The 52044-nt window shown below is 61.4% G+C and carries 42 protein-coding genes and 4 pseudogenes; 33 read left to right on the top strand and 13 right to left on the bottom strand.

Translation table 11 applies throughout. The annotated features are described in order from the left end of the window. From AC0L14_RS22235 to AC0L14_RS22225, 3 genes and pseudogenes are all read left to right on the top strand, one after another. Positions 1-651, top strand: a 651-nt coding sequence (locus tag AC0L14_RS22235) for a LysR substrate-binding domain-containing protein (RefSeq protein ID WP_473750767.1), incomplete at its 5' end; no start/stop codon positions are given. 90 nt (positions 652-741) lie between these two features. After that, positions 742-1010, top strand: a pseudogene (locus AC0L14_RS22230) (nitrogen fixation protein NifQ); the annotation flags it as partial. After that, entirely contained in the window at positions 937-1191 is a 255-nt protein-coding gene (locus AC0L14_RS22225; protein ID WP_473750766.1) for a hypothetical protein, read from the top strand. The pseudogene AC0L14_RS22230 and the gene AC0L14_RS22225, both read left to right, overlap by 74 nt. A 228-nt stretch (positions 1192-1419) precedes the next feature. Here the strand turns inward: AC0L14_RS22225 and AC0L14_RS22220 are convergent, their stop codons facing one another. Together AC0L14_RS22220 and AC0L14_RS22215 are read right to left on the bottom strand one after the other, a co-directional pair. Continuing rightward, a complete protein-coding gene (locus AC0L14_RS22220) occupies positions 1420-2646 on the bottom strand; it encodes an MFS transporter (protein ID WP_473529172.1) in 1227 nt (408 codons plus the stop codon). Positions 2647-2752: 106 nt separating this feature from the next. Beyond that, positions 2753-3139, bottom strand: a complete 387-nt coding sequence (locus AC0L14_RS22215; RefSeq protein ID WP_473750764.1) for an RNA polymerase factor sigma-54 — start codon at positions 3137-3139, stop codon at positions 2753-2755. Positions 3140-4785: 1646 nt separating this feature from the next. Between AC0L14_RS22215 and AC0L14_RS22210 the strand changes: the two genes are divergently transcribed. The 11 genes from AC0L14_RS22210 (at position 4786) to AC0L14_RS22160 (ending at position 16213) form a co-directional block, all read left to right on the top strand. Continuing rightward, entirely contained in the window at positions 4786-5109 is a 324-nt protein-coding gene (locus AC0L14_RS22210) for a DUF736 domain-containing protein (RefSeq protein ID WP_473750763.1), read from the top strand. A gap of 163 nt (positions 5110-5272) precedes the next feature. Then, a complete protein-coding gene (locus AC0L14_RS22205; RefSeq protein WP_473750762.1) occupies positions 5273-5539 on the top strand; it encodes a helix-turn-helix transcriptional regulator in 267 nt (88 codons plus the stop codon). Then, positions 5536-6084, top strand: coding sequence for a S26 family signal peptidase (locus AC0L14_RS22200; protein ID WP_473529175.1), 549 nt, complete (start codon positions 5536-5538; stop codon positions 6082-6084). Before AC0L14_RS22205 ends, AC0L14_RS22200 begins: the two co-directional genes overlap by 4 nt. After that, positions 6072-6755 (top strand): lytic transglycosylase domain-containing protein, encoded by a 684-nt coding sequence (locus AC0L14_RS22195; protein ID WP_473750761.1) that lies wholly within the window; start codon positions 6072-6074, stop codon positions 6753-6755. Before AC0L14_RS22200 ends, AC0L14_RS22195 begins: the two co-directional genes overlap by 13 nt. 190 nt (positions 6756-6945) lie before the next feature. Beyond that, a complete protein-coding gene (gene rlxS, locus AC0L14_RS22190; protein ID WP_473750760.1) occupies positions 6946-8916 on the top strand; it encodes a relaxase/mobilization nuclease RlxS in 1971 nt (656 codons plus the stop codon). 206 nt (positions 8917-9122) lie between these two features. Further along, entirely contained in the window at positions 9123-10076 is a 954-nt protein-coding gene (locus tag AC0L14_RS22185) for a DUF1403 family protein (RefSeq protein ID WP_473750758.1), read from the top strand. 2 nt (positions 10077-10078) lie between these two features. Next, complete coding sequence (gene scpB / locus AC0L14_RS22180) at positions 10079-10771, top strand: SMC-Scp complex subunit ScpB (RefSeq protein WP_473750757.1); 693 nt, start codon at positions 10079-10081, stop codon at positions 10769-10771. A gap of 763 nt (positions 10772-11534) precedes the next feature. Continuing rightward, the gene (locus tag AC0L14_RS22175) at positions 11535-12134 is read left to right on the top strand and encodes a hypothetical protein (protein WP_473750756.1); all 600 of its coding nucleotides are present in this window, start codon (positions 11535-11537) and stop codon (positions 12132-12134) included. A 10-nt stretch (positions 12135-12144) separates the two neighbouring features. Further along, positions 12145-13053, top strand: a complete 909-nt coding sequence (locus tag AC0L14_RS22170; RefSeq protein WP_473750755.1) for a restriction endonuclease — start codon at positions 12145-12147, stop codon at positions 13051-13053. Between the two features lie 198 nt (positions 13054-13251). Beyond that, complete coding sequence (locus AC0L14_RS22165) at positions 13252-14700, top strand: toll/interleukin-1 receptor domain-containing protein (RefSeq protein ID WP_473750754.1); 1449 nt, start codon at positions 13252-13254, stop codon at positions 14698-14700. A 4-nt stretch (positions 14701-14704) separates the two neighbouring features. Next, on the top strand, positions 14705-16213 hold the full coding sequence (locus tag AC0L14_RS22160) for an argonaute/piwi family protein (RefSeq protein ID WP_473750753.1): 1509 nt from the start codon (positions 14705-14707) through the stop codon (positions 16211-16213). Between the two features lie 31 nt (positions 16214-16244). Here the strand turns inward: AC0L14_RS22160 and AC0L14_RS22155 are convergent, their stop codons facing one another. The 3 genes from AC0L14_RS22155 to AC0L14_RS22145 all read right to left on the bottom strand — a co-directional run bounded on the left by AC0L14_RS22155 (position 16245) and on the right by AC0L14_RS22145 (position 18307). After that, positions 16245-16724: a toll/interleukin-1 receptor domain-containing protein gene (locus tag AC0L14_RS22155; RefSeq protein WP_473750752.1), complete on the bottom strand. Its 480-nt coding sequence runs from the start codon at positions 16722-16724 to the stop codon at positions 16245-16247. Between the two features lie 229 nt (positions 16725-16953). After that, complete coding sequence (locus tag AC0L14_RS22150) at positions 16954-17919, bottom strand: caspase family protein (RefSeq protein ID WP_473750751.1); 966 nt, start codon at positions 17917-17919, stop codon at positions 16954-16956. 1 nt (position 17920) lies between these two features. Further along, a complete protein-coding gene (locus tag AC0L14_RS22145) occupies positions 17921-18307 on the bottom strand; it encodes a TIR domain-containing protein (RefSeq protein ID WP_473750750.1) in 387 nt (128 codons plus the stop codon). Between the two features lie 294 nt (positions 18308-18601). Here AC0L14_RS22145 and AC0L14_RS22140 point away from each other — a divergent pair, with 294 nt between their 5' ends. Then, positions 18602-18814, top strand: a complete 213-nt coding sequence (locus tag AC0L14_RS22140; RefSeq protein WP_473750749.1) for a hypothetical protein — start codon at positions 18602-18604, stop codon at positions 18812-18814. A gap of 46 nt (positions 18815-18860) precedes the next feature. On the opposite strand, the gene AC0L14_RS22135 is transcribed toward AC0L14_RS22140, so the two are convergent. The 7 genes from AC0L14_RS22135 to AC0L14_RS22105 form a co-directional block, all read right to left on the bottom strand. Continuing rightward, positions 18861-20219 carry a metallophosphoesterase family protein gene (locus tag AC0L14_RS22135; RefSeq protein ID WP_473750747.1) on the bottom strand — a complete coding sequence of 453 codons (1359 nt, stop codon included), beginning with the start codon at positions 20217-20219 and terminating at the stop codon, positions 18861-18863. Then, the gene (locus AC0L14_RS22130) at positions 20216-20500 is read right to left on the bottom strand and encodes a hypothetical protein (RefSeq protein ID WP_473750746.1); all 285 of its coding nucleotides are present in this window, start codon (positions 20498-20500) and stop codon (positions 20216-20218) included. Before AC0L14_RS22130 ends, AC0L14_RS22135 begins: the two co-directional genes overlap by 4 nt. 15 nt (positions 20501-20515) lie before the next feature. Then, positions 20516-21508: a caspase family protein gene (locus AC0L14_RS22125; protein ID WP_473750773.1), complete on the bottom strand. Its 993-nt coding sequence runs from the start codon at positions 21506-21508 to the stop codon at positions 20516-20518. Between the two features lie 5 nt (positions 21509-21513). Continuing rightward, the gene (locus tag AC0L14_RS22120; RefSeq protein WP_473750745.1) at positions 21514-21885 is read right to left on the bottom strand and encodes a TIR domain-containing protein; all 372 of its coding nucleotides are present in this window, start codon (positions 21883-21885) and stop codon (positions 21514-21516) included. 12 nt (positions 21886-21897) lie between these two features. After that, the gene (locus AC0L14_RS22115; protein WP_473750744.1) at positions 21898-22374 is read right to left on the bottom strand and encodes a toll/interleukin-1 receptor domain-containing protein; all 477 of its coding nucleotides are present in this window, start codon (positions 22372-22374) and stop codon (positions 21898-21900) included. Between the two features lie 567 nt (positions 22375-22941). After that, on the bottom strand, positions 22942-23502 hold the full coding sequence (locus AC0L14_RS22110) for an RES family NAD+ phosphorylase (RefSeq protein ID WP_473750772.1): 561 nt from the start codon (positions 23500-23502) through the stop codon (positions 22942-22944). 65 nt (positions 23503-23567) lie between these two features. Continuing rightward, complete coding sequence (locus tag AC0L14_RS22105) at positions 23568-24326, bottom strand: hypothetical protein (RefSeq protein WP_473750742.1); 759 nt, start codon at positions 24324-24326, stop codon at positions 23568-23570. A 336-nt stretch (positions 24327-24662) separates the two neighbouring features. On the opposite strand from AC0L14_RS22105, the gene AC0L14_RS22100 reads away from it, so the two are divergent. The 18 genes and pseudogenes from AC0L14_RS22100 to AC0L14_RS22015 all read left to right on the top strand — a co-directional run. Continuing rightward, positions 24663-25547 carry a DUF4365 domain-containing protein gene (locus tag AC0L14_RS22100; protein WP_473750741.1) on the top strand — a complete coding sequence of 295 codons (885 nt, stop codon included), beginning with the start codon at positions 24663-24665 and terminating at the stop codon, positions 25545-25547. A 1330-nt stretch (positions 25548-26877) separates the two neighbouring features. Continuing rightward, positions 26878-27069, top strand: a complete 192-nt coding sequence (locus AC0L14_RS22095) for a hypothetical protein (protein WP_473529928.1) — start codon at positions 26878-26880, stop codon at positions 27067-27069. Positions 27070-28460: 1391 nt separating this feature from the next. Then, positions 28461-29663 (top strand): cytochrome P450, encoded by a 1203-nt coding sequence (locus tag AC0L14_RS22090; RefSeq protein ID WP_473750740.1) that lies wholly within the window; start codon positions 28461-28463, stop codon positions 29661-29663. Between the two features lie 95 nt (positions 29664-29758). Beyond that, entirely contained in the window at positions 29759-31048 is a 1290-nt protein-coding gene (locus tag AC0L14_RS22085) for a cytochrome P450 (protein WP_473750739.1), read from the top strand. Next, positions 31032-31175, top strand: a pseudogene (locus AC0L14_RS22080) (ferredoxin); the annotation flags it as partial. The gene AC0L14_RS22085 and the pseudogene AC0L14_RS22080, both read left to right, overlap by 17 nt. A 174-nt stretch (positions 31176-31349) precedes the next feature. Next, positions 31350-32174: an SDR family oxidoreductase gene (locus AC0L14_RS22075; protein ID WP_473750771.1), complete on the top strand. Its 825-nt coding sequence runs from the start codon at positions 31350-31352 to the stop codon at positions 32172-32174. Beyond that, positions 32174-33517: a cytochrome P450 gene (locus AC0L14_RS22070; RefSeq protein WP_473750738.1), complete on the top strand. Its 1344-nt coding sequence runs from the start codon at positions 32174-32176 to the stop codon at positions 33515-33517. Before AC0L14_RS22075 ends, AC0L14_RS22070 begins: the two co-directional genes overlap by 1 nt. A gap of 150 nt (positions 33518-33667) precedes the next feature. Next, positions 33668-34633 (top strand): polyprenyl synthetase family protein, encoded by a 966-nt coding sequence (locus tag AC0L14_RS22065; RefSeq protein WP_473529937.1) that lies wholly within the window; start codon positions 33668-33670, stop codon positions 34631-34633. Between the two features lie 310 nt (positions 34634-34943). Next, on the top strand, positions 34944-36494 hold the full coding sequence (locus tag AC0L14_RS22060; protein WP_473529932.1) for a hypothetical protein: 1551 nt from the start codon (positions 34944-34946) through the stop codon (positions 36492-36494). Further along, entirely contained in the window at positions 36491-37393 is a 903-nt protein-coding gene (locus tag AC0L14_RS22055) for a terpene synthase family protein (RefSeq protein ID WP_473529933.1), read from the top strand. Before AC0L14_RS22060 ends, AC0L14_RS22055 begins: the two co-directional genes overlap by 4 nt. A gap of 85 nt (positions 37394-37478) precedes the next feature. Beyond that, complete coding sequence (gene fni, locus AC0L14_RS22050) at positions 37479-38531, top strand: type 2 isopentenyl-diphosphate Delta-isomerase (RefSeq protein ID WP_473750737.1); 1053 nt, start codon at positions 37479-37481, stop codon at positions 38529-38531. Between the two features lie 405 nt (positions 38532-38936). Further along, positions 38937-40589 (top strand): MFS transporter, encoded by a 1653-nt coding sequence (locus AC0L14_RS22045; RefSeq protein WP_473750736.1) that lies wholly within the window; start codon positions 38937-38939, stop codon positions 40587-40589. 356 nt (positions 40590-40945) lie between these two features. Then, positions 40946-41158, top strand: coding sequence for a cold-shock protein (locus AC0L14_RS22040; protein ID WP_473750735.1), 213 nt, complete (start codon positions 40946-40948; stop codon positions 41156-41158). Positions 41159-42570: 1412 nt separating this feature from the next. Beyond that, positions 42571-44262 (top strand): type IV secretion system ATPase VirD4, encoded by a 1692-nt coding sequence (gene virD4, locus AC0L14_RS22035; protein ID WP_473750733.1) that lies wholly within the window; start codon positions 42571-42573, stop codon positions 44260-44262. A 354-nt stretch (positions 44263-44616) separates the two neighbouring features. Beyond that, positions 44617-45657 (top strand): type III secretion protein, encoded by a 1041-nt coding sequence (locus tag AC0L14_RS22030; protein WP_473750732.1) that lies wholly within the window; start codon positions 44617-44619, stop codon positions 45655-45657. A gap of 55 nt (positions 45658-45712) precedes the next feature. After that, positions 45713-46006: pseudogene (locus AC0L14_RS22025) on the top strand (type IV secretory system conjugative DNA transfer family protein); the annotation flags it as partial. Positions 46007-46094: 88 nt separating this feature from the next. Next, on the top strand, positions 46095-50144 hold the full coding sequence (locus tag AC0L14_RS22020; protein WP_473750731.1) for a Ulp1 family isopeptidase: 4050 nt from the start codon (positions 46095-46097) through the stop codon (positions 50142-50144). Between the two features lie 121 nt (positions 50145-50265). Then, positions 50266-50728 (top strand): annotated as a pseudogene (locus AC0L14_RS22015) (IS66 family transposase); the annotation flags it as partial. An 89-nt stretch (positions 50729-50817) separates the two neighbouring features. On the opposite strand, the gene virG reads toward AC0L14_RS22015, so the two are convergent. Further along, complete coding sequence (gene virG, locus AC0L14_RS22010; RefSeq protein WP_027033428.1) at positions 50818-51543, bottom strand: two-component system response regulator VirG; 726 nt, start codon at positions 51541-51543, stop codon at positions 50818-50820. Between the last annotated feature and the right edge of the window lie 501 nt (positions 51544-52044).

Raw genomic sequence — 52044 nt, 5'->3', positions numbered from 1 at the left:
TCTTGGGATCCGTTTAACCCGGCTCAATCCGATCGCCGCTTCAGGATCATTCTTTCCGATTTCGCCACACTCGTGTTCTTTGAAAAGGTCGTGGAGCGTGTTGCACGCGAAGCACCCGCCGTCAGCTTCGAATTGCGGCCGCTCGACGATGACCCCGATGAGCTTCTCCGGCGCGGTGACGTCGATTTTGTGATTCTTCCGGAATTTTTCATGTCGAGCGCCCATCCAAGAGCGGCGCTGTTCGACGAGACATTCGTTTGCGTGGGCTGCCCCACGAACAAGCAGTTGCCACGGCAGCTTACATTCGAGAGATACGTGTCGATGAAGCACATTGCGTTCAGGGTCGGCGGTGCGCAGATGCCATCCATCGAGGAACAGTTTTTGCTTGAGCATGGTCTCAAGAGACGTGTCGAGATCGTCGTGCAGGCCTTTAGCATGATCCCGCCGATGGTCTCAGGCACAGCTCGTATAGCGACAATGCCCTTCCGGCTGGTTCAGCATTTCAAAAAAACCTTTCCCCTGCGGATCATCGAACTTCCGCGGCCACTACCCACGTTCACCGAGGCCGTTCAATGGCCCACCCTTCACAACAGTGATCCGGCAAGCATCTGGATGCGGCAGATAATGTTGCAGGAGGCATCTCGCATGTGAAGTCGCGGGTTTACTCAGCGCCTCATACGGGTGCGAACCGGCGTGCAAAATTGGGTCTGACTCAAATTCGATGATTTTGCATGACGGCGTGCCACGTGTTTCCCCACGCTGACAGCCGGCAACACCAAAAACATGAAGTGGAAGAAGTACTTTTACCGCAAGCTGTGCGAGGCTGAAGGTTTTCGCCATGCACTGCATCGAATTGCGGGGATCCTGAGCGTGAGATAACTCGTCGCGTCATCCTGCCGACTTCCGGTAAGCCGCCTTACCAAGGGCAGGCGGCGCTTGGGATTCCGCCGCTGGAAAATCCGCCGCGCGGGTCTGTCGACGTTAAATCGCGGCTGGATCACAGTTGGTGAATACAACTTCGACATCGCCGAACGATCCTACTATTTCGGGCCGAATCAAAAGCCGCGGGGCATGTTCGGCCCCGAGCTTCATGTAAGAGATCAGGCGCGCGATCCGCCCGATGCTCGCCGCAAGACAAAGCTGCATAGACCGCACGCTCTGACGGTTAGCAGCGGCCGTGTGGCAACGTAGCGTGTTCTCGCCTGTTGGAGGATCTTTCAGAATTCAGGTGGTTATACCCACACTGCAGCGACATTGTCGCCATGCCAGAGCGGTCGACGGCGAGGCGGTCCGGTTCGGTCCCGCACTCTTAGGTTCTCTCGTCGGCACCATCATTCGAAACGCCCCCGCCGGTCGAAATCGACCGGACAACAACGTCCGATCACCCGGAGACGAGGCCTGCAACCGCCAAAAATCGTGTCAGGTGGTCTGGGGTTCGCGCTTCGGGCCGAGCAAGAACACTGTCAGGGCGGCGAGGAACGAGGCAACGGCGCTGTAGGCAAGGGCACTGGCGACGCCGGCATTGTCCATCAGTAGTCCGCCGAAAATCGCGCCCGCTGCGATGGCTACCTGGAAAGTTGCGGCCATCAGCCCACCGGCGCTTTCGGCCTGCTCGGGAGCGGCGTGCAGCACCATCCATGTCTGCAGTCCCACCGGCACCGCGCCGAAGGCAAAGCCCCATACGGTAACCGCAATCGCCGTGGCCCAAGCCGATGCTCCCAGCGTCAGCAGCGAGACAGTGGCCATCGCTATGAGCAGGGGCGGCAGCGCCGCGGCTGCCTTGAGGCTGTGCTCGGCCAGGAATGCGCCGGCCAAATTGCCGAAGAAGCCGCCGATGCCAAAGGCGAGCAACACGAGCGAGATCGTCTCGATATCAAGCGCGGGAAACTTCTCAAGGAAGACGCGGATATAGGTGAAGCCGGCGAAGTGCCCGGAAGCGACCAGCAGGACGACCAAGATCGCGACTTTGATCATCGGATTCTTGGCCACATCCAGCAGACTGCGGAAGCTGGTCACTCCAATCGGAGGCAGCCTCGGAATGGTTATGAGTTGCACTACCAGCGTAACGGCGCCGACGACTGCAGCGATCATGAAGGCGGTTCGCCATCCCCAGATGTCGCCGACATAGGCGCCGATTGGAGCCGCGCAAACGGTAGCGCAGGTAACGCCGGTGAGGATGATCGACATGGCGCGCCGCAGGAGGTGACTTGGAACGAGCCGCATCGCCAGCGCTGCCGAAATCGACCAGAACCCTCCGAGCGCTATGCCTAGCACGACGCGGGCGGCCAGGAGAACCGGCAGCGACCCCGCGACGGCCGATAGAACGTTCGACAGGATCAGCAGCAGCGTCATCGCCCATATGACGATCCTGCGGTCCAGGGGCTTTGTAATGATGGCCATCGTCGGCGCCGAGATCGCCCCCACAATGGCGGTCGTTGTCAGCGCCTGTCCAACTGCACCCTCGGTGATAGAGAGGTCATGCGCGAGCGGCGTCAGCACGCTGGCAGGCAGAAACTCTGCCGTCACAAGCCCGAAGGTGCCTAAGGCAAGCGAAATGACCGCACCCCATGCGGGACCAGACCGTTGATCTGGCTGTTCTGGGTCATGCAGAACTCCGTCCATGAAGCCTGTCGCGGATTCGGTCATCAACAGGTCTCCAGTTTGGATGTGCTGCAAACTCGGGTGGCTGCGTTTGACCCGCATTAACGCCAGAAGCGCCAGTCCCCGCGGCATTGCACGGACGAGAGGATGTTCATCGCTTCGCGACATTTTGTGACGGTGGGGTGCGCAAATCGACGGCCCTTTCCTTGGGCCGGACGACGATGTCATCATCGGAAAGCACGTCATCTTGCGCGTCGTCGGCGATTATCGCCTTGATCCGATGGCGGACAGCTTCGGGGGACCGCGCGTCGCCACCTTGGGAAGACGCGCTCGCGACGGTGAAAAAATACCTCAGTTCGAACACTTCGCGCGGGGTCAGCATGTATTTGTTCGACGTCACCCGGCTTACCGTCGCCTGATGCACGTTGATCGCGTCGGCGACAGTCCTGAGACCGAGAGGCCGCACTTGGTCGACGCCGTGTTCCAAAAAGGCATCCTCCTGGCGGAGGCGGGTAAGCGACAATTGGGCGAGCGCCACGGCTCCGTCAGTCTCGAACCAGCCATCGCAAATCAGATACCGGAGCAGGGACGTCTGGAGGGGACGTTCGGCGCAAATGTGCACGGTCTCCTTGGGCGCTTGTGTGGAACTTCGCGTTTTTGCCATGGTTCTGTTCATAGCTTTCTACGTGCTTTGATGGGCTCTAACGGATAACAGCAAGCGCTATGCCATTTCACTTGGGGGCACCGAATCGGACTATCTTTTGCCGAAGCCCTGTCGGCTTGAGCAGTGGCGCCGTGCCTTGACCGACACCGCGCGCGCCGCACAATCGCTTGGTCACCCGGACCGAGCAAAGGTGCTGTACTGTCGGAGTAGTCAGAACTTCCGCACCGGCTAGGGAAGACGAAAACCGTTCCCGACGGGCCGAGCCGATGCATTGCCGCACGCCGGCGGGCACTCCATCGACCGCGTAAGGCTTTGTCTCTAGCGTGTAATTGCGTGCGCAGGCTGGCAACTTGCGAAGACGCGGCCGTCGCGCCTCTACGGTCGCGCTGTTGCTTCTCCCCCTGTCTAGGAAGGCCTTTGACACCTTCGAGCTCTTCAGCACGGCGCGCGCCGGTCTCCACGCGGTGAGGATCGAGTTCGGCTGGGCGTCACGGTGTTTGCATGATCGAGATTCCTTGATTTGCTCCCTCGTGCGCGCCTATCCGAAAACATTGTTGTGTCCCGAAGGCCGGACAAGAATGTCGCAAGCGCGACCAAAAGATCGCCACGGCGCGGGGGCAATTGCGACCAGTGGCCTTCTTCGGAAATCGGGGGAGGAATACCCTTTCCTCGTCGACTTCGGACGTGGGCTCAGCTGTGCCCGCCGCGCCGCTAGGAACGACCTAGCCTTGGCGGATGGCGGCTGGCCGATCACCCGGGCATGTCCGCGTCGATCAAAGGAAAGCGTCTTGTCTCAGCCAGGCGGACCTTGCGAAGGCCATCGGTATCAATGTGGTTTAATTCCTCGATCACGCCGAGACGATCGGTTTCGCTCCACGGGAACCTGCTGGCGCGGATTTCGACCAAATTCCAACCGAAAACACACGAAACGCGGCGGCTTTCGACCGCCGATCAATGGGCCAAGGCCCGGTCGCTGTTTACCCCCGAATGAGTCCGCCATGCCGAGGCGGCTCGTCGATAGCCGCGGGTTGGCGCCTCTCCGGGGCGCGTTGGCTGCACGTTCTGCCCCCTTGGACCCCGCTTCCGGCAACATCCGGCCGCCAAAGCTCGCCCTTGTCAGTACTCGATTACCACGCCGAGATGCCTGCTGGGGCTCCCGGTGCACGGGCACATTTATCGATCCGGCACGGTTTTGAGCGTGCGGAACCCCCCGCACGCGTTCCGATCGCTTGTTGTGCTCACCCGATCACGCGACCTGTCCCCGCACGTCTTGAGGACCATTCCCCTGCGGCTGGCTCATTGACCTATGGGCGATTCCAGTCCGCCCGAAACCCTCGCCATCAGCTTTTTTCCCCGCCGCATGACGCGGCTTCCTCGCGCCGCTTCGCTTCAAAAAAGCTGCCCGCTCGGGTCCTTCGCTGCCGCTGCGGCCCTGCCGGGTTCGGGCGGTCCGGACGCGCCCATCACGGTCCGCCATCGCAGGGGAATGGTCCCCGGCGACAGCAAAAGGAGACAGGAAAATGACCGCGATCGGTTACGTCAACAAGCAGGAAAACGGCAGCTACAAAGGCCAGCTCAGGACGCTCAGCGTCCGCGCCGACATCGACATCATGCCCAATCGGAGCAAGTCCGCCGACAAACATCCCGACTTCCGGGTGCTGACGCAGGGCGTGGAGGTCGGCGCCGGCTGGATCCGAACCGGGGAGACTTCCGGCAACGACTATGTGAGCTTGTCCATCGCCGCACCGGAGTTCGGTCCGCGCAAGCTCTACGCCAATCTCGGCCGCGCCGCCGGCCAAGACGATCAAGACACCTACGCCGTCATCTGGAACCCGGCCGACTGACCGGCCGGCTCAAGCCCTCGCGCCGCAACTCGGCGCGGGGGTTTCCCGCCGACGCTTGCCCGAAGGGGCGGCGAAAACTCCCACCCGACTCTTCGCCCGTCCCCACGACGACCTCGCTCGCCGATCCTCGTGGTCGCTTGTCCGAAGCGAAACGAGGACCATCATGGACGACGAAAACGACCGCGCGGCCCGCGCCAAGAAGGGCAGTCCGTTTCTGAACACCGCGCAGGCTGCCTTCTATATCGGCCTGTCCCAGCGCACCCTGGAAAAGATGCGGCTGACCGGCGGCGGCCCGAAATACCGCAAGCACGGCCGCTATGTCCGCTACCACATCGACGAACTCGACGACTGGTCGAAAGGCCGCCCGGAACCTGGCTCCGACGATGACAAGGGCGGTTCCGGCTCAGCCGACGAGGGAGCCCGCTCATGAGCCGGCGGCCTTCCATCCATCTGATCGGCAGCCGTTTGCGGCGCGTTCGGGCGCGCAAGGCAATCGCCATCGCCGCGATTGGCCTGAGCCTGACAGGCTTCACGGCGCTCCCAAAGCCGTCTCCCTTGCTGGTCTGGAACGCCTCGGCCAGCGCGCCGGTCGGTCTCTATCGCGTTGGGTCTGGCACGCCTGCGCGCGGCGATCTTGTGCTCGCCCGCCCGCCTGGCTTCGTTGCCTATCTCGCCGACCAACGCGGCTATCTGCCTCGCAATATACCGCTGGTGAAGCGTCTCGCCGCGCTGCCGGACGAGCATGTCTGCGCCTTTAGTAATGCCATCATCATCGGCGGCGAGATCGTCGCCCGTCGGCTCAAAATCGACACGCAAGGCCGTCCGCTGCCCTGGTGGAACGGCTGCCGAGCGCTCGCCCATAACGAGGTTTTCCTGCTCGGCAACGAGAAAAATCACTCCTTCGACAGTCGCTATTTCGGGCCGGTGCCGGCCGAAAACATCATCGGAAGGCTGGTGCCGCTATGGACCGAGTGACCCTCCTGATGCTCGGCATGATCGCCGTCGCGCCATGCGCCTGTTCCGCCTCGACCGGCGCTGAGCCAGCCGCCATCTCCCAAAGTCCGCAGCTGCAACGATGGCAGCACTTCGTATCGGAAGCAAGCGCACGCTTCCACATTCCCCAGGCCTGGATTTGCGCCGTCATCGATGCCGAAAGCCGCGGCAAGGCCGTCCTCGATGGCCGTCCCATCACCTCCCGCGCCGGCGCCATGGGCCTTATGCAGGTGATGCCCGGCACCTATCAGGAGATGCGCGTCGAGCACGGGCTGGGAGCCGACCCGCACGATCCGCGCGACAACATCTTGGCCGGAACCGCCTATCTCAGCGCCATGAATGAGCGTTTCGGATTCCCCGGCCTGTTTGCCGCCTACAACGCTGGACCCGAGCGCTATGAAGGCCATTTGAAGCTTCGAAGGCCGCTGCCGAAAGAGACCGTTGCGTACCTGAAACAGCTTGAGGCGACCGGGATTTCGGCGGCCGACATGAACGAATTCAAAGGCCAATCCACAACTTCAAAGGGGCGGAACGCTCCCACCGGACGCTCTTTGTTCTTCCTTCGCGACGGTGTTCGCGCCGGCGAAACGAATGGCGGCCTGTTCGTGCCGCTCGGCAGGGATCGCGCGCGGCCAAAGAAGCACAATGGCTAGCGATGTTGAGGGCATCCGGGAGAGGCCAGGGACGCTTAAGGCGAGGGGCGCGTAAGGCAAGATAAAGGCACCGCCTCCATGAGGCGGCGGAGCCTTTGTCTGCACATCGTTTTTGCCGGAGGCTGCCGGCGGCGCCAGGAGGGTGGGCCAGCGAGACTCAGGTTTCGCTTGAATTTGCCCGGAGGCTGGTATGCAGGACGATGAGTTCAGGCCGAAGCTCGGCAAGATCGGCTCGCGCGGCTCGAAAGCAGGCAAGCGCTATGCCGGCCAGGTCAAGGCAGCGATCAACCGAGCCGGCGGCCGCCTCCAGCGCGGCGGTCGCTTCACGGGGAGCCGGACAGGCCGCGGCGGGGCGGCGGCCGCGCTGCTCAAGTCACGCGACCGGTATGCCGCCTTCCGGCAGCGGCGGGTGATGGTCAAGGCGCGGATTGTGAAGCTGGCCGGCAAGGGTGCGGACGGAGCGCGTGCGCATCTGCGCTACATCCAGCGCGATGGCGTCACCAGGGAAGGCGAACCCGGCAAACTCTATGGCCCCGGCAGTGATCGCATCGACAGTAAGGCCTTCGTCGATCGCGCGGATAGCGACCGGCATCAATTCCGCTTTATCGTCGCACCGGAAGACGGCATTGAGTATGACGACCTCAAGCCGCTGACGCGGCGGCTCATGGCGCAGATGGAGGAGGATCTCGGCACCAGGCTCGACTGGGTTGCCGTCGACCATTTCAACACCGGTCATCCGCACAGCCACATCATCGTTCGCGGCAAGGACGACCGCGGCGAGAATCTCGTCATGGCTAGGGAGTTTATCTCGAGTGGAATCCGCGAGCGGGCGGCCGAGCTGGTCGGCCTAGATCTCGGTCCGCGCACCGACCGCGAGATCGAGCAGCGCTTGCGCCAGGAAATGGATCAGGAACGCTTCACCAGCATCGACCGGCGGCTTCTCAGGATGCGCGACGGCGATGGGCTTGTTGTACCGAACGTCCGCGACGCGTTTCGCCAGACGTTGCACCAGGGACGCTTGTGCAAGCTCGAGCGCATGGGGCTCGCCGGAGAGATCGACTCGGGCCGCTGGCGCCTGGATGATGAGCTTGAAGCGACGCTGCGCCGCATCGGCGAACGCGGCGACATCATCAAGACAATGCATCGCGAGCTGACCGGCAAGGGGCTCGCCCGCAGTGCTGCTGACTGTGTGATTCACGATCGATCCGGGGAGCCGGCCCAGCCGGTCGTTGGCCGCGTTGTCGCGCGCGGGTTGGGCGACGAAATCAACGACCGGCATTACCTCATCGTTGATGGCCTGGACGGCAGAAGCCACTACATCGACATCGGCAAAGGCGAGGCCACCGCACCAACGCCTGACGGCTGCATCGTCCGTGTCTTGCCGAGGAACACCGAGCCCAGGCAAGTCGACCGCACCATCGCCGAGATCGCCGCCGCCGATGACGGCCGCTACAACATCGATATTCATCTAAAGCATGACCCGTCCGCCACCGAACGCTTCGCCGAAACGCATGTCCGCCGGCTGGAGGCGGTCCGGCGCGCTACTGGGGGCCTGGAGCGCGAGCCGGACGGCACCTGGATCATCGCGCCGGATCATCTACATCGCGTATCGGAATACGAGCGGCAGCGGGCTAGGGCTGAACCTGTCATGGTCGAAAAACTCTCCTCAATGCCACTCGAAAACCAGGTCGGTTTCGATGGCGCCACCTGGATCGACCATGAGCTGGTTTCCGATACGCCGGAGACCTTGCGCAACTCCGGCTTCGGTCGCGAGGTGCGGGAGGTGCAAGCCCGCCGGCGCCAATGGCTGATTGCACAAGGGTTCGCCCGTGAAGAGCAGGACCGGATCGCTTATCGCGCCAACATTATTTCCATCCTGCGCCAGCGTGAGCTGAACCGTGTTGCCGGTCAGATGTCGGGCGAACTTGGTCTTTCCTATACCGAAGCGAAGCCCGGGAGCCGGATAGAAGGCACGCTGCGCCGATCGGTCGAGCTTGCCAACGGCAAATATGCCGTCATCGAGAAGTCGCGCGACTTCACGCTCGTGCCATGGCGGCCGGTGCTCGATCGTCACGTCGGCAAGGAGGTGTCAGGGATAATGCGCGGGGAGGGGATTTCATGGACCATCGGGCGGCAGAGGAGCGGGCCGAGTGTTTCGTGACGTGGCTGCACGGAATCTTCGTCCGCGCAGCAGAAAGCGTGCTCCGTCGAGAGTTGCATGATTAGCCGGCTTACTTAGTTATGGATATCGTGATGAGTTAAACGGCTGATAATGCAAGATTATCATTCATTATGTGTTGCCGACAGGCTGTGCGTTTGGCGCAAAACTCATGGCAAAAAGCGCACAGGCGCTTTACCCTCCAGAGCATGATTCGCCTCGATCCCGCGACCGCCAGCCCCACCGCGCCGCCGACCGTCCCGGCCTGGGCGCTGGCCGCTGGCGGCGCGCCGAGCGACGCCGGCGCCGCCTTCCAGGCCGGCGCCGCCCTGAGCGCGCTCGACAGCCTCGCCCGGGGGCAGCCTGCCTGGGCCGGGGCCTGGCGGCATCGGCTGGCGCTTCGCTGTGCCGCCGCCAGCATGCGGCTCGCCGGTCGCGCCGAGGGTGAAGCCGCCTTGCGCGACGCCTGGCAACTGCGCCCACCAGGCGCCGATCCCGGTCCCGCCGGCGCCATCCTCGGCGCATGGCGGCAACTGGCCCTGCAGCCGACCGCCAACAGCGCCGAGCGGCTCGAAAAGATCGTCGACCAGCTCGGACTCCATTGGGACGAGGCGGCGCTCGCCGACCTCAGCACGGAGATCGAAAAACTGGCCGGGTTGCAGCGGCCGGCGCCGTTCGCCGCCGCGGCGATTGCCGCTCACGTCGTCGCCGTACGCCCCGACTGCGAGCTTTTTGGCTGGTGGCTCGCCGATCTGGTGCTGGCACAAAGCCTGCGCTGGCCGCGGTCGCTGCCGCTGCTGATGGCTCAGGCCTTTGGTCCGGCTTTTCGCCGCGAGCCCGGCGGCAAGCGCGTCCGACCCGGCGAAAAAAGTTTCGAGCGCACGGTTTGCCTGGCGCTGGTTACGGCGGCGGCCGATGCCTGCCGGCTGGCCGCCGATGTGTCGCGTCGTGCCGAAAAGCTCATCGCCATTGCACCAAAATTGCGCGCCAAGGGCGCCGGCGACGTAATCTTTCTGCTGCTCAGTGAAGACGCCGTCTCCGGCTCGCTGACGACGAAGAATCTGTCGCGTTTTGCGGCGCGGCGGCTGTTCGAGCGGTTGCAGCAACTGGATGCGGTGCGCGAGCTCTCGGGTCGCACCACCTTCCGGCTGTTCGGGCTATAACGATGAGCGAAGCCTCCGCACGCAGGAAGCCAAACGTTCAGCCGGCTTTGCTGGATACCGAGCTGGAGCACCTGCCGCCAGAACTGCGCTGGCGCGAATGGATGGGCCGCGTCGAAGCGGTGATTTTTTCCGCCAGCGAACCGGTGACACGTAGTGTCCTCGCGCGGGTGGTGGGAAGGAATTGCAATCTCGAGCTGATCATCAACGACATCCGCGCCGAACTCACCGGCCGCCCCTATGAACTGGTCGCGGTCGCCGGCGGCTGGCAGCACCGGACCAAAAAGGCCTTTGGCGACGTTATCCACGCCGCCTTCGGCCAGCAAGGCGGCCAGGGCGAAAAAGAACTGTCGCAGTCGGAGGCTCTTGTCCTCATGTGTATCGCCTATTTCCAGCCGATCACCCGTGGCGAGCTGTCGTCCTTCTTCGGCAAGGAGGTGTCGCGCGACCTGATCGCCGTTCTGCGCGGGCAGGACCTCATCGCCTCGGGGCCGCGCAGCCCGCAGCCGGGGGCGCCCTACACCTATTTGACGACGAAAACGTTCCTGTCGCAGTTCGGGCTCGACACGCTGCGCCAGCTGCCGGATTTCGAGGCGCTCGAGGACGCAGGGCTGCTGTCGAAGAACAAGCTGCTGGCGGGCGACATTGTGCCCGACTCATCTCATCATAGAAACGCTGACGTCGGGATTGAGGATTAGCTGCCTGCTGCTGTGCAGTAGCCGCTGGCCACTGCGGATGTTCGCGGCCTTCTCGATAGACTGACTGCTCCAGCAGGCAGCGGCCAGGAGTTCTTGGCGCCGTCGTTGCGCGAAATTTGTAGGCATATTTCGGGCAAGGAGCGGTTCATTCGAAACGCTCGTCTCGGCGGCGGTCGCGCTGTGTCTCCCACCGCTGTTCCTCGGCAACCGCCTCCATAAGGCCCTTCTTCGCTTGTTCGACAGTCGATCACGGCGGCGTCACCGCCAAAATCCAACTCATCCAGCATACGCGCGTTCGACTCGATGATCGCAGCGCGCGAGCCGCTCCACATCCGTGGCCGGAATCGCCGCAGAAATTCGACCAGGACTTGCACGGGGTTAGGGGCCAGCCGCGCCGCAGGGGTCCATTGCCGCCGCGCTTTTTCCTCCGGCCGGCGGAACAGCGGGATTGTCGCGGCGGCAAGCTAATGCATCGTCCGCAAAATGCGTCGATAGCTGTGCATCTTTAGGATGCGTGAATGTCCCCACGGGAAACCCGCCGCTGCTTCATGTGTAGAAGGTCCCTCGCCATCGTTGTGGCAGGCATCGTAGAATTCCTCCGACTGAGATTTTGGATTGCCGTCCACTGCTTTCACGTAACTGAAGTCGGTAGAGGTCGCTTTTGGTCGAGCAGGTTGGGTAAAGCCATCGCATGCAACGCACTTTCTCTTATTCAGCCAGCGCAGTATTGTCTACAAGTGTCCAATGCAGTGAGCGAGCGCCAATGTTCTACCTTGCACAGTATCCGGAAGATCCCCCAGGTTATGCGGAGCCCCTATCCACTGCCGCTGCATGGGAGCCGTGGCTGAACGCAACAATACCCGCGAGCCTCGACGCCGAAGTCCAGAACCGTCTACGTTCCAACCTTAAACACATACTCGTCGGCCTGGAGATGAAAGCTGCCTTGATCGTGCCTCATGCTATGCGAGTTTCAAAGAAGGCGGTACTCTTTGAATCTTACAGTCAGCTGTTGACATTCGAGTTCTGTGTCGGAGTGTTCTCGGTCTGCGAGGGCATTGGTTCAGCGCTTTGGCTTCGTAGTCAAAATAACGATGGAGCCGCCGCCCCAGCGATCGCGCCGAACGATTGGATTGGGGCTCTGGTGGCGTTGGCGGACCCGCATGGCGCGCTCGGCTTCGAAGCCAAGCTGCGCGGCGCAAAAGCCGTTCGGGACAAGATCCATCAGGATAGACTTGGCGCGCGTACGGAAATCGATTGGCACGCTTTCGATTACAACCACGCGTTTGTTCCTGCAAAGGATGCGCTTAGCATCGTGTTGCGCCTGCACGCGGCGAGCCTGCCCGCAAACACCAATCTGAATTGAAATCGCTGCCGTGACAGAAACCATAGCGACCGTACGACCAGGCCAGCGTTTCCATGCTTTCGTAGCTAATCTGGAACGCATGCTCGCGCACCGGGATGGTGTGATTGTGGAGTTTTCTCCGCGCTTGCGCGACAGGGACACGGGACGGCTTCGCGAACATGACGTCCTGATTGTCCGCGATACGCATCACGGGCCAAGCATAACCGCCATCGAATGCAGGGACCAAGGAAGAAAGGTAGGGGTTCCCCAGATCGAGGCTTTCGCTAAGAAATGCGAAAAGACCGGAATCCACCGCGGGATTGTCGTTTCTGCGAACGGCTTTACGAACACGGCACGCACAAAGGCTGCTGCATTGAACCTGACGTGTATGGAGTTGTCCGAGGCAGAGTCCTTCGAATGGATTGGCAACGTCACGATCGTCGGCCAGTTCTACAATTTCACCGCAATCGAAATTATTGTCCGTGTGGTGGAGGATGGCAGAAGGGCCGCAAATCCCTCGAAGGTGTATAGCGCGGACGGCTCGCTTTACACCGGTGAGGACGCTCGATCCCTCATCCTGGATCACTTACCACCCGAAATCCGCAACAGCTCCAACCGCCATGCGCTGAAGGGTGAAATCGTTGTGTCGTTGAAGGGGTTTTCCGTTATAGACGCTTTGGGCCAGCGCTTGCCTGTGGAAGATGTCACGTTCAAATACTCGTTGGAAATCGAGGTCATCGAGCGACCGATCACACTTCATCGATACGCCGGAGAGAGCGCCGCTTTGGAGGTCGCTTCTGGGCAAATGACTTTTCCTAGCGGGCAATCGATGTTGGCTTTCGTCAAATCAAAGGAAGGCGTGATGGGCTACATCGTTTCCACAAACGCCTCAGAACACCGAGTTGCAGTCGGCGATCTTCCGGAAAGGCGGTTCACCTAGCTTCATCTTCTAGCGGTCGCGGGGACGTCCGTCATGTTCCGTTGGAGGGCGCGACCAAATTCCATGCCGATAATTGGCCAGAGGTCCAGCCGTTCTGACTCTGGGCCGAGCGCGGCCCAGAGTCAGTTCGCTGCCTTGACTGGCATCGGCGTTGTTTCACTATATTCTCATTTATGTTGAACGGATTCGGAGACTTTGGTGCCAATTCTCGCTTCTGAAGCAGCTGTCGCCGGCAAATCACAAGATGTGATCCGCGAAAGCGTCTTCATCAGCCACGCGACGCCGGAAGACAATGCATTCACGCTATGGTTGGGAAATCGCCTCGACGCCATGGGCTATGACGTTTGGGCCGATATATTTCGACTCAAAGGCGGAGATAACTGGGAGGTTATCCTTGAACATGCGATCCGTAACCTTGCCGCAAAAGTTCTAGTCGTCTCCAACCCGGTCAGTGTGGCCAAGCAAGGAGTAAGAAACGAAATCAGTATTGCTCTGGCGACCGGCAAGGAAATTAAGGACGATAGCTTCGTTATTCCCTTGCGGACAGCGGAATATGAGTCCTCTTACCAGATCGTCCATGCCCAGCGCGTCGATTTTGGCGAAGGGTGGGCTCAGGGCTTGCGTGACCTGCTCGAAAGCTTGGATGCCGCAGGCATACCGCGCCGAGGCGTATCCGAGCGCTCCCAAATCTGGCGCGAGATTTCTCGACGAGAAGGGCGCGGTGTGGTGGAAACCAGCGAACGGTTGGTATCGAATTGGCTGCGGGTAAAGGCCTTACCGCGGGATCTACGAATCTACGACTTTGCTGGCGGGATTTCGATCGGTGCGAAGGATCGCGCAATAGAGAGCTGTTTACTGCCGCTGGTGCCTAGGGGGCGCGGGTTTCTCAGCTTTGCCTCGCCACCGTCACTGCATGAACACTTCGGGGACGATCTTCCCATAAGCATTATAGGAATAGTGGAAACGGAGGAGTTTCTTGCGAGAGGCGCGCCCGGCTATCGTATTGATGTGAGTGATGCGCGACGCCATCTCGTCGATCTGATGAGAAAAGGGTTCGATCGACGCCTCGAGCACACCGGGTTACGACCCACGGAAATGGCAAATGGCCGATGCATGTGGTGGCCTGAAAGGGATACGGTCGGGCTGGAGAAGAAAGCTTTTGCCTGGAATGACGGCCCATTTGGACGCCGCCAACTCGTCGGCCAATCCAAGGCGCGGAACGTGTTCTGGCATTATGGGCTCAGCGCATGGCCAGCTACCGCTCCGTTTATCCATTTTCGCCTATCCGGGCATGTGATCTTTACGGTGGATGGTCGGTCGACTGTCGGTGACGCGAGCCGCGTGCACAAGATGCGCCGGACCATGTGCAAGTCTTGGCGTAATGATCGTTGGCGCGACCTGATGCTTGCCTATCTGGCATGGGTCGCCGGCGATGCGTCCGAGTTGTCCATCGATATGGGCGGTGATGCCGTTATCAAGCTCGAATTGCCTCCAGTCCAATTCGACGTGCCGTTCGGCCTGGAGGGAGAAGCGATCACCGCCGAGGAGCATGAGGATGAGGAAACGCACGACATTCTAGCAAGCTCCGACGAGGAGCCGGACTTCAATGATGAGAATGACGCCGACATACTCGAGGATGAGGACTGACGCGTTGAGAGCCATTCATGTCGACGAGCCGATGCTCGAGTTTCGTTATGGCCAGCTTATGGTCTACCCGCGGGACGGATTGTTTCTGTTTGGTCCCGGCGATGGAGGACGAGCACCGATCAACTTCGGGGTGATCGGCACGCCTGCGGGAGTCGCTCGCTTCCGTCAATGGATGAGCTCGGTCGGCAAGTTCATAGAGGCCGCCAATGGCGACCCGCAGCATGTGCCGTTTCCAGGCTATGGCGCTGCCTTCGCGAGTGCCTGGCCCGACCAACCACCTTACGTCATCGATAGCATCGACCCCGCGGCCGTGTCTCGTGCGCTTCGCTTGGAGAACAGAAATGAGGCGATCAAGACCACTGTGGATCTGTACGTCGACCCGTTGGTCGCGGCCGCCAATCGCCTAGAATCCCCTCCGAATTTTTGGTTCGTGGTCATTCCCGAGGAAATCTACAGGCTGGGCCGGCCGCAATCGAGCGTGCCCAAGGCGGACCGGATCCGTGGATCGGTAAAGCTGTCGAAGTCCGCTGCCAGGGCTCTGATGGTGCAGCCGACGTTCTTTCCCGAGGATTTGGAAGCCGCGAAAATCTATCAGTATGCCACCCATTTCAGGCGCCAATTAAAGGCACGACTGCTCAAGGATCGGATCGTCACCCAGATCGTCAGGGAAACCACGCTGGCTCCGAACGATTTCCTGAACAACATCGGAAAGCCGCTTCGGCGGTTGGAGGATCCCGCAACTATCGCCTGGAAAATCTTGACCGGCGCCTACTACAAGGATGGTGGCCGGCCTTGGCAGTTGGCCAACGTCAGGCCTGGTGTTTGCTATGTCGGTCTAGCCTACAAGCGGCAGGACAACAGCTCCGATGACCGTTTCGCCTGTTGCGCGGCTCAGATGTTTCTTTCGAGCGGTGAGGGTGTCGTATTTCGTGGTGCGCTCGGTCCTTGGTTCCATTCCGAGTCGAGGCAATTCCATCTGAGCGAGGACGCGGCACGCAACCTAGTGGAAATGGTCGTCGGCGAATACAGGCTGATGCACGATGGACAGGCTCCCGCCGAGTTGTTCATTCATGCCAAGTCTTCGTTCGCGGACCCTGAATGGAAGGGCTTCGAGACGGCTGCTCCAGGCACCAACGTCGTCGGAGTACAGATTTCCGATGCCAAAGACCGTATGAAGCTCTACAGGCCCGGTCGATATCCGGTTATCCGCGGAACGGCTCTGGTCCTGCACGAGCGCCGCGCGTTCCTTTGGACGTCAGGATTCGTGCCCCGCCTTGATACTTATCTAGGGCCGGAAACGCCAAACCCCATAGAAGTGCGCATTCACCGCGGAGAGTGCGAACTGAAGACGGTTCTCAATGATGTAATGGGCTTGACGAAGATCAACTTCAATTCTTGTCTGCACAATGATCGACTACCGGTGACCATACGTTTCGCCGATGCAGTGGGAGACGTGATCCTCGCGGCACCGCAGAAGGGCGAGCCCAAGCTGCCGTTCAAGTATTACATATAAGACGAACTTCGATCGCCCCGGACAACTCCGTTTAGATCTGGCCGAGCAGTTGCCTCAACTGCCGATAGAACAAGCGCCGTCCGCTCTTGCGCGCCACTTCCTCGGTTACGTAGCGCTTGTTGTTGACGTATGTATCATGCGCGGTTTTGGAGATCCTTGCATAGATATCAAGCTCTTGCTGGCTTCGAAGATACGGCCATTTTTTTAGATATTCGGGAAGTGAGGTGTCATCACTTGCGTACGTGGCGATCGGGTAGTCCTTCTCGGTTGCGACACCGATTTCCCAAGGTACCCACCATGATCCCTTGGTCGCTTGCGACACCACTGCAAGCAATTGGTCGCACTTGTCGAGCTCGTCCCGGAGATGCTCGCCGAGTTGATCGCCTTTCTTGGAAGACTGAGGATCAACGACGTCAAGATAGGAGTCGATCGTATGATATATCCAGAGCCGCTTCGCGATCCAGGTGGCGAGTGCGGTATCGGTCTCCTGATGGGAGATGAAAATTTTCATGAATTGGAACCGTCCCATCGGACGTCGGTACTTATCAGGCCCAGCCCGATAAACTCCTGCCCCAGGCTTTGCGCCAGCGCCACTTCCGCAAACGGCTGATCCGTCGCTTTCGCCAGGAAGGTCACCGCCTTGTTCCCGTCGGATGCGACAAGCAAGTCACGAAGGCTTTTGCATACCCAAGGCCAATCCATGCCGTCGCCGGCTTGGTGGCCGGTCTCTCCCGCCCGGATCAAATCAAGTCCTCATCGACCAGCCGCCAATAGAACTGCCCCAAGGCCGTCAACTCCACCGATCCGGACCGCTCCGCAGTCCAATAGAGGTCGGAGCCGAGTTTCGGCATGAGGAGGCCAGCGAGTTGCAGCGTCTTGAATTTCTTGAAGGTCTCGACATTCGCGGCTTTCGCGGCACCGTTGGTTTCCTCGTAACTCATGTCCAGTCGATATTGGGCGTCCTTGGTGCTGAAGAAGTGAGGGAGCTCACGCAGAAGCGTATCCGGAACTTTGGGCGAACACAGACGAATGGGATCGAGCCTTGCGGCATGGGACTTGTAAAGCGGTCGTTGTGCCCAGGACCCGATGGCTGATTCAACGTAGCCGTAAATGGCCGCCGCGGAGACCCGCCCTCTGACATCCGCTGCGCCCCCGCGCAACGCACCCAGCACAAGGTCGGTGAACAGGCCGTGGCCATCTATCTCGCCAGCGGTTTGAGTGGGTCGCGATGCCGCAAGGATTGTAACGCCTTCGCGAAGGGTGGCTTGATAGAGTCCTGGGGTCTGCAGGCTAGGAGAGTTTCCGGCCGCGCCGCTGAAACAGCAGTCTAGGACGATCAGCACGGAGCGAGTAGGCGAATCATTGGCCAGCTGAACGATCTCATTCATGGGTAGGCCAAGGTCGTCTTCTTCTCCATCTTGAGTGACGAGGAAGCCGCCCAATTGGCTCGGCCCGCCATGGCCGGCAAAGTAGAAGACCGCGTCGCCCTTAAAGGAACCGAACAGCTCTTTCCATCGCGCACGCAAGAACGGTCGGGTAATGCGATCTGTCACCGAACTCGTAAACTTCCGACAGTCGAAATTCACCGAACCGTCCTCGTTGCGCGCAAGTACGGTCAACATCGAGTCCGCGTCCGCCACGCAACCCGAGAGTGGCGAAAAGTTATCGTACTGATCGATCCCGACGATCAAAGCCCGCCGGTCCATGCTAGAGGTCCTCAAGGAATGAGCTAACGTTGTCCCACGTCCATCCGACGACCTGCACGTATCGGAATTCGGAAGGCAAAGAATACGGCCGGTTGTCCTGAGTGGCGTGGACGCCCAGCACTGGCACCCTTTCCTGAAGCGCCGCGCGCACCTCCCAGAGCTGACCGTCAGCCTTGGCGGTGTTCTTTGTAACCATTGCAATCATTCCGTCACAACCTTTGATCCGAATTCGGCACTGGGTTTTCCAAGCCTCATCCCAAGGACGCTTGACAGACATGTCCACGAATTCGAATGGCGTGCGCTCGTTTCTGGCTTGCCCCACCATTCGCGTGCGAGCCCATTCGTCTTCGATGGCAAAGGAAATGAATATCCGATGGTTTCTTGCCACTTGCGAGTTTCCAATAACTAGTACGTACAACCCCAACGCACGATAATACAGCGATTCTAGTTGGAGGTCTTCCGACACTGCGGATAACCCGGCGATCGACGGAACCCTAAGCTGTCAAAAGGCGATCGATGCCATTTCTGGCAGATGGGCAGGCCGACATTCTTCGCAAGCGTGATGGAACTTGCGGATAGCCCCATCTGATCCTGTAGTGAGCATCCGAGGTACCACTTCCAACCCCTGGACCAGATTAGGCGTGACACAGCATGATGCACCTATTGGACCCGATATCTGACCTTGCAGGGCGCGCGCGAAGGCTGCGGACTGGCCGTTGGCAGCTCCATCCTGTGCACCGATGATCTTCGCCGGGGTTCATTGATCAAGGTGCTCGACGACCTTGAGACCCCGGCGCTCTATCCTTACTTTGTCATCCAGCCAGGCGGGGCCAAGCGGCCCGTCGCCGAGATCTTTTCAGCGATTCTGGTGGAGCAGCTCGACAATTTCGGCTGAGCCGGTCGGGACCTGCGATGGTTGCCCGCGCAGGAACAGGCGAGGTCTATTCGAGGTCCTCGCCGAAGATCAGCTTCTTCTTCCCGCCCGCTAGCTCGAAATACTCCGCCCGGCACGCCTTGCCACGAAAGGCAAGCATGGCATAGCCATGGTTGTAGACGCCCGGGCCGTTGCCGAGTTCTGTCCTGGGAATGATGGTCGGTGTGTCGCCCAAATCGCCAAGCGGCTCATAGATCTGGTCGAGCACCGAAACCGGGACGGCGCCGTGACCGACGCAGCGTCCGCGAGAAAGACCGGCGAACGGGTTGTAGATCGCCAGATTGTGCTCATGCCCCCAGAACCATGCAGCAATCGCCTTTTCGGCGGAGAGCCGTTCGAACGCTGTCAAAAGCTTCGGATTGACGGCGGTCCTCTTTCCGTCTGCCCCTGGCGCTCCAATGGCCGAGAACGCCGAAAAGAGCGGATGATGTGACAACAGGATGGTGCGCCCCGAAAATTCCCGGATGCGGTCGCAATGCCATTCCAGTTCCTCATCCTCAAGATACGTCAAGGCGTCGGCTATTCCGGACGGATTGTCGTCGTGCAGCCCGGTGTCCATCGCCAGCAACTGCCAGTTTTCGTCAGCTGACCGCAGGCAGAAAAAGCTCGCCGGCTGCTTAAAAGGCGAGGAGTTCAGTTGCTTGATGAGGTCATAGAAGCCCACACCGCCACAATACATGTCGTGGTTGCCGGAGAGCGTGAATACCGGCACGGCTGTTGCCTGGCGAAGCACCAGGTTCATCAGCTGCAGGAAATTCTGCGCGCATTCCGATGGCGTCCCGGAATAGTAGATATCACCCAGATGGACCACGACGTCGGCCTGGTCCGAAGCCAGCACTCTCAGCACCTCGACGGCCGGTCGGGCGCCTGTGCCCCAGTCCGCGAGTAGTCCGATCCTTGCATTTGCCTTGATTTCGATGACCTGAGCGCCGACCTGGGCCGGCCTGATATACGGGATCGGCTTTCGCATGCCGCTGGCGTCGAAATAGGCCCTGTACTCCTTGAGCGTTCCGAGCCATGCCGGGTCGCAGGTTCCCGCAGTGAACTCGTCTTCCAATGCAACGATCGAGGCCTGATTGCCAAGGGCGACGGCCTTGAGGTATCGCAGGCCCCACTCTGCGCAGGCCCTTGCGATTCCGAGCTTCGAGAGATCGCGTGCAGCAGGTGTTGCATCTTCTTCTCCGCGTTCGCGTCGAGCGATCGCGGTGGCGATTGCCTCCAGGTCGCTCTTGGCGGAAGACGCGATCTGACTGCGTGCACCGCCGCGCGAAGCGGATTGTTGGTCGATTTTTTTACCGACATCGACGGCGGCCGACTGGAAAAGCGAGAGCAAAGGGTCGCGGAAGGTTTCGAACTCTTTGGTCAAACCGAATACCCTCTGGACGCCAGCCAGCGCCTTATGATCGGAAAGTACTTTTCCACCTGCTCCCGGTCGCTCTGACGCTCCTGTTCGGGCAGGTCATCGTAGGCCATGGCGATCTGTCGCTCCCAACGCTGAACCAGATCGGCGGGAAGCACGAGAGAGCCATCGGGCAACCGTTCGCCCTTCGAGTGCACGAATATCTGCCAGTGTGCCCAGCGCTCATGCTCGAGAGCAGCCAGTTCTTCGATCAGGGTGGCCAGGTCGTTGCGGTGAGCATTGGTCATCGACGAACACTACCGCTAAATCAGCCGTCGGGCGACCAGGTTGCGATAGTGCTCGCCCAGAGCCGTCAGGTGGCACGACTTGCTGCTCATTGCGGCATGCCACATATGATCGGCGTCGACGGGCCTGACCAGATTAACTTTAACATAGTTCTGCAAAATTCTGAAAACAGCGGTCTTTGCCGGGTCGGGCGCTGGAATTTCTGCTGCATTCACAGGCTGGGCCGGGCGCTCAGGCTCATAGGCGGGATCCAGCTGAAAATTGTGGCCAGGTTGCGGGAAGATCTCGGCCAGGCGGCGAAGATCGTCCAGCGAAATCGGTGGCGCCGCTCTTCTGAGCGAAACGAAATTCTTCACGTTGGTCTTGAAAACGGGGCGCTGGCCCCATGGACCCAGCGATTGATCAATATGGGCGTAGGCGCTGCCGGGCGTGATGTCACCGACCAGATTCGCCCCCGCGCCGTTAAGGGCGTCGACCAGCAAATTTGTAAAGACGCCAGGAGCGCCATTGGCTCCTTCATAGGCGTATTGATCGGCCGTTGAGGCGGTCAGCAGCGTCATGCCCGGCCCGATTTCGGCAATGCCGCCGCTTCCCGCGCGGTCCCCGACCGCCCCGCTGTGGCAACTGTCAAGGATGATGATCTTGTTGGCGGCATGCGAGGAGCGGGCAAAAGTCATCACCTCGCTCAGCGGTATGCCGTCGAAGCCGTCCATCGCGTCGCTTGCGCAGACGAACCCGCCTGTCTCGTCAACGTAGCCATGACCGGCGAAGTAAAGCAGAGCGATCTCGGGATCGTCCTTGAAAAGGGCCTGGATCGCCTGGCGAAGGTCTGATCTGGTTACGGCATCATGGATGCCGCTTGCCGTCATCACATTGGGTGTGGCGAAGTTGACGCTGCCGTCGGCATGTCGGGCGAGCGCGCCGGCCACCGAGTTGGCATCCTGAACAGCGCCTTTAAGAGGCTGCAGGCGGTCATAGTGGTCGATACCGACAATGAGGGCTTTGCGCATCCAGTTCACAGGGAATCGATGAAACCGGCGATGGTTGTATCGCTCCACGGCAGGATTTGCACCCCGGCAAGCGCAGTGCGATCCGTTGCATAGGCCCAGATCCCGAGCAGTTTCTTCTGCTCGTCCTTCGCGCATTGGATCTCCCATTTCTGTCCGCTTGACGTGAGCGAATTCCTGCTCACGAGGGCGATCACCCCGTCGGAGCGGCGAATGCGCGTGCGCACCTTGTCTTTCCAGTCGTTTTCATAGGCTTCCTTCACCGACATATCGATGAACTCGAAGGGCGCCCTTGCATGCAGCGACTGCCCTTTCAGGAAATCGCGCTGCCGTTCGTCTTCCATGGCAAACGCCACAAAGATTACCTTCCTGCTTGTCATGGTGACCACCTTCTATTGCCCGAGTGAAGCTCGCAAGGACGTGTGGAACGAGCGGAAGCCTGCCCGGCGGGCGTTTGCTTCGCCTTTCTGCACGCGTGTCTCGACTAGGGACTGAGCCCGTTTCGATTCGCTGATGTATTTGTCCAGATCCATGCTGGTCCTGAGATAGGGCCATTTCAGCAGATACTCGGGCACCTGCGAGTTGTCGGCGACGAACGAGGCGAGAAATCGTTCCTTTTCGGTGGCGACCCCGATCTCCCACGGCACCCACCAGGAGGCCTGCGTCTTGGCACTGATGACCGCCAGCAATTGCGTGCACTGAGCCAGCTGATCGCGGATGTAGTCGGCGAGCTCCGGGCCGCCTTTGCGCAGTTGGGCATCGATCACGTCAAGATACACTTCGAGACCGCCGGCTCGAAGACGCTCCGCGACGTAGGTCGCCTGATAGCTATCCTCTTGCTTGTGAGAGATGAAGACTTTTACAGGCATCGTATCCCCTCCGCTGCAACTAGGCGTCACACAGGACAAAATGCCATGCAAGTATATTATTGTGAGGTATCTGCTTTCCAACAGCTTCCACAGCCGGGCGGGCAGGGGCTGTAGCTGTAAACGACCTGCGCGGCGTGCGGATAGCCTGAAGTCCGCCAGGGCACGTTCTACGCGCGCAGCAGCCGGCCGACTTCCCCAAGGAGCGATTCATCGCCGGCGATTTGAACCGTGCCGCTAATCAGGGCTTGCCGCGTGTCGATCTCCCCAGCCAGCATCTTCGCCATCTCGCGTGGCATGATGGGATGCGCAGATAACGCGGAAGGATCTCGGCATCCCAGTATTGGCCGGGTGGCAACTGGATCACCTTGGCTTCCGGCGGCGCCAAATGGACCCGCCAGTCGCGCTGCAGCTTGCCGGCGAGGGAAAAATGGACCGTGCCCTTCGCCGCCGTCGTCGCTTCTCTGCTCCATCGCAGTTCGCAGGCAAGACAGTGTCAAAAAAATCGCTGACCTTGCGTTCCTGTTCGGACATGCTCCCAGTTTTGTCCGACATCTGCTTTGGGGCCCGTCATAGGGTCAGAACGATTCCGGACAGTCGCCCCAGATCAACAAGGCGGTCGAGCAGTATCGGTGAGGTGGCGAAATCATCAGTAATGACGACATCGATCGAGGATTGGTCGACGCGCGTTCCGAACAGGATCATGCACTTCTCTTCGTCGAATCGGCGGGAGGTCCAGATCATCCCGTCGAGCGTCGGGTTGGCATCGTGAATCGTCTGCGCCCACGTCCTGGTCAGCGGGTAGGACGAGGGCGGGGTGTCAATGAGCATCTGGCGCGTGATGGACCACTTATTGAGATCGGGCTCAAACAGGCGTCCCAGTTTCAAGTCACGGTCGATCTTGACGATCGAACCGGCGCATTCCTCGACCTTGCTCATTGGGACGGTCTTAAAGGCCGCAGAAGGGTCGATGTCATGGAATACCGACTCGTATGCCGCACATCCGAATGAGGTCCCCAGGTACATTGTGGGAACCTGTTTTCCCGCGCTCGTGAACGGAGCGAACCTCGAAGAGCCGAAACCTGGGTTAAATTCGTGCGCCCTTCGCCCTCGGGAATGAACGCGATGCAACTCGGCCCCAGCTGGAAGCGCCAGGATGTTGCAAATTGGGGATGGAGGCGGAGAGGGAACGACGATCAATCTGACGTCGCCTCCCCCAACTTACGCGCAGCCTCGACAACCAAGGCCGTCTGATCGAGGTTCTCCGAAGGAACCTTTCCGTCTAGCCATGGGTTCGACGACACGAACCAGAAGGCAATCTGCCACGGGCTCATCTGATGCGGCAGCGCCTCTAGCACCTTTGCAATCGCTGGCGCAGGCTTGCCATCCACAAACTGGAAGGCGGGAAACAATTCGCGGCCGCGCAGTTGCACCGAGAACACTTTCTTCTCGGTCTTCCATCTTGATCCCGTCGCGCTCTTGTTGCGGGCGTTGTGACCAGCCCGTTCGGCCAGGCCCGCACTCGTTAGGCAGGGGACGTTCTCCACGAATTTCACGCGTGCCCGGGCATTGTCGGCCTCGATCTTGGACCTCACTGCCGACATGGGGTCGTTGGCGGGAAGCATGGCCTCCACCAGGAGCTCCATGTTTCGCTCCGACAACTCTACTCTCTTCCTGGCTACCACCGCGCTGAGTGGCTCGATAAGCCGTACGGTGGCAGGATCCAAATTCCGAGACGGCGCTATCTCCTCGAACACGTCTCTCACCGCCTTCTTGACTATCGACCTGAATCGAATCCCTCGCACGATTCTCCACTTCCCGGTTCGATGCCCCTTCTTCCCTGCCGCGGTATCCGGTCCCGCTTCGCCTGCTGCGCGTAGTCTTTCGACCAGCGTGTCCGCCATGAGCCTTTCGATTTCGGCCTCGGTGAGCTTTTCCAACGGCGTATTCGGCATGGCTGCCTCGTTGTCTCGTCTAAGTGATATCAGTGATATTTGGTTCGTCTAACTTATATCACCTGCCCGCAATCTTCAAGGAGAGGATGCCAGCATCAGCCGAGTACCCCATTTTCGGTTGGCTGAGGGCGTCGACCGACACGCTGCAAATGATCCGCGATGTCAGGCGGCATAAGGAAGCGGGAGAGCCGGAGCCGGCGAGGTCTAGCATATCGAACTCAAACCGGCGTCATGAGTGGGGCAGGTTGCTATGCGACGCCTGTTTCGCGCTCGTATCCCTTGGTGTTCGCAGCGAATTTATGCGAACCGTTGTACTTTATGTGTGCGGAGTGAAAATTGCCAAAACAAGGTGCCCCGGCCGGAACCGCAATTACCGAGCGAGTAGGAGTTCACGCAGTAGGACTGATATTCGCCAAAAAACTCGGCTGGATGTTTCGCGAGCAAACCGTCTCTGACTTTGGCGTAGACGCCATTGTTGAAGTGGTTGACGACAAGGGACCCACGGGCAAGTTGATCGCCCTCCAGATTAAGGGCGGCAAGTCGTTTTTCTCGCGGGAAAACGCGGACTCCTTCACCTTTCGGGGCGAGTTGAGGCACCTGGATTACTGGACGCGTCACTCCCTGCCCGTTTTTCTCATCATCCATAATCCAGACACCGACGTCACGCTCTGGCAGAAGATCGAGCGTCGGCTCTGTCGGGTCGGCACCAAGTCCTGGAGCATTAAAGTTCCGAAGCAGAATGTGCTGGATGCGTCAGCCCGACACCCCCTGTCCAACGGCATAGCGAGGGATGACGAAGCAAGGAGGCGCTTCGCCTTTAGCGTCGACCTCGACATGATGCCACGCTTCGCAAACGACGACGTGCGCATGACCTGGGAGCATTGGTTCAATAAGGGCCTCTCGATGCGGAACGCCCAGTTCATTTTCCCTGACGGGACGAAGGAACCAGCTTCGGGCTGGTATCCGACCAGCGATATCAATCTCATCATGGAGCGTCTGTATCCATGGCTGGCCTACGAGTACGGCAATGTCGATTGGGAGGTTTCCGGCGAGGCCGATGTTTACACACTGCATCTCTCTCTGAAACCTGCAGCTCGCGCATACATCGAAGCTGAACAGTTCTTCAGGGAAGGCGACTCCGAACCGCCGCCGAATCAGCCCGATAAGGAAGAGGATGACGGAGACGAGCCCTGGCGCCCGAGATGGTTCTACGACGACTGAAATCTGGGATAGCAGCGGCCCGTTCAATATCTAGGCTTGGTCGCTCGAATTGCGAATGCTGTGGCGCCATTTCTCTCGCCGCCCGCTTGTGGAAAGTAACCGCCGCGCCTAACTTCAGCCTGCGTCAACGATGACGCATCCCCGCTCAATACTGGCGGCCGACGCTTTCATGTAGCGGCACATCTTATGGAGACATGGCAAGCTGCTCGATTAAGGTGGCTATTCCGCAACGTCTTTCTGCAAGTCAGGTTCGGCATCGAGGACCTTAACGCCATAACTCTGGATTGTCGCTCCTTGGCGTGAAGCTGACTTGCGAGTGCGGAGAGCAACGGTGGGTTTTCGGTTCGATGTTCATGCTTTGTGTGCCGAAAGTCGCATAAAAGGCATTATCGAATTGGGAGTGATGTCCCGAATAATTGGCATCGTCCAGTTGCCGCCCGGATAATCATTGGCGACGAACACCTCGAGATGGTCGACACCCTAAGCTTCATCGGTGAATCATATTTAAGCGGCAAGGGATCCTTCCCGAAATCGAGCGGCAGCGCGGGTTTTGCCGGCCGGCCGCATCGACTCGCCACGCCTCCACTAGATCGAGCGGCGTAGCGCCTCCAACATTGAGTTCGCAGTGCCGCTGTCCTAGCCGGCGAAGATCGTGTTCGTCATCCCCGCGGTTGCGGCGGCGATGCACCCACCGCTGGCCCTCATCTGATGCGCGCTTCGCCCTGCGGACAGCAGACAGCGAAGCCGCCACGGCCGCGAAAATCTCGCAATGTCGGCTCGATTCCAGGTCCCGTCCGCCACTTTTGCGGGGTGATCCGTGCAGGTGCCTGGCGTGGATCGTGCCAACCATCCCCTGACCGCATCATTGCCAGCGTCCTCCTTCAGCCGGCCGAGCCTCGCGACGCCGGATCGATCATAACGATACTCTTCGAAGAACATTCTCTTTGTAGCAAGCGTGACGGTCTGCGCTGTCTTACCGAGTTTCAGCCTTTGCCATCGCCTCCTGTCCTCCCTGCCGCGCGTCACTCTAACCTGCTCTCATCACCTCACCTCACGCGGGAAAGAGTGTCGTTAACGTCATCCTGTGCGGGAAATGTCACAGCGATAAGACAGAACGCAGAAAAGCCATAGTGGCGTCCTGCCAAGCAACCCTATTGCAGAGTCCACCGGGCCCGCCGGCGACATAATCAAGGAGCTCTCGCATAGGACAAGCCGGTGTTTGGTTCTCCCGGGTCATCTGCGATTTAAATCAAATCCGTCTGTGGATATTGACGATTGCGTGACCCTCACCTCGTAGACGGCTAACGCGGGCGGCAACTGAGAGGGTCATATGACAAGCGATTTTTCCGCCGCGCGAGTGCATCTAGATCGAGCATGTCATTACCTGCGAGGCGATGACCCGATCAGCCAGAGAGGGCGCGAAGCCTTGGATCTGCTAATTGAGGCAGTTGCCGTCGAGGAGTTCAAGCAGCCGAGCCAAAACGCGGAGGTGCTAATGCTTCCGATTGGGCGCCGCTTCTGAGGCCGAATATTGCCCGTCAAGGCATGAGCCGAGTCGGCAATCGAATGGGAGTCCGAAGCCTGTCGCCCACAACCTTCTGAATTTCGCTGCGCCTATTGTCATCGGCGGCAGCTATTCCGGAATGGCCGCCGCCCGGCAGTTCCGCCGCGCCCGCGCCAGGTGCCGGGTTGTGGCGGAACGCTTTTTGCCAGCCATTCGCCTGCCTTCCTGTCCCAGGACGGCGTCGATCCGGCCGAGATCACGGAACGGTCGCCTGAGTAGCTTTCGCGCTACGCGACGCCCTGGTACGACGGAACGGCCGAACGGGTGAGAGGAGCCGCGACGGTTTCGGGTCCTACTCGCTGACGGCCCTCCGCGGAGGGCCGTCGAGTCTTTTTCGCTGCCGGCGTTTGAGATGCGCTGCCAAGGGTCAATGAGCTGGCGGAGATATGGGGGAACAGCATTCCACCGACCCTGATGTATGGCTGGCTCGGCGTGATTGGTGCCGATCCTGCTCGGCTCACCAGGCACCTCGCGTGTCCGAATGAGGAGGTCTTTGCCCTGCGGAGCGAATGCTCATTTTTCCATAATCATTGCATATATCAGTGCTAGGAAGGTCCGAATTGGAAACGAAAACAATGGGGCGAGGCTTATGATGTTGAGCTGTAGCCGAGGCAAATCGCCTGCACAGCTTTTCCGCGCCAGAGTGTTGCATTGGCAACGCGCCCGCAAGCCGCCTCGAGCGCGCCCCTTAGCAAGCACGTGACCCCCTGAGCCAACCTCCTATGGGTCAATAGGGTCAGGTGGCCTGCCATCATTCCAGGATAGGACAACTGACAAAGAAGGTGTCGCCTATCCGACACTCTTCTGTCGTCTTTGTTGGGTCCGCGACACCGGCCTATTTCGCCGAGCTCTTGTCTGACCTCAGGCTAATCCGCTGAAAAGTAATCACAATGTTTTTCTTCTGCTGGGTCGGCCAAATGGCACGAGTTTTGAAACTCCTTCGTTGGGAGCCGGGAGCCGCCGACCGACCTTCATTTCGTGGATGACACCGCGATCGATGAAACGGAGAAAGAAAAGCAAAATGTCAAATCCGCATCAGATAGCATTCTATGCAAGGGGCCTCGGCGAAACCGCCCCGTGCCCAAACAGGCTGCCGCCCTTGTCGAACCCTTGCGCAGGAAATCTTGATGGCCGGCTGCGACTCAAAAGGCCCACCACACTCGTCTTATCCTGAACTCGAAGGCGCAGGATAAAGTTCTGCATCTCGCCGCGCGGTATGCCTAGGCAGTTACACGTTGGCCGATCTTGATAATCGAGTCTGGCTACGCCGCGGAGGACGTCTACATGCCATCGTCATTCGCTGCCCGCAGCGCCTTCCGCCTTCCATCGCTAGAGAGTGAAGTGCCACCATGTCCGAACAACCCTTGCCGACGCTGCCGATGTGGCGCGTCGACCACATCGAGCCCTCGCCCGAGATGTTGGCGCTACGCGCCAACGGTCCGATCCACCGCGTGCGCTTCCCCTCCGGGCACAAAGGCTGGTGGGTGACAGGCTACGACGAAGCCAAGGCGGCGCTGTCCGACGCGGCGTTCCGGCCGGCGGGAATGCCGCCGGCGGCATTCACCCCGGATTCGGTGATTCTCGGTTCGCCGGGGTGGCTGGTCTCGCATGAGGGGGGCGAGCATGCCCGGTTACGCACGATCGTGGCGCCTGCCTTCAGCAACCGCAGGGTGAAGCTGCTCGCGCAGCAGGTCGAGGCGATCGCCGCGCAGCTGTTCGAGACGCTGGCGGCCCAGCCCCAGCCCGCCGACCTGAAGCGCCACCTCTCCTTTCCGCTGCCGGCCATGGTCATCAGCGCGCTGATGGGCGTGCCTTACGAGGATCACGCCTTTTTCGCCGGGCTGTCCGACGAGGTGATGACGCATCAGCATGAAAGCGGCCCGCGCAGCGCGTCGCGCCTGGCCTGGGAAGAACTGCGCGCCTACATTCGTGGCAAGATGTGGGACAAGCGCCAGGATCCGGGCGACAACCTGCTGACAGATCTGCTCGCGGCGGTCGAGCAGGGCAAGGCGACTGAGGAAGAGGCTATCGGCCTGGCGGCGGGCATGCTTGTGGCGGGGCACGAGAGCACCGTCGCGCAGATCGAATTCGGCCTGCTGGCCATGTTCCGCCATCCGCAACAGCGCGAACGCCTGGTCGGCGATCCATCCCTGGTGGATAAGGCGGTGGAGGAAATCCTTCGTATGTACCCGCCGGGCGCGGGCTGGGACGGCGTCATGCGCTATCCGAGGACCGACGTGACTATCGCGGGCGTGCATATTCCCGCGGAGAGCAAGGTGCTGATCGGCCTGCCGGCGACGTCGTTCGATCCGCGCCATTTCGACGACCCGGAAATCTTCGACATCGGACGCGACGAAAATCCGCACCTGACGTTCTCGCACGGACCGCACTACTGCATCGGCATGGCGCTGGCCAGGCTGGAACTCAAGGTGGTGGTCGGTTCGATCTTCCAGCGCTTTCCCGCGCTGCGCCTGGCCGTGGCGCCCGAAGAACTGAAGTTGCGCAAGGAGATCATCACTGGCGGGTTCGAGGAGTTCCCGGTGCTCTGGTGACGCGCGGACGCCGCCCGGAATCGCGATCTTATCCGCAATTTGCCGGCGCACCTAGCACGCGCCGGTCAGATCAGCCAGCCAACAGGTAACCAAAGATGGACGTGCAAGAAACCACGGCAGCATGCCGGGACGCCTTCGCCGAACTTGCGTCGCCAGCGTGCATCCACGACCCGTATCCGTTCATGCGGTGGTTGCGCGAGCACGATCCGGTGCACCGCGCGGCGTCGGGCCTCTTTCTGTTGAGCCGCCACGCCGACATCTACTGGGCACTCAAGGCCACGGGCGATGCGTTTCGGGGACCGGCGCCGGGCGAACTGGCGCGCTATTTCCCGCGTGCGGCGACCAGCCTGTCACTCAATCTGCTGGCGTCCACGCTAGCGATGAAGGACCCACCGACGCATACGCGTCTGCGCCGGCTGATCTCGCGCGATTTCACCATGCGCCAGATCGACAACCTGCGGCCGAGCATCGCGCGCATCGTCGCAGCGCGCCTGGACGGCATGGCGCCCGCGCTGGAGCGCGGGGAGGCGGTGGACCTGCATTGGGAATTCGCGCTGGCCTTGCCAATGCTGGTCTTCGCCGAACTGTTCGGCATGCCCCAGGACGACATGTTCGGGCTTGCCGCCGGCATCGGCGCCATTCTGGAAGGCCTGAGCCCACACGCCAGCGATCCCCAGCTCGCCGCGGCGGACGCGGCCAGCGCCAGGGTGCAGACCTACTTCGGTGACCTCATACAGCGCAAGCGCACCGATCCCCGCCACGACATCGTGTCGATGGTGGTCGGCGCACACGACGACGATGCCGACACGTTGTCGGATGCGGAGTTGATCAGCATGCTGTGGGGCATGCTGCTGGGCGGCTTCGCCACCACTGCTGCGACCATCGACCATGCGGTCCTGGCGATGCTGGCGTATCCCGAACAGCGGCACTGGCTGCAGGGAGACGCCGTGGGGGTGAAGGCATTCGTCGAAGAAGTCCTGCGCTGCGACGCGCCTGCCATGTTCAGCTCCATTCCGCGTATCGCCCAGCGCGACATCGAACTGGGCGGCGTGGTGATCCCGAAGAACGCGGATGTGCGCGTGCTGATCGCGGCCGGCAATCGCGACCCGGACGCCTTCGCCGATCCCGACCGCTTCAATCCCGCGCGGTTCTACGGCACCACTCCTGGCATGTCGACCGATGGGAAGATCATGCTGAGCTTCGGCCACGGCATCCACTTCTGCCTCGGTGCGCAACTGGCCCGGGTGCAGTTGGCCGAGAGCCTGCCGCGGATCCAGGCGCGCTTCCCCACGCTGGCATTGGCCGAGCAGCCGACCCGGGAGCCCTCCGCGTTCCTTAGGACGTTCCGCGCGCTGCCGGTACGCCTGCATGCGCAGGAGGGCTGAGATGCGCGTCGTGGTCGACCAGGATCTGTGTGGAACCACCGGGCAGTGCGTGCTGACGCTGCCGGGCACCTTTCGCCAGCGCGAACCGGACGGCGTGGCCGAAGTGTGCGTGGCGACGGTCCCGCAGGCGCTGCACGCCGCCGCGCGGCTCGCGGCCAGCCAGTGCCCCGTCGCCGCCATTCGGGTCATCGAAAGCGACGCTGGCGAGCGCGCCAGCGCCGCCCCTGCGCCTTCTCCGGCGGAGGCTGAGCGACATGCCGCCAAAGACCAACGCAACCCAGGAGGACGGTTTGAAGGCAAGGTGGCCGTGGTGACCGGCGCCGGCGCCGGCATCGGCAAGGCATGCGCCCTCGCCATCGCGCGCGAGGGCGGCAGAGTGGTGGTGGCCGACATTGATGGCTCGGCGGCCATCGTCTGCACCGCGCAGATCGCGGCCGAAGCGGGCCACGCGCTGGCCCTGGCCATAGACATCGCCGATGGGCAGGCGGTGGCAGCGCTGTTCGAGACGGCGGAGCGGCACTTCGGTGGGGTCGACCTGCTGGTGAACAACGCGAGCGCCATGCATCTGACACCGCGCGACCGCACGATCCTCGACCTGGACCTGGCGGTCTGGGATCAGACCATGGCGACCAATCTGCGCGGCACGCTGCTCTGCTGCCGGCAGGCCATCCCACGAATGATCGCCCGCGGCGGTGGCGCGATTGTCAACATGTCGTCGTGCCAGGGGCTCAGCGGTGACACCGCGCAGACGTCCTACGCCGCGTCGAAGGCGGCGATGAACATGCTGTCGGCCTCGCTCGCCACCCAGTACGGTCATGCGCAGATCCGCTGCAACGCGGTTGCGCCGGGTCTCATCATGACCGAGCGTCTCCTCGCCAAGCTGGACGAGTGCATGCAACGGCATCTGAGCCGGCACCAACTCCTGCAGCGCGTCGGCCGCCCCGAGGACGTGGCCGCGCTGGTGGCGTTCCTGCTCTCCGACGATGCTGCGTTCATCACCGGCCAGGTCCTGTGCATCGACGGCGGCATGCTGGCGCATGTGCCGACGTACGCCGACGGTGGCAACAGCCGCGCCGCGCGGCCTGCCGGCGACACCGCCGAAGCGGCCGCGGCGCCGCGCTGCTGATGGACATGCTGCTCAACCCGCTGGACCGTCGGCACCGGCTGCGGGACAACATCCCGGTCGTGCCCGGCGCTTTCCCCCTGGTCGGGCATCTTCCCGCCATCGTCTGCGACCTGCCGCGCCTGCTGCGGCGCGCGGAACGGACGCTGGGCAGCCACTTCTGGCTGGATTTCGGCCCTGCCGGACACCTGATGACCTGCGTGGATCCGGATGCGTTTGCACTGCTCCGGCACAAGGACGTGTCCTCGGCGCTGATCGAAGAGATCGCGCCCGAATTGCTTGGCGGAACGTTGGTCGCCCAGGACGGCGGCGCGCACCGGCAGGCGCGCGACGCGATCAAGGCGGCGTTCCTGCCCAAGGGGCTGACCCAAGCCGGCATCGGCAACCTGTTCGCGCCCGTCATCCAGGCGCGGGTGCAGGCGTGGCGCGACCGCGGCGACGTAACCATCCTGCGCGAAACCGGCGACCTGATGCTCAAGCTCATCTTCAGCCTCATGGGAATCCCAGCGCAGGACCTGCCGGGATGGCATCGCAAATACCGGCAACTGCTGCAGTTGATCGTCGCGCCCCCGGTCGACCTGCCCGGACTGCCCTTGCGGCGCGGCCGCGCCGCCCGCGACTGGATCGACGCGCAGTTGCGCCAGTTCGTCCGCGACGCGCGCGCGCATGCCGCGCGCACTGGGTTGATCAATGACATGGTGAGCGCCTTCGATCGCGGCGACGATGCGCTCTCCGACGACGTCCTGGTCGCCAATATCCGCTTGCTGCTGCTTGCCGGTCACGACACCACCGCCTCGACGATGGCCTGGATGGTGATCGAGCTGGCGCGGCAGCCTTGGCTGTGGGACGCCCTGGTCGAGGAGGCGCAACGCGTGGGCGCGGTGCCGACCCGGCACGCGGACCTGGCGCAGTGTCCGGTCGCCGAGGCGCTGTTCCGCGAGACGCTGCGCGTGCATCCGGCGACCACGCTCCTGCCGCGTCGCGCGCTGCAGGAATTGCAACTCGGCCAACGGCGCATTCCCGCGGGCACCCCTCTGTGCATCCCGCTGCTGCATTTGTCGACCTCGGCGCTGCTGCACGAGGCGCCTGATCAGTTCCGCCTGGCGCGGTGGCTGCAACGCACGGAGCCGATCCGGCCGGTGGACATGCTGCAGTTCGGTACCGGCCCACACGTCTGCATCGGTTACCACCTGGTATGGCTGGAAATGGTGCAGTTCTGCATCGCCTTGGCACTGACCATGCACAAGGCCGGGGTGCGGCCGCGGTTGCTGAGCGCCGTCGAAAAAGGTCGGCGCTATTTCCCGACCGCACATCCGTCCATGAAAATCCGCATCGGATTCTCATGAGCTGGCATCGCATGCCCCGTGTGGCGAGGCAGCTGCGCCGGCGACGCGCGGCAATGCTGCACTCGGCGCGCGCGCTCGGTGCGACGCCGCCAACACCGCGGCGGCTCCGACGCTCGCCGTGGCCGTGCCAGGTACAAGGACATGAACGACATGCAGACCGCTTCTACGCTACACGACGACGCGCAGGCGCGCGGCGCATCCGGCAGGCTGCCGCCGGAGATCTGGATGCAGGACGGCGCAAGGCGGGTCGAACAGGCGCTGGCGCGTCTTCTCTGCGCCGAAGACGACGGTGAGACCGAGCTGATGGCGGCGATGCGCTACGCCACCTTGCATGGCGGAAAGCGCACCCGCGCCTTGCTCTGTCTGGCTACCGGCGCACTGGCCGACACGCCGGCGCACATGCTCGACGATGTCGGCGCCGCCATCGAGATGATGCACGCCTGTACCCTGGTCCACGACGACCTGCCCGCAATGGACGATGACGTGCTTCGCCGCGGCCTTCCGACCGTGCACGTCAAGTTCGGCGAAGCCACTGCGATCCTGGTCGGCGATGCGCTGCAGGCGCACGCCTTCCTGACCCTGGCGAGCCTGGATGCGCCGGGCGACAACCGTATCGCGCTCGTGCGCGAACTGGCGCAGGCGGTGTCCGCCGAGGGTGCCGCAGGCGGGCAGGCCATGGATCTGTCGCTGGTCGGAAAGCACGTCGAGCTGGACAGGATCGTGGCGATGCACCGGATGAAGAGCGGAGCACTAGTGCGCGCGTCCGTTCGCATGGGCGCGCTATGCGCCATCGCGGAGGATGCCACCCACGCTGCGCTGTACTGTGCGCTCGATCGCTACTCCGCCTGTTTCGGCCTGGCGTTGCAGGTGGTCGACGACATTCTCGACGCGACAGCGGATACCGCGACGTTGGGCAAGACCCCCGGCAAGGACGCGGCGGCGCAGAAGCCGACCTGTGCGTCGATCATGGGGCTGCAGGCAGCGCGCCAGTTGGCGCTGGATCTGTTGCGCGACGCCGGGGAGGCCATCGCCCCGCTGGGAACGCGTGCGGAACGGTTGGCGCAGATGCTGCAGCGGGCCAACGCGTATCTGTTCAAGCACGCGCCATGCGCATGAGCGCGCCCGTCCGCATGGAGTCGCCCCTGTGCCGCTGCGATCGATCGGCCGGCGTGAGCGGTGCATGCTGCACTGTGTCCAAGTCGGCGGCGGCGATCGCAGCGGTTGCCCAGCACAGCCGCGGCGCACGCGGCGCGCTGCGCGCAAGCCTATGCGGTGGACCGGCCCCAGCATGGGGCGCGTCGCCGCGCCGGAGCAGGGCGGCCGTCCGGCGCTGCCCGTGCGCCGGGCCGCGACGGGCCTGCGGCGACGTGCGCGGCGTCTGCTCGATCCTGGTTCCCGTCAACTGTCTGCAGAAGGAACATACCGCGTGGACGCGCTCTCCGAACAGATCCTTTCCGAATTGCGCCACCTGCTGATCGAGATGAGCGACGGCGGCAGCGTCGGTCCGTCCGTCTACGACACGGCGCGAGCTCTGCAGTTCCACGGCAACGTCGCCGGTCGGCAAGACGCATACGCGTGGCTCATCGCGCAACAACAGGCCGATGGCGGATGGGGAAGCGCGGACTTCCCGCTGTTCCGCCATGCGCCCACCTGGGCGGCGTTGCTGACATTGCAGCGTGCCGATCCTCTTCCCGGCGCTGCCGACGCAGTCCAGGCTGCAACCCGGTTCCTCGAGCGCCAGCCCGATCCCTACGCGCATTCGGTGCCGGAAGACGCGCCGATCGGCGCGGAGCTGGTCCTGCCGCAGTTGTGCGGCGAGGCCGCATCCTTGCTGGGCGGCGTGGGGTTTCCGCGCCACCCGGCGCTGTTGCCGTTGCGGCAGGCGTGCCTTGTCAAGTTGGGGGCGGTGGCGACGTTGCCGAGCGGCCATCCGTTGCTGCACTCCTGGGAAGCCTGGGGAACGTCGCCGACCACCGCATGCCCGGACGACGACGGCAGCATTGGCATCAGTCCGGCGGCCACCGCCGCGTGGCGTGCGCAAGCCGTAACACATGGGAGCACGCCGCAGGTCGGGCGCACCGACGCGTATCTGCAGGCGGCATCGCGGGCGACGCGCAGCGGCATCGAAGGTGTCGTTCCCAACGTCTGGCCGATCAATGTGTTCGAGCCATGCTGGTCGCTGTACACCCTGCATCTGGCCGGGCTGTTCGCGCATCCCGCGTTCGCCGATGCCGTGCGCGTGATCGTCGCGCAGCTCGACGCCCGCATGGGCGTGCGCGGTCTGGGCCCGGCCTTGCACTTCGCAGCCGATGCCGACGACACCTCCGTTGCGTTGTGCGTCCTGCGCCTTGCAGGTCGCGACCCGCCGGTCGATGCGTTGCGCGATTTCGAAATCGGCGAGCTATTCGTCACCTTCCCCGGCGAGCGCAATGCCTCGGTGTCGACTAACATCCATGCCCTGCATGCGTTGCGACTGTTGGGAAAGCCCGCCGCCGGCACCAGCTACTACGTCGAGGCCAATCGCAACCTGCACGGTCTATGGGACAACGAAAAATGGCACGTTTCGTGGCTGTATCCCACCGCGCATGCGGTCGCTGCGCTGGCGCAAGGCAAGCCCCAGTGGCGCGACGAGCGCGCGCTGGCGGCGCTGCTGCAGGCGCAGCGCGATGACGGCGGCTGGGGCGCCGGTCGCGCATCCTCATTTGAGGAAACCAGCTATGCGCTGTTCGCGTTGCACGTGATGGACGGGAGCGAAGAGCCGACAGGGCGCCGGCGCATCGCGCAGGCGGTGGCGCGTGCGCTGGAGTGGATGCTCGCCCGCCATGTGTCGAATGCATTGCCGCAGACGTCGCTGTGGATCGGCAAGGAACTGTATTGCCCCACCCGGGTCGTGCGCGTGGCCGAACTCGCCGGGTTGTGGCTGGCGCTTCGTTGGGGGCGGCGCGTCCTGGCCGAGGGAGCAGGAGCGGCGCCATGATCCCGACCGAACGCGCGCTGCAGCAGGTGCTGGAGTGGGGGCGTTCCCTGACAGGGTTCGCCGACGAGCATGCCGTGGAAGCGGTCAGGGGCGGCCAGTACATCCTGCAGCGCATCCACCCGAGCCTGCGCGACACCAGCGCCCGCACTGGCCGCGATCCGCAGGACGAAACGCTGATCGTGGCGTTCTATCGCGAACTGGCGCTTCTGTTCTGGCTCGACGATTGCAACGACCTTGGCCTGATCGCGCCGGAGGAGCTCGCCGCGGTGGAGCAGGAGCTGGGGCAGGGCGTGCCGTGCGCGCTCCCCGGATTCGAGGGCTGCGCTGTGCTGCGCGCTTCGCTGGCCGCGCTCGCCTACGATCGTCGCGACTATGCTCAGCTTCTCGACGATACCCGGTGCTACTGCGGGGCGCTGCGCGCCGGACACGCGCAGGCGGCAGGGGCAGAAAGCTGGTCCTACGCCGAGTACCTGCACAATGGCATCGATTCGATCGCCTACACGAACGTGTTCTGTTGCCTTTCGTTGCTGTGGGGGTTGGACATGGCGACCTTGCGTGCGCGTCCGGCGTTTCGCCAGGCCCTGCGGCTCATCTCCGCGATAGGGCGCCTGCAGAACGATCTGCATGGACGCGACAAGGACAGGTCGGCCGGCGAGGCCGACAACGCGGCGATCCTGCTGCGGCAGCGCTATCCGGCTATGCCTGTGGTAGAGTTCCTCAACGACGAGCTGGCCGGCCATACGCGCATGCTGCACCGGGTGATGGCGGAAGAACGCTTTCCCGCGCCGTGGGGACCGTTGATCGAGGCCATGGCGGCCATCCGCGCGCAGTACTACCAGACCTCGACCAGCCGCTACCGCAGCGACGCTGCGGGGGGAGGCCAGCGTGCGCCCGCCTGAACGGCGTGATGTGGCTGCGTGCGCGCCGCTGCCGTCGGTCCGATCCGACGCAACGCCGTCGCCCGATGCGACGGATGGAGCGAGCATGAGCAATAGCGACACCGCCCCGAGCCGGCGCAAGGACGACCATCTGGACATCGTGCTGGATCGGCGAACGGCGCCGGCCACGGTCGCCGCCGGCTGGGAGTACATCCGTTTCGAACACTGCGCATTGCCCGAGTTGGACCTGACGCAGATCGACCTGCGCGCCTCGCTGCTGGGCAAGACCATGCGCGCCCCGCTGCTGATCAGCTCCATGACCGGCGGCATGCCACGCGCCGAGGCCATCAACCGGCATCTGAGCGAGGCAGCGCAAGCCTTGGGGATCGCCATGTGCGTCGGTTCGCAGCGCGTGAGCCTGCAATCCCGCAACTCCCATGGGCTGACGTGCGCGCTGCGCCGCCTGGCCCCAGACATTCCCTTGCTGGCCAATATCGGCGCCGCGCAACTGCGCGAGGCCGACGGCCTGGACCTGGCGCGCCGGGCGGTGGATGCGCTGGAGGCCGATGGACTCATCGTCCATCTCAATGCGCTGCAGGAAGCGGTACAGCCGGAGGGCGACCGCGACTGGCGCGGCGTCCTGGCGCAGATCGCTCGCGCCGCGCGCAGCGTGGACGTGCCGATTGTGGCCAAGGAAGTGGGGTCGGGCCTGTCCGCCTCGGTGGCCTGTGCGCTCGTCGAGTCGGGCGTGGCGGTGATCGATGTCGCCGGCGCCGGCGGCACCAGTTGGGCCGCGGTGGAGGGCGAGCGCGCCCGCGATGCCGCCGACCGTGCAGTGGCGATGGCGTTCGCCGATTGGGGGATTCCGACCCCAGCCAGCGTGCAGGCGGTACGTCGGGCGCTGCCCACGGTGAAGCTAATCGCGTCGGGCGGGATCCGCGACGGCGTCGACGTGGCCAAGGCCATCCGCCTGGGCGCGGACATCGCCGGGCAGGCGGCCGGCGTGCTGCGCGCGGCGACTGTGTCCACCGAGGCGGTTGTCGCGCATTTTGAGATCGTCATCCGTCAGTTGGCCGTCGCCTGCTTCTGCACCGGCTCGGCTGATCTGGCGGCGTTGCGTCAGGCGCGCTTGTTGCCCTCTCATCTGCCCGCCGATTGATACCGGCGTCTCCCGCACGTGGCGGCGGGCGCCTAGCAAGCTGCTGAATACCTACGCCAAAGATAGACTACTGATCCACCTTGGCGAGGCGGTTCAATGCGCGGGAGCTCGTGATCACCAGAAGGGAAGTTGATGCCCAGGACGTGGCTTGGTTGGAGACGCCAAGGATCGTCAAACTGACGATTCTTGTAACGTGGTCGGGGATCGACAACGACAGGATCGAACCAGTCTCGTCACGCATAGCGGAACGATCGCGCCAGAGGAAGCATTCGGTTCTGCCACAGCATCGGCCAGGCAAAAATAACTTGCGTTGCGCAGATAAAATGCCCTGATCCTGCCATTCCTCCAGAGCACGTGGGCGGGGAGAAATCTCATACAACTGGCAGCGAAGGGAGGCTCGGCCCAATGAGCGGGGTGGCGCGTGAAGAAGTTAATCCGGTGTCATCGGCAACGTTTGCGCCGCTCGAGAATTCAACTTTCCGTCCGATCTGGATTGCCACACAAGTATCCAGTCTAGGGTGGCTGATTCAAATGGTTGCCATCAGTTGGCTGATGGCGACCATTTCGACATCGGATGTGATGGTCGCCTTGGTGCAGGCTTCGACAACCTTGCCCACATTCCTCCTGTCAATTATCGCCGGCGCCCTAGCGGACAATTACAGCCGCCGCAATCTCATGTTCGCTGGCTGGTGCGTGATAGCATTGTCCTCGACGATGCTGACTGTTCTTGCAGGTCTCGGAATTTTCAATCCATGGATGGTTCTTGCATTCAGCTGTTTGGCCGGAGTAGGCGCCGCTTTCACCGACCCCGCCTGGCACGCGTCGGTTGGCGATATCCTGCGAAAGCGCGATGTTCCGGCCGCCGTCACGCTTATCTCGGTCGGATATAACGCCGTCCGAAGCATCGGTCCCGCTCTCGGTGGCGTCGTCGTTGCTTCCTTTGGCCCTTTGACGGCTTTCGCAGTGGCGACGCTTACATATCTGATGCTGCTGTGGACCATAGGGCGCTGCAAATGGCATGTTCGCTCGTCACCGCTGCCGAGTGAACCATTGACCACGGCGATCCATGACGGAGCGCGCTTCACTGCCCTGTCATCGGAAATCAAGGCAGCAATTGCCCGCGGTGCCCTTTTTGGGCTGACGAGCATCTCTATACTAGCGCTCTTGCCTCTCGTCACCCGCGATCAACTGGGGGGAGGGCCAGTCGTTTACGGCATCCTGATGGCCGGCTTCGGGACCGGCGCCTTGTTCGCCGGCATCTGCAACAACATTCTGAGACGGAGGCTGTCCCAGGAACGTTTGACGACACTGTCGTGCATCGCCTGTGCGGCTTGTTGTCTATCGCTTGCTTTCACCCCCTCGGTGGCGGTGGCGGCTATCGCGCTGGCGCTCGGCGGCGCGGGCTGGGTCGTGACCTGGACCGGGCTGGACGTAAGCGTCCAGTTGGCGAGTCCGAGGTGGGTCGTTGGTCGCACGCTCTCGATCTATTATGCCCTTTCATCCGGCGGCATCGCGGCTGGCAGCTGGCTGTGGGGTACGGTGGCCGAGAGCTATTCGCTGAGCTCGGCTCTGGAGCTTTCAGGTGGCGCGCTGCTGCTGGTCGCTGGCACCGGCTTCCTGCTGCCCATCCGTCAATGGAAAGATTCCGATCAGGCTCCTCTTGGCTTCGAAACGCCTCAGGTTGCCCTGGATTTGAAGCCCCGAAGCGGGCCGATCGTCGCCAAGATCGAATATTCAATACCCGAAGCAAATGTCGAAGCGTTCCTGGAGCAGATGCGGGAACGGCGGCGAGTACAAAGCGGCGTTGGTGCGCGACACTGGAATCTCCAGCGCGACCTCCAGCAGCCTTCGCGTTGGACAGAAACCTTCCGCACCCCGACCTGGATGGACTACCTTCGCCTGAACCACCGCCTTACGGCAGCCGACAAGGAGTTGGACCAGCGTCTCCTCGCATTGCACCTGGGAGAGCTTCCTCCTCGAACCACGCTTGCGATCGAGCGGCCGACTGGAGCTGGCCGCAAGCGGGACCAATCGATGCGGTTCTTTTTCCGGCGTTGACATCCGTCCAGGCGTCCGCGCTGGTGAGACAGGATGGGTTGGAAACGAGCCAACGCTCTCACCATCCGTTTTGCAGATCGGCTTCGATCCATTCGGGTGGTTGCCGAGCCGGCATACTGGGCGGCTCAGACGTATCCTTGTCGGAGAGATTCCTCGGCACTCGAGCGTCTTGCAGCGCGTTGCGCTCAAGCTCACCGGCACCTGTTCAGTGCGTTCCCAAACAGAGCAATGGCTTTTCGCGCCGCAACCCCGAGGTGGGTAATTCTGGTTTTTGCTGGGTTTAACTCTACGAAATATGAACAGGATCGGCTTCACGGCCCGTCTGGTTCGCACTGGCCACAGAGGAATACACAGATATGGCGACCGGAACAGTGAAGTGGTCCAACAGCACCAGAGGTTTTGGCTTCATCCAGCCCGATGACGGCGGTCAGGACGATTTCGTCCATATTTCAGCTGTAGAACGGGCTGGACTTTCAAACCTCGTTGATGGGCAGAAGATCAAGTACGAGATCGAGCAGGACCGCCGTAGCGGCAAGTCCTCCGCAGGTAGTCTCAGCAAGGTAGGCTGATTTTCTCGTCGGACCCGCAGAGCGCGAAGGATAAGTCAAGCCGAAGGTACCATCGTCATTCGCGGGGCGTATCGCGACGGACTCTCTTATACGAGACGATCCTGATGCGTCACGCAAACGGTGAATCACGAACGCTCTCGCCGCAAACCCCTTCCGCCCGGAAATCTGCCCCGGTTACGGCTCTCGGCGTATCCCAGAGTTGGGAGAAGCTTCTGCCAGACTACAACTGTAACCTCATATCGGTTTAGCAGGTCAAGCGTCGGTGGTACCCTGATTGGGTAACTTAACGACTTTGGAGGCCGAGCAATGGATCGCGATAACAAACGGGCACGCGCAGCTGCAAGTTCATCCCAGGACGTGGGGAATCGCAGTACCCTCCGTGACCTTCCATACGGACCATTGACCGATGTTGCAGAACGGCTGGTAAGCGCTAACCCGCGCGATACAGCGCGAAATCTTGGGACCTTCAAAGAACTCGGGAGGCGAGAGCGCATAGCCGTTCGGGGCACTCGAACCGAGCCAGAAACTGACCTCGCGAAGTTTGAAACGCGGACCAATCAGCTTGGACGATCAGCCGTCGATCTGGGGGATAAATTGACTGCCGGGTTGGGACACACCTCGGATGAAGTAGCATTGGAGCAATTCAGAGCAGTCAGTAATGTGTCTCATTACCTTCGGCCAGAGACACAAGATAGTATTGTTAATCGCATTGGCAACATGGACCCACCTTCGCAAGCTATCGGAGCGCTTTACGCTGCGCAAAACTTCAGCAAGTTTAACGCTGAAAATAAAGCTCGCATTTTTGATCAGGCCGCTGAATTGGCTACCGATCCGGATGGCCACGTCAGGTCGACAGCATCCAATGCTATGTACGCGATGTATCACCAGTTAGATCCAAATCAACAGGCCCAAGCTCACTCAATTCCCGGCATGCAAGACATCTTGCCGCAGATGCCTCCTCCGCGGCATGCAGCAGAGGAACGCAGTGCGGATCTGGACGCCCACATAGCAGGTATTGGGGCTGCAGTCCGTGATACAGTTGGCCCGCAAACCTCCCACGAACAGCTGCAGCGGGGTGGTCAAGTCGGCCGGGACATAAGCCACTCCTACAATCACGCCCGAGAGGATCTAATGGAGGCTAGGAGAAGCAGAGATCGCACCGGCCGTTGAGGTCTCGGCCATGGCAGTAACGCTTCCTCTCCCGAATTCCGTTCACGGTCTTGCTGTTTCCAATTCCCTGGCCGTCGACGTAGCTGCTTAGTGAAACTTTCAAAATCCACGTCTGCCGGGTGGCGCGATGCACGCATCGCACCACCCGCTGCGGCATCGATCTGTCGAGCGTCGGCATCGCGACCTCGGTTCGGTGTCTGAAGCAAGCGCAGCATCAGCACGGCTAATTCGGCCATGGAACAATGTCTTCTACAAAAACGACGTCCCCCAACATAGCCATTAGCATCGCGTGCTCACTCGCCTTGGGGTTCTGTGCGGCAAGTCTGTACGCAACCTTCCGCCACGGGGGTAGCGGCGAGGCTCTGATGGCGTTTGATGTCCGTGCCTTTTGGTTTGAGACGCCCTTCTATTTGGGTTTCGCAACCCCCGTTTTCTATCAGGGCGCGGCTATCGTGCTCTCGACATCCGCGGTTGTCTTGCTGATTCAGCAGTTCGTATTGCGCCGCAAGCTCGAACACCACGGGACCGCTCGTTGGGCTCGAGTGGATGAAATGCGACGCCCGGGATATCTGCGACGATACCGTGGCGTGACAGGACCGGTCTTCGGGAAGACGACTGGCCCTTCATGGCCTGGCTACTACCTGACCAATGGCGAGCAGCCTCACAGCCTCATTGTTGCACCGACCCGCGCTGGCAAGGGTGTCGGCATAGTCATTCCAACGCTACTTACATTCAAAGGCTCAGTGATAGCTCTGGACGTCAAGGGGGAGCTCTTTGAGCTCACCTCGAGGGCGCGCAAAGCCGCAGGCCACGAAGTGTTCAAATTCGCTCCGCTGGATTCAGAGCGGCGCACGAACTGCTACAATCCACTGTTGGATCTCATAGCACTGCATCCACAGCAGCAATTCACCGAAGCCCGCCGCTTGGCCGCGAACCTGATTACGGCCAAGGGGGAGGGGGCGGAAGGTTTCGTCAGCGGCGCGCGAGATATCTTTGTCGCGGGGATCCTTGCCTGCATCGAGCGGGGCACGCCAACAATCGGCGCCGTCTATGATCTGTTCGCTCAGCCGGGGGAGAAGTTTAAGCTCTTCGCGCAGCTCGCCATGGAGACCCGGAACAAAGAGGCACAACGCATCTTCGACGACATGGCGGGGAACGACACGAAAATCCTAACCTCCTACACGTCCGTGCTCGGCGATGGCGGGCTCAACTTGTGGGCGGATCCGGCTGTCAAGGCGGCTACAAGTCGCTCGGACTTTTCGGTCTATGATCTTCGCCGTCGCAGAACGTGCATCTATCTTTGCGTTGGTCCGAACGACCTTGAGGTGATCGCGCCTTTGATACGCTTATTTTTTCAGCAAATCGTTTCAATTCTACAGCGGTCGCTGCCCCGCCAGGACGAAAAGCACGAGGTTCTCTTTCTGCTCGATGAGTTCAAGCACTTGGGGAAGCTGGAGGCGATCGAGACCGCAATTACGACTATCGCGGGCTACAAGGGGCGTTTCATGCTCATCATCCAAAGCCTTTCGGCACTAACGGGGGCTTATGGAGAGGCTGGCAAGCAGAATTTTCTCAGCAATACCGGACTGCAAGTGTTCATGGCCACGGCCGATGACGAGACTCCGAACTACATTTCCAAAGCCATCGGTGAATACACGTTTGAAGCCAAATCGATTTCCTACAGCCAGTCGCGAGCGTTCGACCGGAACATTCAGAATTCGTTTCAAGGTGCGCCGCTGCTGCGTCCCGAACAGGTTCGGCTGCTCAATGACGAGTACGAGATTGTTCTCATCAAAGGTCTGCCACCATTGCAATTGAGGAAGGTGCGATATTTTTCGGACCGCATCCTTAAACGCATCTTTGAAAGCCAGACAGGCGCCCTCCCGGAGCCGGCACCCTTGATGGAAGCTCATCCAGATGACACTGACGGTTAAGCGCCCGTCTCGCGTATCCCGTCCCTCGGCGATCAGAAACTCCACTACAGGTGAACGGCTATGGGAATTTGCATCTCCAAATCCTCCGGATCGACTCGACATGCCACATATGACACGGAAGAGTCGCCGCGAGAATCCACAGCAGCGCTGAAGGTCTCCGTGGGCACGCCTGCCGACAGGTTGCGACGGGGCGGAGATGCGCCTCTGGAGCCACATCAGATCCAGCAGGCCGCCTATCATATGGGAGCGTGTGTCGTCGGTGACGACGTCACCAGCCCGATAAGACTCGCGACAGCGGGGCAAACAGTTCACGACGTTCGCCTGCTGCTCAAGCATGGCCGGGGAAACGTTAAGGTGGACGACATTCCCTCTCACGGCCACAACAGCATCGGATCGTCGGTTGCAATGATGGGAGCAGACGACAACATTAAGGTTGCAGTGGCCGTAGTCATGGGAGCGGCGTGCTGCAATCAGACCGCTCCCCTTTCCGCTATCGTCCACGCCCCACACATGGCGGCCGACGAGCGGAGTATGACCTCTAGTGCTTCCGTGTCAATGAAAGAGATAACCGACGAAGGTGATGAGATCTCAGTCAAGGCGGGTCACATTTGGAACGAACTGCGGCGCGGAAGCCGCGACCCGAGGTCGACCGTGGTTATGGATGCCTGGGCCAACGGTCCCGCTGTTCGGTTGAAAGACAGCGCATGGAGCGGAGTGCCGGTCAAGGAAGGTCATTGGTCGATGGACAAAAGCACCGCCGAATTCCTGAAAAACCGTGTTGAGGGGTTGATTCCGTTCGTGCATCCGGACACAAATGAACAGACTGCCAACGATTTGCGCCGGAAGCAAAACGCACCCGTATCGTGGAAAAAATATGCAGAAGTACAAGTGATCTCACCCGAGTTCGCTGATAGTGTACGCAACGCATTGTCCCGTATTCCTGAAGACCAACAAAAGGAAATCGCATCACTGATGATTCAGGGAGCCTACGGAATGGATCCTTCCTCGCGCACGCACCAAGACGCAGTGGAATCAGTTCTGGTGGCCGCCAACCAACTGGACTCGCTGCCCCGGCCTCCTGTCGCGCCGCCGGAATTGGCGGTGTATCACCAGTTCGACGCAAATCAACAGGCCCAAGCTCACGCAGTTCCCGGCATGCAAGATATCTTGCCGCACATGCCTCCGCCGCGGCATGCAGTAGAGGAACGGAATGCGAATTTGGACGACCACATAGCAGGTATTGCGGCTTCAGTCCGTGATACAGTAGGCCCGCAAACCTCCCGTCAACAGCTGCGGCGGGGTGGTGAAATCGGGCAGTCCCTAAGTCACCCCTATAATCACGCCCGCGAGGATCTAATGGCTGCCTCCAGAAGCAGAGATCGCTCCGGCCGTTGAGGTCTCGGCCATGGTAAGTGACGGTTTCTCCTCGAATCCCGTTCACGGCCTTGCCAGCCAGGCGCGAACGTCCGATTGGAACATTCAGAATTCGTTTCAAGGTGCGCCGCTGCTGCGTCCCGAACAGGTTCGGCTGCTCAATGACGAGTACGAGATTGTTCTCATCAAAGGTCTGCCGCCATTGCAACTGAGGAAGGTGCGATATTTTTCGGACCGCATTCTGAAACGCACCTTTGAAAGCCAGACAGGCGCCCTCCCGGAGCCGGTACCCTTGACGATAGCGGACGAGGGGCTCTCGGCAGAATCTCAACTCGATGACCCGCTGCGTGAATTGGCGCAGGATTTTTGACGATACAGTTTGATGTGAGGCTAGTGTGGACCCGCGAAATAGTAATCCATCCCGTGTAACAGCTTTGCCGCAGGTGCAGGACGCCGGCTTGGAAGAGGATCAAGCGGTCCAGGCCAGGCAAGTGGGCGTTGAGCAGCACCTTGCCGAGGCCCGGAGGCTGTTCGATCAAGCTGACGAGTCGCCAACCAATCCAGAGGAGCTTCAGCGACTGGACCAGGGGCTCCGCGAAGTGCTTCAGCAATGGCAGGATGAGCAAGCCGCCTCGTCTTCTTTCAGCGCTGAGGTTCCCGAGGCGCTCCGGCCGCTGTTCGATGATCGAGCTGACGAGCCGCCAGCCAATCCAGAGGAGCTTCTGCGACTGGAACAGGGGTTCCGCGAAGTGCTTCAGCAGCGGCAGGATGATCAAGCCGCCTCGTCTTCGCTCAGCAACCCAGGGATGCGTGCTGGACCGGAGGACCCCAATAGAAGCGTGTCGGACGCTTTCGCAACATCTGGGCACGCCGGAGTTCAGGCCCCCGCCCCGCCAGTCTTGGCTGCCAGCCAACAGCAGATCCGGCCCTGGCCGGATGCGCTTGACCAGGGCAACCACCTGCCACCCCAGGGGGGCATCATCAACAATGAACATGACACAGCGCTGTTGCGGCCAGCGGAGAGGCAGAGGGCCCTGAATACGCCGCAAGCCGCCGCCATTCAGCAGCCGCCGAGCGAAATCGGCAATTCAGGCGGCCGCATGCCGATGCAGCCCCCCATGCGGCAATTGGGTGAATTGCCATTGCAAGGGGTACCGGTTCAAGGGACAGGGTCCGAACACATCGGAAGGCTGCATGCGGAGGCCGCGCCCTCCGCAAGGGCTGAGGCACCCCCGGCTGCCATCGAGGACTCCATAAATGTTTCGTTCGCCGTCCCCAAAGACTTCTCCCATGGGACTCAACGCGTCCCAGACGCGATGCTCCCTTTCTTGGACCGCCCTGGCCCCTTGCCGGATGCTGGCCAAGCGCGGCAAGCGGGCTTTGAGCAGCACGTGGCCGAGCCGCGCCGAGCCGACCCCGTTGCGAGTGGCGCCCGTGCTTCCCGCTATCACCATCTGTCCGACGAACACCGGGACCTTATTGATAGAGCGATCGCCCACTCCGAGGAAAAATATAGCGAGACCACGGCCCGAAAATACACGTTTGCACTTCGCCGGTTGGCGAATGATCTCAGCGCTCGTGGCCAAGCGACCGATCTAAGAAATCACAAATTCCTGGTCGATCACGTCGGTGCTTTCTTTCCGAAAGACGTGGATATGAAGAGCGCGTTGAAGGCCCTTCGTGCGTATCATGAGCCGGGCTATTCAGCGACTGCTGGCGGCCCTGCTGCCAGCTATCCCCATCTGTCCGCCGAACACCGGGACGTTATTGATAAGGCGATCGACCGCGCTGCGGCTCAGCAAAACCAGAGCGCGGAGACGCTGCGAATATACTCGAATGCGCTTCGCCGATTGGCGAATGATCTCGGCGCTCGTGGCCAAGCGACTGATCTAAAAAATCACCAATCCCTGGTCGATCACCTCGATACTTTCTTTCCGAATGACCAGAACATTAAAACGGCGTTGAACGTCCTACGTGCGTATCATGATCCGGGCTATGCAGCGACTGGCTGGTGGCCAGCGGCGGTGCCGGCAAAGGCAGATGCGCGTATCTTGGAAAAATTAAGCAGTGACAGCGGGTTGGCCTTAAGCACCCGTGTCGTCTATGGTCGTCTTCTTCGCAGATTTTCTGAGGAGCTTGAGAGTCGGGGCCAGACGATCTCTGGGCTGGATCACAATTCGCGGACCGAACTCGCCGAGGCGTTGTTTCCAGGCAACAAGAAACTCCGCTTGGCGCTGCAGCGGGTTCACAATGCGGAGGTTCCCGAGGCCTTGCGGCCGCTGTTCGATAATCGAGCTCACAAGCCGCCAACCAATCCAGAGGAGCTTCTGCGACTGGAACAGGGGTTCCGCGAAGTGCTTCAGCAGCGGCAGGATGATCAAGCCACCTCGTCTTCTTTCAGCGCGGAGGTTCCCGAGGCGCTCCGACCGCTGCTCGATGATCGAGCTCACCAGCCGCCAACCAACCCAGAGGAGCTTCTGCGACTGGAACAGGGGCTCCGCGAAGTGCTTGAGCAGCGGCAGGGTGATCAAGCCACCTCGCCTTCTTTCAGCGCGGAGGTTCCCGAGGCGCTCCGGCCGCTGTTCGATGATCGAGCTCACCAGCCGCCAACCAATGCAGAGGAGCTTCTGCGACTGGAACAGGGGTTCCGCGAAGTGCTTCAGCAGCGGCAGGATGATCAAGCCGCCTCGTCTTCGCTCAGCAACCCAGGGATGCGTGCTGGACCGGAGGACCCCAATAGAAGCGTGTCGGACGCTTTCGCAACATCTGGGCACGCCGGAGTTCAGGCCCCCGCCCCGCCAGTCTTGGCTGCCAGCCAACAGCAGATCCGGCCCTGGCCGGATGCGCTTGACCAGGGCAACCACCTGCCACCCCAGGGGGGCATCATCAACAATGAACATGACACAGCGCTGTTGCGGCCAGCGGAGAGGCAGAGGGCCCTGAATACGCCGCAAGCCGCCGCCATTCAGCAGCCGCCGAGCGAAATCGGCAATTCAGGCGGCCGCATGCCGATGCAGCCCCCCATGCGGCAATTGGGTGAATTGCCATTGCAAGGGGTACCGGTTCAAGGCCCAGGGTCCGAACACATTGGAAGCCTGCATGCGGAGGCCGCGCCCTTTGCAAGGTCCGAGGCGCCCCCGGCTGCGATCGAGGACTCCATAAATGTTTCGTTCGCCGTCCCCAAAGACTTCTCCCATGGGACTCAACGCGTCCCAGAGGCGATGCTCTCTTCCTTGTACCATTATGGCCTCTTGCCGGACGCGGACAAGCCGGAATGGAACTACGAGATTAAAGGCCACGGCTACACCGCCCGGAGGCCGGAGGGGGGCAACGACGTTTGGCTCCTCCATCGCGGAGCGATGAGGGAAGCTGGAGCGGCAGCAGTACCGGCAAGGGCTCCGGGACCCGCCTTGCCAGCGACCGCCAGGCTCTCAGACACCCATCTCGGTGTTCCGTTGGTCGATCTGACTACCTCCTCCGATGCACACATCGAAGCCCTTCCGTCAGGCTCGTCCAATCTCCCCCGGGGGGCGGTGCTCGGGGCCACCCAACTGCTGGGCGACGAACATATCCAGAGGGATTACGAATTCCTCGAGCAGCAGCTGCAGCAGGCTGATCCAGCGCTCGCCGCCCGGACGCGGCTGGTCGATCCGTCGGTCTCTCATCTGCTGCGCCACATGGAGCAGCAAGACGCGCGAGGCACATTGCAGTCGATTTATGATCGAAACGCCGGCCCATCCGACTTCCTGTTCGTGCCAGTGAACGATGGGGTGGGTATTGACCGCGGCACCCATTGGTCGCTGCTCCTCGTAGATCGCCGCGATCCGGAAAGAGCCGTCGCCTATCACTACGACTCCATCCAGCAAAATGAACAGCGATACAACGACGCGCCTGCACGAAAGCTCGCTACAAGACTGGACGCGACCCTGGTAACACCCGACATGGCGCAGCAGAAAAACGCTGTTGACTGCGGCGTCTTCGTGGTGGACGGCACGCGCGAGCTGGTTCGTCGATTGGCGAACGAAGAGCGGCCAGACCAGCAGCTGCCGCTGCACCTCAACTACCTCGTCGCCGATCGGCAGGCGCTGCAAAACCGACTGAGAGAGGGGCGCTTGCCGCACGAGCTTGCCGCAAGCCCCGCCGAAGCTATGGCAGCAGCCGGGTCGCAGGTGCAACACGCCGCCTTGCAAGAGCAGCAAGCCAGACAGGTCGCGCCAGCGCCGTTGGAACGGCACTTGGGCCAGACGCGCGAGGCCGAGGACAAGCTGACGAGTACACTTGACAGGAGCAACCGCGTGAACAGCGGGGGCGTCATCATCAACACTGAACGTTACACAGCGCCGTTGAGACCAGCGAAAAGGCAGAGGACTGACAATTCGCAAAGCCTCGCCATCGGGCGGCAGCCGAGCGACGCAAACACAACGTCCATCGGCCAAGCCTCCGATCAAGCCCGAGCGGACCTCATGGCTTCCTTCAGGAGCAGAGAGCGCTCCGACGCTGGGCGTTGAGCTCGACGGCTAAGCAGAACAGCTCTTTTGGCGACGGAGAGGCTGATGCGATCTCCGGACCGGTAGCTCTCGCCGTAATTGATCAGACTGGCACTGTTGGAAGGCGATGTAGGCCTGGAACTCGCCGATCGCCAGCGAGGCGCTGAGACGATCGCCCACCTCAATAAGATCGAGGACGATATCCGCGGCCGACCGGCCGATGAACGCCGTGCGACGCGTCGGGAAAATAGCCGCGCTATTGTCGCCATCTTGAACCTTGGCTGCGTGAAAGCTCGGCCTGATCTGTCAGAAGACCAAGGTCGCCGAGGCAATCCGCTACACGCTCTCACGCTGCGAAGGCCTCTCGCGCTTCGTTGACGACGGTCGCACCGAGATCGACAACAACACCGTCGAGCGCTCAATCCGTCCGCAAGAACGCGCTCTTCGCCGGCTCGAACGGCGGTGCCGAACACTGGGCGGTCATTGCGTCGCTGATCGAAAGCTGCAGGCTCGATGGTGTCGAGTCACTCGGTTATCTCGCCGACGTCCTCACCACCAGGATCGTCAACAGCCATCCCAGCCAGATCGACGAGATGCTGCCTTGGGTCAGACATCCAGGCGCCGAGCTAAGGGCCGCCAGAAAACACCGCCACGCTTCATCAGCCTCGTCAGCCAATCTCCAGAATAGCTCCTGTCACGCGGCCAAGGTGCCTCCGTAGCTAACGTCTACGTCAGCGTTGAAGAAATACCCTGCACCACGGCATGTCTTGACTAGCCTTGGATTGGCCGCATCAGCCTCCAGCTTTCGGCGCAAGCGCAAGATTAGGACATCGATACTTCGATCGTAGACCTCTTCTCCACGCACACGGCTCGCGAGCAAAAGCCGTTCTCTGGATAGGACATTGCGGGGGTTCTCCAGGAACGCGATCAGCAGGTTGAACTCACATGCGGTAAGCTTGACTTCGCCACGCTCCGCACAGATCAGTCGCCGCTGCTTGACGCTGAGCTTCCAGGCTCCGAACCGAAATGAGCGATGATCTTTCGTCCGCGGACTGGAAATGCGCTGGCGTAGCCCTACTCGAATGCGGGCCAAGAACTCGCGCAGCCCGAAAGGCTTGGGGATGAAATCGGTTGCGCCGAGCTCCAGCGCAACGACTTTTTCCGCCTCATCAAGCCGGTCGCCGCTGATCACTATGATGGGTAAATCCGATTTTGTCGCCAGGTTGCGGACGATGGCAAGCCCATCCTCCCGGCCTAGGTTGAGGTCAACAACCACGAGATCAACTGGCTCATGCGATAGAACGTAGTTAAACTGCTTGCTATCGTTGACTGCGGTCACCTTCAAGGCATGCATCATGAGATACTGGGAGATGAGGCGTCGCATTGCGGCATCATCGTCAATGACAAGAACATGTTTCAACGGCTCACCTTCAATCTTGAATCCCCTTGTCTAAAGCTGTTGCCGAGCAACCCTTGGGGCACCGACGCAGGACAGCTGCCCCTTGCTACCACTCGCCGGTGCGTGCGGCCAATGTGAGGCCGTTGCTCGGCCTGGTCTTTTCATCCACAGCGAATTGATCGCATCCAGGCAGCCGGTGGCCACCACACAGCTGCAAGCGCCGGTATGACCCTGCCGAGTGGTCCTTCGCTTATTCGCGAGCTCCGCCGTTGGTGCAGGCCTGCCAACACCACTTGATTACGAGGGCACGGACGCCCGGTCGCTTGCCATGTCCTTGCATCTTCTTCGCGTTTCTGGCGCTTGCGGACCTGGATCACCTCGAAATCCTCCCGCTCGTGCGTGCGGCTCGGACGCGGTGGAGCAGCGCGGCGGTTGACTGATCGCAGAGGCGGTTGGCCGAAGAACGGCCGTGATTCGCTATAGTGGCCTTGTGCCAACGGTATGTCTCCTGCCCAAGGCAGG

The organism is Mesorhizobium sp. WSM4841 (assembly GCF_055811515.1).
This window is presented reverse-complemented; position numbering and strand designations above follow the sequence as displayed.

Coding starts and splice junctions, on each gene's coding strand:
- AC0L14_RS22220 (WP_473529172.1), bottom strand. CDS start 2,646: ATGACCGAATCCGCGACAGGCTTCATGGACGGAGTTCTGCATGACCCA.
- AC0L14_RS22210 (WP_473750763.1), top strand. CDS start 4,786: ATGACCGCGATCGGTTACGTCAACAAGCAGGAAAACGGCAGCTACAAA.
- AC0L14_RS22205 (WP_473750762.1), top strand. CDS start 5,273: ATGGACGACGAAAACGACCGCGCGGCCCGCGCCAAGAAGGGCAGTCCG.
- AC0L14_RS22200 (WP_473529175.1), top strand. CDS start 5,536: ATGAGCCGGCGGCCTTCCATCCATCTGATCGGCAGCCGTTTGCGGCGC.
- AC0L14_RS22195 (WP_473750761.1), top strand. CDS start 6,072: ATGGACCGAGTGACCCTCCTGATGCTCGGCATGATCGCCGTCGCGCCA.
- rlxS (WP_473750760.1), top strand. CDS start 6,946: ATGCAGGACGATGAGTTCAGGCCGAAGCTCGGCAAGATCGGCTCGCGC.
- AC0L14_RS22185 (WP_473750758.1), top strand. CDS start 9,123: ATGATTCGCCTCGATCCCGCGACCGCCAGCCCCACCGCGCCGCCGACC.
- scpB (WP_473750757.1), top strand. CDS start 10,079: ATGAGCGAAGCCTCCGCACGCAGGAAGCCAAACGTTCAGCCGGCTTTG.
- AC0L14_RS22175 (WP_473750756.1), top strand. CDS start 11,535: ATGTTCTACCTTGCACAGTATCCGGAAGATCCCCCAGGTTATGCGGAG.
- AC0L14_RS22155 (WP_473750752.1), bottom strand. CDS start 16,724: ATGAAAATTTTCATCTCCCATCAGGAGACCGATACCGCACTCGCCACC.
- AC0L14_RS22150 (WP_473750751.1), bottom strand. CDS start 17,919: ATGGACCGGCGGGCTTTGATCGTCGGGATCGATCAGTACGATAACTTT.
- AC0L14_RS22130 (WP_473750746.1), bottom strand. CDS start 20,500: ATGACCAATGCTCACCGCAACGACCTGGCCACCCTGATCGAAGAACTG.
- AC0L14_RS22125 (WP_473750773.1), bottom strand. CDS start 21,508: ATGCGCAAAGCCCTCATTGTCGGTATCGACCACTATGACCGCCTGCAG.
- AC0L14_RS22120 (WP_473750745.1), bottom strand. CDS start 21,885: ATGACAAGCAGGAAGGTAATCTTTGTGGCGTTTGCCATGGAAGACGAA.
- AC0L14_RS22115 (WP_473750744.1), bottom strand. CDS start 22,374: ATGCCTGTAAAAGTCTTCATCTCTCACAAGCAAGAGGATAGCTATCAG.
- AC0L14_RS22105 (WP_473750742.1), bottom strand. CDS start 24,326: ATGCCGAATACGCCGTTGGAAAAGCTCACCGAGGCCGAAATCGAAAGG.
- AC0L14_RS22095 (WP_473529928.1), top strand. CDS start 26,878: ATGACAAGCGATTTTTCCGCCGCGCGAGTGCATCTAGATCGAGCATGT.
- AC0L14_RS22090 (WP_473750740.1), top strand. CDS start 28,461: ATGTCCGAACAACCCTTGCCGACGCTGCCGATGTGGCGCGTCGACCAC.
- AC0L14_RS22085 (WP_473750739.1), top strand. CDS start 29,759: ATGGACGTGCAAGAAACCACGGCAGCATGCCGGGACGCCTTCGCCGAA.
- AC0L14_RS22070 (WP_473750738.1), top strand. CDS start 32,174: ATGGACATGCTGCTCAACCCGCTGGACCGTCGGCACCGGCTGCGGGAC.
- AC0L14_RS22065 (WP_473529937.1), top strand. CDS start 33,668: ATGCAGACCGCTTCTACGCTACACGACGACGCGCAGGCGCGCGGCGCA.
- AC0L14_RS22055 (WP_473529933.1), top strand. CDS start 36,491: ATGATCCCGACCGAACGCGCGCTGCAGCAGGTGCTGGAGTGGGGGCGT.
- fni (WP_473750737.1), top strand. CDS start 37,479: ATGAGCAATAGCGACACCGCCCCGAGCCGGCGCAAGGACGACCATCTG.
- AC0L14_RS22045 (WP_473750736.1), top strand. CDS start 38,937: ATGAGCGGGGTGGCGCGTGAAGAAGTTAATCCGGTGTCATCGGCAACG.
- AC0L14_RS22040 (WP_473750735.1), top strand. CDS start 40,946: ATGGCGACCGGAACAGTGAAGTGGTCCAACAGCACCAGAGGTTTTGGC.
- virD4 (WP_473750733.1), top strand. CDS start 42,571: ATGTCTTCTACAAAAACGACGTCCCCCAACATAGCCATTAGCATCGCG.